The sequence below is a fragment of the Paenibacillus sp. MAH-35 genome (assembly GCF_058135425.1).
Genome location: NZ_JBYUPU010000050.1, coordinates 1 through 47,246, shown reverse-complemented (window position 1 = coordinate 47,246; position 47,246 = coordinate 1). Strand labels below are relative to the sequence as shown.

The 47,246-nt window shown below is 54.8% G+C and carries 46 protein-coding genes and 2 riboswitches; of the genes, 25 read left to right on the top strand and 21 right to left on the bottom strand.

The window, feature by feature from the left end; genetic code table 11:
* Positions 1-170: 170 nt before the first annotated feature.
* Both AC3Y2E_RS30745 and AC3Y2E_RS30740 read right to left on the bottom strand, forming a co-directional pair.
* Positions 171-929 (bottom strand): phosphodiester glycosidase family protein, encoded by a 759-nt coding sequence (locus AC3Y2E_RS30745; protein WP_379217122.1) that lies wholly within the window; start codon positions 927-929, stop codon positions 171-173.
* Between the two features lie 351 nt (positions 930-1,280).
* Entirely contained in the window at positions 1,281-1,709 is a 429-nt protein-coding gene (locus tag AC3Y2E_RS30740) for a DUF2621 domain-containing protein (RefSeq protein WP_332075752.1), read from the bottom strand.
* Between the two features lie 109 nt (positions 1,710-1,818).
* Between AC3Y2E_RS30740 and AC3Y2E_RS30735 the strand changes: the two genes are divergently transcribed.
* From AC3Y2E_RS30735 to ppnP, 9 genes are all read left to right on the top strand, one after another.
* Entirely contained in the window at positions 1,819-2,946 is a 1,128-nt protein-coding gene (locus AC3Y2E_RS30735) for a deoxyribonuclease IV (RefSeq protein ID WP_379217121.1), read from the top strand.
* Between the two features lie 159 nt (positions 2,947-3,105).
* Positions 3,106-4,005: a formyltetrahydrofolate deformylase gene (gene purU, locus AC3Y2E_RS30730; protein ID WP_379217120.1), complete on the top strand. Its 900-nt coding sequence runs from the start codon at positions 3,106-3,108 to the stop codon at positions 4,003-4,005.
* A gap of 818 nt (positions 4,006-4,823) precedes the next feature.
* Positions 4,824-5,663, top strand: coding sequence for a glutamine ABC transporter substrate-binding protein GlnH (gene glnH, locus AC3Y2E_RS30725; RefSeq protein ID WP_379217119.1), 840 nt, complete (start codon positions 4,824-4,826; stop codon positions 5,661-5,663).
* A gap of 75 nt (positions 5,664-5,738) precedes the next feature.
* Complete coding sequence (locus AC3Y2E_RS30720) at positions 5,739-6,458, top strand: amino acid ABC transporter permease (RefSeq protein WP_379217118.1); 720 nt, start codon at positions 5,739-5,741, stop codon at positions 6,456-6,458.
* Complete coding sequence (locus AC3Y2E_RS30715) at positions 6,406-7,131, top strand: amino acid ABC transporter ATP-binding protein (protein ID WP_379217117.1); 726 nt, start codon at positions 6,406-6,408, stop codon at positions 7,129-7,131. Before AC3Y2E_RS30720 ends, AC3Y2E_RS30715 begins: the two co-directional genes overlap by 53 nt.
* 224 nt (positions 7,132-7,355) lie before the next feature.
* Positions 7,356-8,438 (top strand): hypothetical protein, encoded by a 1,083-nt coding sequence (locus tag AC3Y2E_RS30710; RefSeq protein ID WP_379217116.1) that lies wholly within the window; start codon positions 7,356-7,358, stop codon positions 8,436-8,438.
* A gap of 249 nt (positions 8,439-8,687) precedes the next feature.
* Positions 8,688-8,826: riboswitch (cyclic di-AMP (ydaO/yuaA leader) on the top strand.
* Between the two features lie 8 nt (positions 8,827-8,834).
* Complete coding sequence (locus AC3Y2E_RS30705; RefSeq protein ID WP_379217115.1) at positions 8,835-9,515, top strand: CAP domain-containing protein; 681 nt, start codon at positions 8,835-8,837, stop codon at positions 9,513-9,515.
* Positions 9,516-9,891: 376 nt separating this feature from the next.
* Positions 9,892-11,907, top strand: coding sequence for a transketolase (gene tkt, locus AC3Y2E_RS30700; RefSeq protein WP_379217114.1), 2,016 nt, complete (start codon positions 9,892-9,894; stop codon positions 11,905-11,907).
* Positions 11,908-12,256: 349 nt separating this feature from the next.
* A complete protein-coding gene (ppnP, locus tag AC3Y2E_RS30695) occupies positions 12,257-12,577 on the top strand; it encodes a pyrimidine/purine nucleoside phosphorylase (protein ID WP_379217113.1) in 321 nt (106 codons plus the stop codon).
* Here ppnP and AC3Y2E_RS30690 read toward each other — a convergent pair.
* Complete coding sequence (locus AC3Y2E_RS30690; RefSeq protein WP_379217112.1) at positions 12,547-13,848, bottom strand: NAD(P)-binding domain-containing protein; 1,302 nt, start codon at positions 13,846-13,848, stop codon at positions 12,547-12,549. The genes ppnP and AC3Y2E_RS30690 overlap by 31 nt on opposite strands.
* 161 nt (positions 13,849-14,009) lie before the next feature.
* Here AC3Y2E_RS30690 and AC3Y2E_RS30685 point away from each other — a divergent pair, with 161 nt between their 5' ends.
* The 3 genes from AC3Y2E_RS30685 to AC3Y2E_RS30675 all read left to right on the top strand — a co-directional run bounded on the left by AC3Y2E_RS30685 (position 14,010) and on the right by AC3Y2E_RS30675 (position 16,840).
* The gene (locus tag AC3Y2E_RS30685) at positions 14,010-15,371 is read left to right on the top strand and encodes a glucose-6-phosphate isomerase (RefSeq protein WP_379217111.1); all 1,362 of its coding nucleotides are present in this window, start codon (positions 14,010-14,012) and stop codon (positions 15,369-15,371) included.
* 123 nt (positions 15,372-15,494) lie between these two features.
* Positions 15,495-16,148: a YigZ family protein gene (locus AC3Y2E_RS30680; RefSeq protein ID WP_379217110.1), complete on the top strand. Its 654-nt coding sequence runs from the start codon at positions 15,495-15,497 to the stop codon at positions 16,146-16,148.
* Positions 16,149-16,192: 44 nt separating this feature from the next.
* Positions 16,193-16,840 carry a thiamine diphosphokinase gene (locus AC3Y2E_RS30675; RefSeq protein WP_379217109.1) on the top strand — a complete coding sequence of 216 codons (648 nt, stop codon included), beginning with the start codon at positions 16,193-16,195 and terminating at the stop codon, positions 16,838-16,840.
* A gap of 129 nt (positions 16,841-16,969) precedes the next feature.
* Here the strand turns inward: AC3Y2E_RS30675 and AC3Y2E_RS30670 are convergent, their stop codons facing one another.
* From AC3Y2E_RS30670 to AC3Y2E_RS30660, 3 genes are all read right to left on the bottom strand, one after another.
* Complete coding sequence (locus AC3Y2E_RS30670; RefSeq protein ID WP_379217108.1) at positions 16,970-17,239, bottom strand: hypothetical protein; 270 nt, start codon at positions 17,237-17,239, stop codon at positions 16,970-16,972.
* Positions 17,240-17,361: 122 nt separating this feature from the next.
* On the bottom strand, positions 17,362-18,501 hold the full coding sequence (dnaN, locus tag AC3Y2E_RS30665) for a DNA polymerase III subunit beta (protein ID WP_379217107.1): 1,140 nt from the start codon (positions 18,499-18,501) through the stop codon (positions 17,362-17,364).
* On the bottom strand, positions 18,498-18,758 hold the full coding sequence (locus AC3Y2E_RS30660) for a ribbon-helix-helix protein, CopG family (protein WP_379217106.1): 261 nt from the start codon (positions 18,756-18,758) through the stop codon (positions 18,498-18,500). Before AC3Y2E_RS30660 ends, dnaN begins: the two co-directional genes overlap by 4 nt.
* 372 nt (positions 18,759-19,130) lie before the next feature.
* Here AC3Y2E_RS30660 and AC3Y2E_RS30655 point away from each other — a divergent pair, with 372 nt between their 5' ends.
* Positions 19,131-19,610 carry an NUDIX domain-containing protein gene (locus AC3Y2E_RS30655; RefSeq protein WP_379217105.1) on the top strand — a complete coding sequence of 160 codons (480 nt, stop codon included), beginning with the start codon at positions 19,131-19,133 and terminating at the stop codon, positions 19,608-19,610.
* 111 nt (positions 19,611-19,721) lie between these two features.
* Positions 19,722-21,089 (top strand): UDP-N-acetylmuramoyl-tripeptide--D-alanyl-D-alanine ligase, encoded by a 1,368-nt coding sequence (locus tag AC3Y2E_RS30650; protein ID WP_379217104.1) that lies wholly within the window; start codon positions 19,722-19,724, stop codon positions 21,087-21,089.
* A 22-nt stretch (positions 21,090-21,111) separates the two neighbouring features.
* On the opposite strand, the gene AC3Y2E_RS30645 is transcribed toward AC3Y2E_RS30650, so the two are convergent.
* Positions 21,112-21,849: a YwaF family protein gene (locus tag AC3Y2E_RS30645; RefSeq protein WP_379217103.1), complete on the bottom strand. Its 738-nt coding sequence runs from the start codon at positions 21,847-21,849 to the stop codon at positions 21,112-21,114.
* 472 nt (positions 21,850-22,321) lie between these two features.
* Entirely contained in the window at positions 22,322-24,073 is a 1,752-nt protein-coding gene (locus AC3Y2E_RS30640; RefSeq protein WP_379217102.1) for a methyl-accepting chemotaxis protein, read from the bottom strand.
* A 211-nt stretch (positions 24,074-24,284) separates the two neighbouring features.
* A riboswitch (cyclic di-GMP riboswitch) is annotated at positions 24,285-24,370 on the top strand.
* A gap of 63 nt (positions 24,371-24,433) precedes the next feature.
* On the opposite strand from AC3Y2E_RS30640, the gene AC3Y2E_RS30635 reads away from it, so the two are divergent.
* Complete coding sequence (locus tag AC3Y2E_RS30635) at positions 24,434-24,700, top strand: hypothetical protein (RefSeq protein ID WP_332075733.1); 267 nt, start codon at positions 24,434-24,436, stop codon at positions 24,698-24,700.
* A gap of 794 nt (positions 24,701-25,494) precedes the next feature.
* Here the strand turns inward: AC3Y2E_RS30635 and AC3Y2E_RS30630 are convergent.
* From AC3Y2E_RS30630 to AC3Y2E_RS30620, 3 genes are all read right to left on the bottom strand, one after another.
* Positions 25,495-26,178 (bottom strand): MOSC domain-containing protein, encoded by a 684-nt coding sequence (locus AC3Y2E_RS30630; protein WP_379217101.1) that lies wholly within the window; start codon positions 26,176-26,178, stop codon positions 25,495-25,497.
* Positions 26,179-26,258: 80 nt separating this feature from the next.
* Positions 26,259-26,855: a hypothetical protein gene (locus AC3Y2E_RS30625; RefSeq protein ID WP_379217100.1), complete on the bottom strand. Its 597-nt coding sequence runs from the start codon at positions 26,853-26,855 to the stop codon at positions 26,259-26,261.
* Positions 26,845-27,324 (bottom strand): hypothetical protein, encoded by a 480-nt coding sequence (locus AC3Y2E_RS30620; RefSeq protein WP_379217099.1) that lies wholly within the window; start codon positions 27,322-27,324, stop codon positions 26,845-26,847. Before AC3Y2E_RS30620 ends, AC3Y2E_RS30625 begins: the two co-directional genes overlap by 11 nt.
* 216 nt (positions 27,325-27,540) lie before the next feature.
* Here AC3Y2E_RS30620 and AC3Y2E_RS30615 point away from each other — a divergent pair, with 216 nt between their 5' ends.
* Complete coding sequence (locus tag AC3Y2E_RS30615; RefSeq protein ID WP_379217098.1) at positions 27,541-27,909, top strand: LysM peptidoglycan-binding domain-containing protein; 369 nt, start codon at positions 27,541-27,543, stop codon at positions 27,907-27,909.
* Between the two features lie 88 nt (positions 27,910-27,997).
* Here the strand turns inward: AC3Y2E_RS30615 and AC3Y2E_RS30610 are convergent, their stop codons facing one another.
* Positions 27,998-29,059: an acyltransferase gene (locus tag AC3Y2E_RS30610; protein ID WP_379217097.1), complete on the bottom strand. Its 1,062-nt coding sequence runs from the start codon at positions 29,057-29,059 to the stop codon at positions 27,998-28,000.
* A 124-nt stretch (positions 29,060-29,183) separates the two neighbouring features.
* Here AC3Y2E_RS30610 and map point away from each other — a divergent pair, with 124 nt between their 5' ends.
* The gene (gene map / locus AC3Y2E_RS30605) at positions 29,184-29,951 is read left to right on the top strand and encodes a type I methionyl aminopeptidase (protein ID WP_379217096.1); all 768 of its coding nucleotides are present in this window, start codon (positions 29,184-29,186) and stop codon (positions 29,949-29,951) included.
* Between the two features lie 134 nt (positions 29,952-30,085).
* On the opposite strand, the gene AC3Y2E_RS30600 is transcribed toward map, so the two are convergent.
* Positions 30,086-30,784 carry a DNA alkylation repair protein gene (locus AC3Y2E_RS30600; protein WP_379217095.1) on the bottom strand — a complete coding sequence of 233 codons (699 nt, stop codon included), beginning with the start codon at positions 30,782-30,784 and terminating at the stop codon, positions 30,086-30,088.
* Positions 30,785-31,040: 256 nt separating this feature from the next.
* Between AC3Y2E_RS30600 and AC3Y2E_RS30595 the strand changes: the two genes are divergently transcribed.
* Positions 31,041-32,000: a D-2-hydroxyacid dehydrogenase gene (locus AC3Y2E_RS30595; protein WP_190930488.1), complete on the top strand. Its 960-nt coding sequence runs from the start codon at positions 31,041-31,043 to the stop codon at positions 31,998-32,000.
* A gap of 27 nt (positions 32,001-32,027) precedes the next feature.
* On the top strand, positions 32,028-33,236 hold the full coding sequence (locus AC3Y2E_RS30590; protein WP_379217094.1) for a glycerate kinase: 1,209 nt from the start codon (positions 32,028-32,030) through the stop codon (positions 33,234-33,236).
* 925 nt (positions 33,237-34,161) lie between these two features.
* Here AC3Y2E_RS30590 and AC3Y2E_RS30585 read toward each other — a convergent pair.
* Positions 34,162-34,308, bottom strand: coding sequence for a hypothetical protein (locus AC3Y2E_RS30585; protein WP_190930490.1), 147 nt, complete (start codon positions 34,306-34,308; stop codon positions 34,162-34,164).
* A gap of 625 nt (positions 34,309-34,933) precedes the next feature.
* Between AC3Y2E_RS30585 and AC3Y2E_RS30580 the strand changes: the two genes are divergently transcribed.
* Positions 34,934-35,155 (top strand): DUF1128 domain-containing protein, encoded by a 222-nt coding sequence (locus tag AC3Y2E_RS30580; RefSeq protein ID WP_190930492.1) that lies wholly within the window; start codon positions 34,934-34,936, stop codon positions 35,153-35,155.
* Positions 35,156-35,225: 70 nt separating this feature from the next.
* On the opposite strand, the gene AC3Y2E_RS30575 is transcribed toward AC3Y2E_RS30580, so the two are convergent.
* Positions 35,226-36,449 (bottom strand): glycosyltransferase family 2 protein, encoded by a 1,224-nt coding sequence (locus tag AC3Y2E_RS30575; RefSeq protein ID WP_379217093.1) that lies wholly within the window; start codon positions 36,447-36,449, stop codon positions 35,226-35,228.
* Between the two features lie 99 nt (positions 36,450-36,548).
* Between AC3Y2E_RS30575 and yyaC the strand changes: the two genes are divergently transcribed.
* Positions 36,549-37,061, top strand: a complete 513-nt coding sequence (gene yyaC, locus AC3Y2E_RS30570; RefSeq protein WP_379217092.1) for a spore protease YyaC — start codon at positions 36,549-36,551, stop codon at positions 37,059-37,061.
* 74 nt (positions 37,062-37,135) lie between these two features.
* Here yyaC and AC3Y2E_RS30565 read toward each other — a convergent pair whose 3' ends face one another.
* Positions 37,136-37,381: a hypothetical protein gene (locus AC3Y2E_RS30565; RefSeq protein WP_332075720.1), complete on the bottom strand. Its 246-nt coding sequence runs from the start codon at positions 37,379-37,381 to the stop codon at positions 37,136-37,138.
* A gap of 358 nt (positions 37,382-37,739) precedes the next feature.
* Between AC3Y2E_RS30565 and AC3Y2E_RS30560 the strand changes: the two genes are divergently transcribed.
* Positions 37,740-39,509 carry a methyl-accepting chemotaxis protein gene (locus AC3Y2E_RS30560; protein WP_379217091.1) on the top strand — a complete coding sequence of 590 codons (1,770 nt, stop codon included), beginning with the start codon at positions 37,740-37,742 and terminating at the stop codon, positions 39,507-39,509.
* Between the two features lie 162 nt (positions 39,510-39,671).
* Here AC3Y2E_RS30560 and AC3Y2E_RS30555 read toward each other — a convergent pair whose 3' ends face one another.
* Complete coding sequence (locus AC3Y2E_RS30555; RefSeq protein ID WP_190930497.1) at positions 39,672-39,995, bottom strand: winged helix-turn-helix transcriptional regulator; 324 nt, start codon at positions 39,993-39,995, stop codon at positions 39,672-39,674.
* Between the two features lie 130 nt (positions 39,996-40,125).
* On the opposite strand from AC3Y2E_RS30555, the gene AC3Y2E_RS30550 reads away from it, so the two are divergent.
* Both AC3Y2E_RS30550 and AC3Y2E_RS30545 read left to right on the top strand, forming a co-directional pair.
* Positions 40,126-40,527 (top strand): DoxX family protein, encoded by a 402-nt coding sequence (locus tag AC3Y2E_RS30550; protein WP_190930498.1) that lies wholly within the window; start codon positions 40,126-40,128, stop codon positions 40,525-40,527.
* A 103-nt stretch (positions 40,528-40,630) separates the two neighbouring features.
* On the top strand, positions 40,631-41,893 hold the full coding sequence (locus tag AC3Y2E_RS30545) for an MFS transporter (protein WP_379217090.1): 1,263 nt from the start codon (positions 40,631-40,633) through the stop codon (positions 41,891-41,893).
* Positions 41,894-42,069: 176 nt separating this feature from the next.
* On the opposite strand, the gene AC3Y2E_RS30540 is transcribed toward AC3Y2E_RS30545, so the two are convergent.
* From AC3Y2E_RS30540 to AC3Y2E_RS30530, 3 genes are all read right to left on the bottom strand, one after another.
* On the bottom strand, positions 42,070-43,338 hold the full coding sequence (locus AC3Y2E_RS30540) for a DegT/DnrJ/EryC1/StrS family aminotransferase (RefSeq protein WP_379217089.1): 1,269 nt from the start codon (positions 43,336-43,338) through the stop codon (positions 42,070-42,072).
* Positions 43,339-43,649: 311 nt separating this feature from the next.
* Positions 43,650-44,171 carry a signal peptidase I gene (gene lepB / locus AC3Y2E_RS30535; RefSeq protein ID WP_379217088.1) on the bottom strand — a complete coding sequence of 174 codons (522 nt, stop codon included), beginning with the start codon at positions 44,169-44,171 and terminating at the stop codon, positions 43,650-43,652.
* Positions 44,172-44,289: 118 nt separating this feature from the next.
* Positions 44,290-45,492 (bottom strand): family 10 glycosylhydrolase, encoded by a 1,203-nt coding sequence (locus AC3Y2E_RS30530; protein WP_379217087.1) that lies wholly within the window; start codon positions 45,490-45,492, stop codon positions 44,290-44,292.
* Between the two features lie 278 nt (positions 45,493-45,770).
* On the opposite strand from AC3Y2E_RS30530, the gene AC3Y2E_RS30525 reads away from it, so the two are divergent.
* A complete protein-coding gene (locus tag AC3Y2E_RS30525) occupies positions 45,771-46,826 on the top strand; it encodes an ATP-binding protein (protein WP_379217086.1) in 1,056 nt (351 codons plus the stop codon).
* A 129-nt stretch (positions 46,827-46,955) separates the two neighbouring features.
* On the opposite strand, the gene AC3Y2E_RS30520 is transcribed toward AC3Y2E_RS30525, so the two are convergent.
* The gene (locus AC3Y2E_RS30520) at positions 46,956-47,132 is read right to left on the bottom strand and encodes a hypothetical protein (protein WP_379217123.1); all 177 of its coding nucleotides are present in this window, start codon (positions 47,130-47,132) and stop codon (positions 46,956-46,958) included.
* Positions 47,133-47,246 lie beyond the last annotated feature (114 nt).

Sequence of the window (47,246 nt, the reverse complement as noted above, 5' to 3'; positions counted from 1 at the left end):
ATTTCAAATGTATATGTAAAGAAAATAATCGAGTTTAAAATGATGTTAAGTGGAATTTCGTTGGTAGCTCTAGTTATGACCTTTGTTGTAAGTATTATAATATTTCTTTATGTTGTTGTCCCTTTATCCCACATTGATATAGATTAAGGGGAGCTTTCGCTCCCCTCATTTTATTCCCACGAGGCACTATTACTTACTGTTACCATACTTTGAACACTGCGGGCTCCGAAAATTCCATTGCCATGCCACGAGATGACGTTACCATCTGACTTTTTAGCTCGGAAGGAGGAAGAACCCCCACCATCTAGAAGTAGCGAAGCATGACTAACACATCCCAGTCTAGTCATAATTAACCGAGTATACCAAGGAGTACATTGGTCTACAGTAACTAACAACATTTTACCTCCGGTTTTGTACCCGATTGCTGTACGAGGGCGCAAAGCAGGCTCGGTATTATTATCAGGGCCAACCATATCGTTGATTCCTGCAGCTCCCTCGTTGTTACGGATTGCAGCATAATACTCAGATTTGGTTAGTGGCTGGTCGCAATGAAGACTAATACCGCCGATCGCCCACTTGAAATTACTAATTGCTGCTTTATCTGTAGCGTGGGCTACAATTGATTTGTCTAGAATACCATTATTATACATGAATATTGTACCACGATTTCTACTACCTTGTAGTCCATTCGAGCCACCGTAATTCTTTAAAACCAATCCATTTTGTATAGCTACTCCAAGTAAGTCTTTGTTATCAGGGTTAAAGAAAGTTCCATTAACACCGTATTTTCCAGAGTTAGGGACTGTTAAATTACCAATATTTTCCACATTGATATCTGCCAAATCACATTCGATGTAAGCAACCGAAAAAGAATAAGGGGTATCAGGAAAGTTGTGCATTACTTCACTACGATACTTTGCAATTCCCATATTAGTCACTCCGAATTATTTTTTTCCAAGGGGGGCCAGCAACAAAATTTTACCCCTAAAACTCCGTTGCTGCCTTGGTACTTAATAAAAGTGACTTTCTTAAGCTGAAAAACAACCATATATCGAAAAAAATAAATATGTATCGATTTGTTGGATATCTTGGGACTCTGCTCTATTTAGTAGATTCGGATAAGCTAGTTTGTGACCTCAGCCAGACTGATTCTCTACAATAAGTCCTAACTATCTGAAAAAAACAAAAAACCTCCTTAACCAGACACATAGTCGGAAAGGAGGTTTCGTGTTTAATAAGATATTGCCACGAGAAGCGGAGGGCAGGACGATCTGCGCCATCTACTGCAACAGGTGCCGGTACGGCGAATAATCGATGCCGTTTTTCTCCAAAAACGAAATCAAACTCTTATGGTCCCGCTTCGGGGTCGCGAGGATGTAGCCTTCGATGCAGTGCTCTTCCGTTACTTCGCTAGCGCCTTTCTCCAGAGCGACTTGGCCGATGCGGGCTGCGATCGAATGGCGGGCGATGTCGCGGAACGGGCCGGGCACCGGGGAGACCAGCTTTTCCAGGAACGATTTGGAATCGTCCGTCCACAGGTGGCGGGATGATTCGACGTAATGGTTCTGCCAGTCCAGCTTGGACTTGCCGTCGGCTTTGGGCAATACTTTCATAAATTTACGAAACATGAAAAATCCGCCTACCGACATGAAAAGCAGCAGCACAAATCCCCAAAATATGAGAAACAGCATGAAATTATCCGAAGGCATTGTTCATTCTCCTTGAAGAACTGGTGTTATTGGAATTATACCCTATTCGTAGATTTATTTGAAGTTTCTTAGTACAATAGGGAAAGCAAATGCAAAGGAGTCGAAGAAGATGTTGAAAATCGGATCTCATGTTTCTTTTTCCGACAAAGGGCTGTTGAACGCGGCGCAAGAGGCCGAATCTTATGGTTCCAGCACGTTCATGATCTATACCGGGGCTCCGCAAAATACTAGACGCAAACCGATCGAGGAGCAATATATTGAAGAAGGCAAGGCGCTTATGGAGAAAAACGGCATCGGCGAAATTATCGTCCACGCGCCTTATATTATTAATTTGGGTTCTTACAAAGAAGATACGTTTGAGCTCGCGGTCCGCTTCCTGCAGGACGAGATTCGCCGTACCGATTATTTGGGCGTGCGCAATATCGTGCTTCATCCGGGCGCGTATACGGACAAAGATGCGGAGTACGGCATCGCCCGTATCGCCGAAGGCCTGAACGCAGTGCTCAGCGGCACGAAAGACACGAACGTTAACATTGCGCTGGAGACGATGGCGGGCAAAGGCTCGGAGATCGGGCGCTCGTTCGAAGAGCTTGCGCAAATTATGGATAAAGTTGAAGACAACAGCCGACTGACCGTTTGCCTGGACACCTGCCACGTTCATGATGCAGGTTACGACATTGTGGACGATTTTGACGGCGTTTTGAATCATTTCGACAAAACCGTCGGCCTTGACCGTCTGGCCGTCATCCACCTGAACGACAGCAAAAACGTCCGGGGAGCCGGCAAAGACCGCCATGCACCGGTAGGCGCAGGCCTGATCGGCTATAAAGCGATGAATTACATCGTGCACCACGACAGCCTGCAGCATCTGCCGATGATTCTCGAGACGCCGTGGATCGGCAAAGAGGACAAAACCGTCCGTCCGATGTACGAAGCGGAAATCGCGCTGCTTCGCGGCGATTTGAACGGGCGTTTCGGAGCCGAGTTCCTCGATCATCTCGAGCGTTTGCACCATTATTTCGGCAAGCAGGAAGTCAACCACCGCGACTTTGTCGTGTCGACCTGGGATGTGCTCAAAAACGACGCGAAAGCGAAAAAAGCCGACCCGCGCGAGCCGATGGAACGTCTGTACGATATGGTGCTTGAGAGCAAGCTGTTCCCGGATTTGAGCGAGGAGCAGATCAATCACCGCATTACTGTCTGGCTGGCCGGCAAGGAAATACTGGCAGCCGTCTAAGAGAGGTCCGCTTGCGGCAAATGCGACGGACGACGGACGGAAGCGGCGGACAAGCGGCAGGATCGAATGTCCGTCTACCACTACTACCTACGGGTCTGACCGACCGGCGAAAATGCGTCGGACAGGCTCCTATGTTACGAGAGGAACGAGAGAAGGCAGATGAGTCCCTTAGTTACACCACCGAACCGGCAGCGTTCCGACCGCCATCAAGACCGGGCGCGGATGCTCATATCTTGTCCCGACCGCCCGGGTATTGTGGCGGCGGTATCGCAGTTTTTGGCCAAACACGGCGCGAACATCGTCCAGTCGGACCAATATACGATGGACCCGGAAGGCGGCATGTTTTTCATCCGGATCGAGTTTGACCTCCCGCAGCTTGAAGTGAATCTGGAGAAGCTTAAACAGGATTTCGCGGGGACGACGGCAGCCGAATTCTCGATGAAGTGGCGAGTTACGCAAGCCGGCCGCAAGCAAAGCATCGCCGTGTTCGTATCGAAGGAGGACCATTGCCTGCTCGAGCTGTTATGGCAATGGAAATCCGGGGACCTGTATGCGGATATTGCGATGGTCGTCAGCAATCACCCGGATATGCGCGACACGGTCGAATCGTTCGGCATTCCGTACCACCATATCCCGGTTACGGCCGATACGAAAAAGGAAGCGGAAGCGAAGCAGTTGGAAGTGACGCAGGGCGTCGATGCGATCGTGCTGGCACGATATATGCAGATCATCTCGCCTTCGTTTATCGAGCATTACCCGAACCGGATCATCAACATCCACCATTCGTTTCTGCCGGCGTTCGTCGGCGGCAAGCCTTATGCCCAAGCGTATGAGCGCGGTGTGAAAATTATCGGCGCGACTGCGCATTACGTGACTGAAGAGCTGGACGGAGGCCCGATTATCGAGCAGGACGTGCAGCGGGTCAGCCATCGAGACAATGTGGAGGCGCTCAAGCGGATCGGCCGGCATATCGAGCGGATCGTGCTGGCGCGGGCGGTGTCGTGGCATGTGGAAGACCGTATTTTGACTCACCAGAACAAAACCGTCGTCTTTAATTGACGACGAATATAGACAACCCGCCTGATGCCGGTTATGGCAGCAAGCGGGTTGTTTTTTATGAGCAAAGTTCCAAGGAAGCTGAATCCTTACTGCTGGTCTTCTGGCAAGAAAAGCTACCTTTTACGCTTAATGGACATGAATGCAGCTTAGAACGGCAAAACGGGACGCGGAGGCAGCTAACGGACATAATGAACGCTTACAACTGCATAATTAGCGAAATCGTGGAAAAATCGCACGATAGGTGTACGGATGACCGTTACAGCGAAAAAAGGCTGAAATGGGGCGGATAAGAGGCTCTGATGTCCATTACAGAAATTGGACTGTTTCGTCTCTGTGACATCCTGTGCGGCAACTCTCTCCCTCAATAACAGAAGCTTCAAGCAGCGAATCAATGCAGCCGCTGCTCTTGAAACGTCCACTCCACTGCGACGCAAATTTTTTTTATACTTTCCAAGTAAACGTGCAAATTCCGCTGAGGGGACCTAAGCGGGCATATAGACGGCTCAGCAAGGATGAACACTAATTACCCTGCCGATGCTGGAAAACGCTTCCGTATCCTCTAGTATCCTATAAGAGTTGCTTATAAAATTGGCCGATTTTAGCCGTGAAAATGAGCTGAGACCCGGTCCGCTGAACGATTGGCGAGGAATGTTCTGTTTGAAAACCGATATAGATGGTTAAAGAGTTAAGTGCCTATTGGAAGAGAAACACGGTAATCCGGACTGTATGATAACCGTCTCTTCAAGGCTGTCTCTTATTTATAAATAAAATTTATAATTAGGAGCGGTAACACATTCATTTTCAAAGGGAGGATGCAGATGAAAGCGATCAGAACGAACGGGAGATGGAGTCTGGCGGTAGTCCTTGTACTGCTCACGATCATGTTGGCCGCGTGCGGGGGGACGGGCGGGACTACACCCGCAGGAGGAGACCCGGATCAACCCGGCGCTGCCGCACCGGAAGGCAAGAAGCTGGTCGTCGGGACCGATACGAGTTTTGTGCCGTTTGAATTCCGCAATGAGCAGACGGGGAAATACGAAGGATTCGATATTGATTTATGGGCGGCCATCGCCAAGGAACTGAAACTGGAGTACGAGCTGAAGCCGATGGATTTCAACGGGCTGATTCCGGCGTTGCAGTCGGGAAGCATCGATGCCGCTCTGGCCGGCATGACGATTAAGGAGGAGCGGAAGCAGCAGGTCGATTTCGCTTTGCCGTACTACGATGCGGGGCTGCTCGTACTTGTCCGATCGGATGAAACCGAGATTAAGGGTGTCGGCGACTTGAAAGGGAAGGTGGTCGCGAGCAAATCCGGTACAACCAGCTACGACTACGCGAAGGCCATTGAAGGAGTGAAGGAGGTCAAGCCTTTCCCGAATATAGATGGCGCTTACATGGAATTGATCAATAAGGGTGTTGATGCCGTTGTGTTTGATTCCCCGAACATTTTGTATTTTGCAAAGGTGAAGGGGGCAGGCAAAGTAAAGCCGGTGGGCGAGCTGCTTGAGGGGCAGCAATACGGGATCGCTTTCCCGAAAGGAAGCGCTCTCGTAAAACGGGTTGATGAGGCGCTGCAAACGTTGTTTAAAAATGGTACCTACGAGACGCTTTACGAAAAGTGGTTCGGTCAGAAACCTGCCAAAATGCCGGGCTCGTAAATAGATGCGAAGTGCGGAACCAGCGCTTAAGATTGTCAGCCTTCGCATCACGGTCGGAGGAAAGGGGGAAAAGACTTGCAGTTCAACTGGAGCGGTGCGGCCCAATCGTTGCCGTTTTTGCTGGAAGGGTTAAAAATTACGCTGCTCATTGCCGTGTTTGGCCTTATCTTCGGGTTTATGGTCGGATTGATTGCCGGACTGGGGAGAACGTCCCGTAATAAAGCGATATACGGTCTTGCTACGGTTTATGTGGAGATGATCCGGGGCACGCCGATTCTCGTTCAGGCGTTATGGCTGTACTTCGGACTTAATCAGGTGCTTGTACAAACGGTAGGATGGCGGATCCCCGGTGATATTGCCGGCATTATCGTAATCGCCATTAATGCGGGGGCTTACATAGCGGAAATTGTAAGAGGCTCCATTCAATCGGTCGAGAAGGGACAAGAAGAGGCGGGACGGTCGCTTGGTTTAACCCGCTTTCAGACGTTCGTTCATATCATCTACCCCCAAGCGTTTAAACGAATGATCCCGCCGCTCGGCAATCAGTTTATTATCAGCCTGAAGGATACGTCCCTGCTGTCCGTTATTTCGGTCGGGGAGCTGATGCGCAACGGTCAGGAGGTCGTGGCCAGCAGCTTTAACGCGCTGGAGATTTATACGATGGTGGCCGCGATGTATTTGCTGCTGACCTTGACGCTGTCCTTTCTGCTGAAGCGGATCGAAAGGAGGCTCGACGTCCATCATGATAGAAGTCCAAAATCTGCACAAGTCGTTCGGCCAGCTCGAGGTGCTTAAAGGAATCGATTGCCGGATCGAGGAGCGGGAAGTAGTGTGCATCATCGGGCCGTCAGGATCGGGGAAAAGTACGTTTCTCCGATGTCTGAACTTGCTGGAGAGCGTAACGAGCGGCCAGGTGATTGTAGACGGCCACGATCTGACCGATCCGGGCACGGATATCAATCAGGTGCGGGAAGAAGTCGGCATGGTTTTTCAACGGTTTAATCTGTTTCCTCATTTAACGGTAATGGATAACATAACGCTGGCCCCGAGGAAGGTGAGGAAGAAGTCCAAGGAGGAGGCCCGCCAATCGGCGCTGGTCTTGCTCGATAAAGTCGGGCTTCGCGAGAAAGCGGATGTGTATCCCGGCAAGCTGTCAGGCGGGCAAATGCAGCGTGTGGCGATCGCCCGTGCGCTTGCGATGAACCCAAAGGTGATGCTGTTCGACGAGCCGACCTCAGCGCTCGATCCCGAGCTCGTAGGCGAGGTGCTGGCCGTCATGAAGGATTTGGCCGCGGAAGGCATGACGATGGCAGTCGTCACCCACGAGATGGGTTTTGCCAAAGAAGCCGGCGATCGTGTCTTGTTTATGGATCAGGGGATTATTATGGAGGAAGGCGAGCCAAGCCGCTTGTTCGAGGACCCGCAAAACGAGCGGACCCGCGAATTTCTTAGCAAGGTGATTTCGTAGTTTAATTAGCAAAAACGGATGACCCCGGATCTTTGTTGAACGGGGTTATTCGTGTTGTTAATGGTTAAAGGACTTAATATGTAACCAAAGGGATCTCTGGATAGGTGGTGAGATAAGAGAAAGAGGATTTGTTCTTTTCCATTTAGAAGGAAATGAAAGGAAAATGTGGAATATAATTTGGATAAAGGAGTGTAGATTATTTGCTTTGGAGGGAAAACGATAAGATGAAACGTATAGTTACTGCCATCGTTCTGTTATTCCAGCTTATTTGGCTGTCGGCTGTAGGGGCAGAACCGTCTATCATTCGCAATTCCGATTCTGATAATTGGGATAAACCTGCTGCCGTTTCGTTTGAGGCGTTCAAAACCAGTACGGATGTGTTCGCCGCAGCCGCCCGATTCGAGTGGACGGACCGGCAGCTCTCTTCTATTAAGCATGAGCATTATATCCGTTTTCCTGCATTTGAGTTTCGATCGGATCGGCCCGACGAGTTGGAGCCTCAAGCGATTTTCACGAACGTTCCGGCAGCAAAATTCGAGAGGGTTCCGGAGAATAGTTCGGAAGGTTATCGGATCAAAGCGACGATTTGGGATCCGGAGCAGCTTCGTGCGGACACACCTTATTTTGTCCGAACATTTTGGAAACGATCGGGGAACGATGAGACGCACCAGGTGACGATAGAATCGCTGCAAAGATTCGCCCAGCCGAATGGCTCTGTAAATGATTTGCCAGACACTAGCGATAAAATATCGAGCGTATCCTGGAACAATTCGCAGGAGGTACAGTGGCCCACTGAACGGTACACATCAGAAGATCCGGTCATTCGGTACTATGGACCGCAGAAGAAACCGACAGCAGCCAAAATCAAGAGCGATGCCGCTTATATAAACTCCAAAGAAGCGCTCAAACAATACAGAAACAACGCGAACTCAAAATCGGATACTATACCGGAACAGTATGCCCAGTTTGCAATTACATTTGACCGTAAAGATGTAAGTAATATGATTGAACGTTTAATTACAGATTATGGAATAGAAATCACCCAAATATACGCAACAGCGGTTGGGTATGATGATAAGCTATATACAATAAGTTGGTTTGGTTCCGACTATAAAAATCCGCCTGAGTTCGGATCTGAGGTGCGCTTTAAATCATTCTATATCACCGAGCTGGAAGGTTATGCTCACGGAAGCGACCTATTAGAGATACAAGATTTTTTAGACAACGGCATCATCGAATGGACGGATAAGCGGGGTTATAATCCAACCGGAATCAAAACCTGGCTCGAACGCTTTGGGAGAAATTAGTAATTAAACCTTCATTTTGTAACGAAACACAACCTTCGATCTTCGCTAACAATGCGGATATAGGAGGTTGTGATTTTTTTGCCTAGCATTTTAGAATGAAGTGCAGGGTCCCCAAAAAAGTACCTATCAATTAACGGTGCAGACCGCTTGGAAAACATTATGCAATGAACACATGTATATCCCGTGTTAAGATGAGAAAACCGCATGGAGGACGGCTGGTCGGCAAGACGGTCGGAGCTTTTCATGAGGAATACGGACAGGCCGAAGCTTCATTGTGAAGCGCGGGGGAACCCAGATCCACCGGGGTGAAGCCAACGTTTGTTGGCCGGGTGATTGCTCTTTGACCCGAATCCGTCAGCTAACCTCGCAGGCCGCAAAAAGGAGAGGATGGTTTACATGCGTTTCAAAAAGACAGTAATGGCCGGGGTACTTGCACTCAGCGTAGTTGCCGGAACAAGTTCCGCTTTCGCCGCAACTTCGTACACGGTGAATCATAGCGACACGATGTGGAAAATATCGCAGCGTTACGGGGTCAGCCTGCAGTCGCTCATCCAGGCGAACCCGCACGTGGCGAATCCGAATATAGTATGGCCGGGGATGAAGCTCGTTATCCCGGGGACAGGTTCGTGGTACGGAGGCGGGAATGGCAGCGGGGACGGAAACGGCGGCGGAACAGGACAAGGCACCGGTTCCGGAGCGGATACTTCGACTCCGTATGCCGACCAAGTAGTGACCCTGGTCAACCAGGAACGCGCCAAAGCGGGATTGAAGCCGCTCGCGAACGATCCGGCACTGACGGCGATGGCGATGGACAAAGCGAAAGATATGTACAACAACAACTATTTTGATCACAACTCGCCGACTTACGGTTCGCCGTTCGATATGATGCGTTCTTACGGAATCCGTTACACATATGCCGGCGAAAATATCGCCAAAGGCCAGCGCAATCCGCAGGAAGTGATGAACGCCTGGATGAACAGCCCGGGTCACCGTCAAAATATTATGAGCCCGAACTTCACGAAGATCGGCGTCGCGTATTATAACGGCGAATGGGTGCAGGAGTTTATTGCGAACTAATACAAGGTCATTTTCTATTGGGAATGTACAATGTTTTGGCAGTATGCCCTCACAGACAGCGCATGAACCAGTCATCGTTTTGTTACAATAAGAAACAGCCGGCGTTCCTTTGAAGGACGGAAGAAGCGTCGTGTTTACAAAATTAAAAAAACGTCAATTCCCCCGGAAGTTACGGACATGCCTGCAGGAGCTGTCCTTTCATCCGGGGGAGTTTTGTAAATCGACACCGCATTTTGCCTTGGTTCTGTGGCAAACAAGCAAATCAAGTGGTACAATAATGCAAGCGACTGAAAGTGTCCGCTGGACGAAGAAGGGGGTTCGCGCAGGGTAGACACCCGGCACGCGGCGAATACCGATTTTTGGGAGGAATGGAACGATGACGTCTCAAACGAAATCGATTGATCAATTGGCGATCGATACGATCCGCACGCTGTCTATTGATGCGGTGCAAAAAGCGAATTCGGGGCACCCCGGCATGCCGATGGGAGCAGCTCCGATGGGATACGCGCTCTACGCTAACCTGATGAAACATAATCCGGCCAATCCGGAATGGATCGACCGCGACCGTTTTGTTCTGTCGGCAGGGCACGGCTCGATGCTGCTTTACAGCCTGCTTCATCTAAGCGGCTACGATTTGTCTATGGAAGATTTGCAAAATTTCCGTCAATGGGGCAGCAAGACGCCGGGTCATCCGGAGTACGGCCACACGGCGGGCGTAGACGCAACGACCGGTCCGCTCGGACAAGGGTTTGCAAGCGCCGTCGGTATGGCGATGGCTGAAGCTCATATGGCGGCTACTTATAACCGTGACGATATGAACATTATCGATCACTATACATATGTTATTTGCGGCGACGGAGACCTGATGGAGGGGATCTCCAGCGAAGCGGCTTCGCTTGCCGGCCATCTGCAGCTCGGCAAAATGATCGTCCTGTACGATTCGAACGATATATCGCTGGACGGCGAGCTGAACTTGTCGTTCTCCGAAAATGCAAAAGCCCGCTTCGAAGGCTACAACTGGCACTATGTCCGCGTCGAGGACGGCAACGATCTGGCCGCGATCAATGCGGCTGTAAGGGAAGCGCAGCAGGACCCGCGTCCTTCGCTGATTGAAGTGAAAACTGTAATCGGCTACGGAAGCCCGAACAAAGCCGGTAAAGGCGGTCATGTGGGACCTCACGGATCACCGCTCGGCGTAGACGAGGTCGCGCTCACCAAGAAAGCTTACGAGTGGCCGGAAGATCAACATTTCCACGTCCCTTCGGAAGTTGCTGCGCATTTTGCCCGTCTGAAATCGCAAGGCGAGCAGGCAGAGCTGGCTTGGAACGAGCTATTCGCCAAATACGAGAAGGCGTATCCGGAACTGGCCAAGCAATTTAAGGCAGCCGTAGCCGGCGAGCTTCCGGAAGGCTGGGATGCCGATCTTCCGACCTACAGCCCGGCGGATAAAGGGATCGGTACTCGTAACGCTTCCGGTAACGCAATCAACGCGTTCGCGTCCAAAATTCCGTCGTTCATCGGCGGCTCGGCCGACCTGGAATCTTCGACAATGACGCATATGAAAGGCCTCGGCCAGATGACCCGCAACGATTACAGCGGCCGCAACGTTTACTTCGGCGTACGCGAGTTCGCCATGGGGGCGGCGATGAACGGGATGGCGCTGCACAAAGGCGTTAAGCCTTACGGCGGCACGTTCTTCGTATTCTCCGACTATCTGCGTCCTGCCGTACGTTTAGCGGCGATCATGGATTTGCCGGTTACGTACGTCCTGACGCATGACAGCATCGGTGTCGGCGAAGACGGTCCGACTCACGAGCCGATCGAGCAATTGGCGGCGCTGCGCATCATTCCTAATGTCACGGTCATCCGTCCGGCCGATGCCAACGAGACGACGCAAGCATGGCGGTATGCGCTGGAAAATAAAAACGGACCGGTCGCGCTCGTACTGACCCGTCAAGCGGTACCGAATCTCGAGTCGACGTCCGAGAAGGCCCGCGAAGGCGTAGCCCGCGGAGCTTATGTCGTGTCCGAAGCGGAAGGCGGCTCGGCGCAGGCGATTATTCTGGCGACCGGCTCCGAAGTATCGCTTGCTGTCGAAGCTCAGAAGAAGCTGGCCGAAGACGGCGTGCGCGTACGCGTCGTCAGCATGCCGAGCTGGGAACTGTTCGAGAAGCAATCGAAAGAATACAAAGAATCGGTACTTCCGTCCGGCATAAAAGCCCGTCTTGCTGTTGAGATGGCGTACCCGCTCGGATGGGAGCGTTACGTCGGCGACGGCGGAGCGATTCTCGGCATCAGCACGTTCGGAGCTTCCGCGCCTGCGGCTAAAATTATCGCCGAGTACGGCTTTACGGTCGACAACGTGGCAGCCAAAGTTAAGGCGCTGCTGTAAGGAGAGCCGATGGTACGGACCTGTTGTCTTGCGTTTGTTATTCAGGTCTGCAATCTGAGATAAAGAAGGTGGATAAGAGCTCTCCGGAGCTCTTATTCTGAATTTATCGATGGGCACCTAGAACCAAGAAAAGCTGCCGGTTGCCCGGGTCATACGACATGGGAAGGGCCAGTCCGCTTTGGCAGGCAGTGGCATAGCGGGCCTGCCAACTCTCGTTTTCAATAAAATGGGTAATTCGACAAAAAAAGAGTCCCTGAGGGACCCTTATCTTGATCTTTTGTTGATTTTGTTGATCTTGCGTTCGTTTAAACTTGCAGCACACCATCCAACCAGGGAGAGTGAAACCAAGGTGTCTCAATTCGATCATGTCACAGTACTGAAAAAAGCTAACGTATACTTCGACGGCGGCGTTACGAGCCGTACGGTCGTATTTGCCGATGGTTCCAAAAAAACGTTAGGCGTCATGCTGCCGGGCCAATTTCAATTCACGACCGATGTCGTCGAGATTATGGAAATAACGGCCGGCGATCTTCTCGTCCTGCTGCCCGGAGAGACCGAATGGAAGCCTTTCACGGGCGGCATGCAGTTCGAGGTGCCGGCGGGCGCTACGTTTAAGGTGGACGTGAAAACGATCACCGATTACGTCTGCTCGTTCATCTCCGTCTCCTGAAGCTTGAGCTGAATATATTCCTCCAGCTTGATCCGGGTATGCGGAGGAAGTCCGGACAGCATACAGCCGTAACGGAATTCGGTGCCGTCCGAGATGACCCGGATAATCCGCGCCGTAATCGGCGGCAAGGCCGCATCCTGCGGAAAATGGATCACGACGAACATATCTTGCGCAAGCGGAAATGTGCTGGTCAATTGGAGGCCGCTGTCGGACAAGTCGTACAGCGTGCCTTCGATATTTTGACCGGAAAACGCCCCTTCGTGCTCCCATTGGTAGACGGACAGCAGAAGCCGGATGTTCATAGGGACCCGGACGCTGCGGCGACGCTCGATATTTAATTGCAGCTTCGGCAGCAGCTCCTCGGATGGAACTTCTTCCCGCTTACATACTTCGATCTTCTTGTCCATCCATTCTTCATAACACATCACGACAGCGCTTAGATCCTGATCGCCGAGCCCTTTGCTGAGGCCCATCTCGAAGACGCTTTTGGCCAGACCAAGGAGCGGAGCGGTCAATTGAAGCTGATCGGTGAGCTGCGAAGCGAGCCGCAAATCTTTATGCATCAGCTGCATCGAAAATTGGGTGGCGAAATCGCGATTCAACATTTTTGGGCCTTTTAGCTCAGCTTGCTTGCTGCCTGCACCGCCGGCCAGGACGATCTCGTAAAATTTTTCCAGGTCGATATTCGCCTTGGCGGCAAGCGCCATTCCTTCCACGAAGCCGATGGCGTTAATGCCGACCATCGTATTGTGGGCAAGCTTGGCATAGGAGCCCGATCCGGAAGGACCCATATAAACGATCCGGTTGCCCATCGCTTCGAATACGTCGCGGTGCTCATGAAGCGCTTCTTCCCGTCCGCCGACCATGAACAGAAGCGTGCCGCTCTCCGCTGCCGGCTTGCTGCCGGTTACCGGCGCATCCAGGAAGTCGACGGCCAGATCGGCCAGTTCGGCATACAGAGTCTTGCTCATATGCGGGGAAATGGTGCTGCAGTCGATCACCGTCATGCCGTGACGGATGCCTTCTATTATTCCATTCGGATCGTAGAACGTTTGCCGGAGTGCTATATCGTTGCTAAGCATCGTTATCAAGACGTCTGCGTCCCGCACCGCTTCGGCCGGAGTGGCGGCGTAATGGGCGCCTTGACGAACCAGCTCCGCCGTTTTTTCGGATGTACGGTTGTATACAGTCAATGAAAAGCCTTTGCGCAGCAGGTTGGCTGCCATGGGCAGTCCCATCGTTCCCAGGCCGATAAAGCCGATTTTTTTCATTATTTTCACCTCGAATGTTTGCAGAAGATGGTGCCTGGAGTGCTGCTGGACCTAGAACCATTGTAGCACTATCCGAAAGCTCTGTGAATGACCCACTACTTGCTTTTGCGCGGACAATTCAAGTATTCTATTGCTAATGAAAACCGAGGAGGGGTAAGGAAATGACTCAGAAACCAAAGCTTCAATTTGACTATAGCCGCGCTGCCGCATTCGTGCAGCAGCACGAAATCGAATATTTTCGCGAACCGGTACGTTTAGCCCATGAGCAGCTGCATAAGGGAACCGGAGCAGGATCGGACTACTTGGGATGGATCGATCTGCCTACGCAATACGATAAAGAGGAGTTTGCCCGCATCCAGGAAGCCGCCAAGCGGATTCAAGGGGATTCCGACGCGCTTGTCGTCATCGGGATCGGCGGGTCTTATCTGGGCGCGCGCGCAGCGATCGAGATGTTGTCGCATTCTTTTTATAACGTGCTTCCAAAAGAGAAACGCCATACGCCGGAAATCTATTTTGTCGGCAACAATATCAGCTCGACCTATGTCACCCATCTGATTCAACTGTTGGAAGGCAAAGACTTCTCGGTTAATGTTATCTCCAAATCCGGGACGACGACGGAGCCGGCTATCGCCTTCCGCATTTTCCGGGAGCTGCTGGAGCGCAAATACGGCAAGGAAGGCGCACGCAAACGGATCTACGCCACGACGGACCGCGAGAAGGGCGCCCTGAAGAAGCTGTCCGACGCGGAAGGCTACGAATCGTTCGTTATTCCGGACGACGTAGGCGGACGTTACTCCGTGCTGACGGCGGTAGGACTGCTGCCGATCGCAACGGCGGGAATCGACATCGGTTCGATGATGGAAGGCGCGGCCGACGCTTCCCGGGAGTTTGCCAACCCGGATCTGGACAGCAACGCCAGCTACCAGTATGCGGCCGTACGCAACGCCTTGTACCGCAAAGGCAAAGCGATCGAGATTCTCGTGAACTACGAGCCGTCGCTCCATTACGTTTCCGAGTGGTGGAAGCAGTTATACGGAGAAAGCGAAGGGAAAGACCAGAAGGGTATCTACCCGGCTTCTGTCGACTTCTCCGCCGATCTTCACTCGATGGGGCAGTTTATCCAGGAAGGCGCGCGCAACTTGTTCGAGACGGTTATCCAAGTAGCGGACGTACCGGAACAAATCGAAATCGGCACCGATCCGGAAAACCTCGACGGCTTGAACTTCCTGGCCGGTCAGACGATGGATTTCGTCAACAAAAAAGCGTTCCAGGGAACGATGCTGGCGCATACGGACGGCGGCGTGCCGAACCTGATCGTGACGATTCCGGATATTTCGGCGTACTCGTTCGGTTATATGGTTTATTTCTTCGAAAAAGCGTGCGGTATCAGCGGTTACTTGCTCGGCGTCAATCCGTTCGACCAGCCGGGCGTGGAAGCGTACAAGAAAAATATGTTCGCGCTGCTGGGCAAGCCCGGATATGAGAAGGAAAAGGCGGAGCTGGAAGCGCGCCTCGGCGAATAAGAGGGACAGGCGGCAGGCTGATGCTGCTGCTAGCGAAAGCATGAAGTGTGTGGGAGCGGGATTGTGCGGGTGTTGCCGCCGCCCGCTCTTTTGGCGCACATAACGGACGAGAGGAGGATTCGGATGAAGCTGGAACAATACCGGACCGTGCGGCGGCAAACGTCTGCCGAGATCGTCATCAAGAAGTCGCGGTTTATCGGTCATGTGAAGCCGGTCGAGAGCGAAGAGGAAGCGGTCGCGTTTATCGAGGAGATCAAGAAAGAGCATTGGTCGGCCACGCACAATTGTTCGGCTTATGTCGTAGGGGAACGGGATGAATTCCAGAAGCAATCCGACGACGGGGAGCCGAGCGGAACGGCAGGCAAGCCGATTCTTGAAGTGATCAAGCAGCAAGGGCTCAAAAACACGGTCGTCGTCGTGACCCGTTACTTCGGCGGCATTATGCTCGGAGCGGGCGGATTGATTCGCGCCTATACGGATGCCACTGTCGAAGGTTTGGCTGCGGCAGAGCCGCTTACGCTGGCGCTTCATCAGGAAGTGCGGGTCGAGATCGATTACACGTGGCACGGGAAAGTCGAGAACGGCCTTCGGGGCCGGGGCACGATGCTCGGAGAAACGTTTTTTACCGACAAGGTGACGATTGCGTGTTGGCCCCGCGCGAAAGAAGCGGAGGCATTTCTCGCCTGGATGACCGATCTGACGCAAGGTCAAGCCCGGCTTACGACCGGTACGGTAGAGTACCGGGAAGTTCAGGAGCAGGGAAGCGGAAGCGGTTGAGTTGGAGAAAAGCAAGTTATCTAAACGACGGGGAGGCAGGACGGATGTCATCCCGAATAGTCATCGTCTCAGGCGGTACGCTTGGAGACTGGGTGAGCGGGTATATTCAATCCGGCGACTTGCTCGTAGGAGCGGACCGGGGCGCGTTGTTTCTCGTGAGGAACGGCTACCGGCCGGCGCTAGCGCTAGGTGATTTCGACTCGGTGACGGCCGAGGAGCTGGACGAGATCCGGCAAGCAAGCGACGCCTTGATCGACTGCGATCCGGTGATGAAAGATTGGACCGATACTGAGATGGCGTTTAACTGGGCGCTGGATCGCCGGCCGGCTGGGATCGTACTGCTGGGGGCGCTTGGCAGCCGGTTCGATCATTCGCTCGCCAACGTCCATTTGCTGCGCAAAGGGCTGCAGCACGGAATTCCTTCCCTCATCGCGGATCGCCACAATGAACTGAGGCTGCTCGGACCCGGTCAGGCGACGGCGTTGCACAAAGGCCAGTTCGCCAACGTCTCCTTGCTTCCGCTCAGTGCGGAAGTAACCGGAATTACGCTGCAAGGTTTTCTGTATCCACTGACGGAAGCGACGTTATCGATCGGACAATCGCTGGGCATCAGCAACGTCATCGTTGAAGAGAGCGGGCATGTCTCGATCCGCGACGGCATGCTGCTGGTCATTCAGAGTAAAGACGAATAGCAGGCGACGGCTTGGACCGTAACCTGCTGTTTTTTACTTGATATAGAGAGTTCGGAGCTTGTTTTCCCATTGGGTCCAAGCTTCGGGAGCCCGGCCCCGTCTTCCGGGGTATCGGATACAGGCTGACTTTCAACCGTCTGCCTCGTGGTCCGGATCGCAGGATGGCTGTGTCCGCGACATATACTTGTCATACCTGTTGTCCACTTCTTTCGCCATCCGCCTGAAGAGCAACGTCTCTTCGACGATCGGGTCGCGCTCCATCTGCACGCGCACTTCGTACCGGGGGCTCAGCCGCCGAACCGCCGCTTCGTCAGGAGTCGTTTCCTCCATCTCCCCTTCGGTCAGGGCGTCCGCCAAGTTTTGCTCCAGTTGTTCGCTGTTCTTACCGCGCTGCTCCATAGTGATTCACCTCCGGATAAAAGATATCTGGAATGGTCCGCTTTACTTTTCCCGGTCCGTCAGGAAAGAATACATTCGTGTCATACCCGCCTGAATACGTCTGTGCTGTAAACGGTGTGCGATCATCGCGATGTACGGATAGGCGTAAGCAGATACAAAGAGGAGGAACCGGCCGCGGGCTCCGGTTCGGCGGCGATCGGGCCGAGCTTGTCGTAAAAGCGCAGCATCAGCGGACCGCCGGCGATTGCCCGCAAAATATCCGTCATATATTTGCCGTTAAACGAGACCCCCATTGTTTCTCCCGCTAAGGTCTCGATCGGCACCTCTTCCCTGACGTCGCCCACTTCGGCCGCTTGGCCGACTAACGCTGCGGATTGGGCAGAGACTGTATGCAAGAAAACGACACACCCTTCGCCGGACAGTAAAGTCACCCGCTCGATCGCCTGCAGCAGCTTCTCCGTATCGACCTTTAATTCGCAGCTGGGCCTTGCCGGCACCAGCTTGTCGATGGGAGGGTAAGAGCCGTGCAGAAGGGAGCAGCTTAGCGTCATATCCGCCGTGCGGAAGCGGATCAGCGATTCATCGGCATCGATCCGGCTCTCCCCGTGATCGTCTTGCAGCATTTTGGCCAGCTCGGCCATGCATCGTCCCGGGACGATCGCTTCGAACGGGGGAGTGTCGCTTGGTTGCTCGATCCGTGAGGCGGTGGAGGCGAAACGCACGCTGTCGGTGGCGACGAGCTTCAACTGCTCGCCGTCGGATCTGCACAATACTCCGGTGAGAATCGGCCGCGTCTCGGAGGCCGAGACGGCAAAAACGACTTGCCGGATCATCGACTTCAATACCGCATTTGGCAGCCGGAGCTGCAGCGTCGGCCGTCCGATTTCAGGCGCAGCCGGGTATTCCTCGCCATCTGTACCGCACAGGCGAAACAGCCCGCTGCCCGCGCGGATGCACAGCATGGACCGGTCGGTTCGTTCCAGCTCCACCGGTCCGGGAGGCAGCTTGCGCACGATGTCCGCGAACGTCCGGGCGGGTACGACGAGGCCGTTGTCTTCGGTTTCCCGCGGCAGACCGGGCATCGGAATGCGGATGTCGGTGCGGATGACCATCGGCGAGCTTCCTGCAAGCAGCGTGATGCCTTCCCGATGAATACGCAGCACCATACCGGCCAGGATGGGAAGCGGGCTGCTGGGCGGAACCGCCCGCGCCGTCTGCTGCAACGCATGAAGCAGCTCCGCTTGCGAGACTTCAATTTTCATAAATCCTCCTGCCGGTCCGTCTTCGCTGCGAAATGATTCGTAATCAGCTCCCGGATCCATTCCGACTTCGTCTGATTGCTTTCCCGGCACCGGTTCTCCAGCTCGGCCCATGCCGGTTCGGACAGTGTAAGCGACAGCTTGCGCGTCTGGCCGATCGCTTTGCGTCCGGCGCCTTCCCGGGGACCGCCGCGCGAGAACATGGCGCTGATCTGGCCTTCCTGTCGGGGGACGATTAATTTGATCTCTTCCTCGTTCAAATGCGGCTCACCGTTTTCTTTTTATTAGAATAAAGTAACTTCAATCATAATATTCGCTGATCTAAGCGTATCACAGTCTCGTGAAGCGGACAACTGTGTTCTTTTTAGCGGATTGGAGACTCTTATATTGTAAACGAGTCTGTGCTACGCATGATGTATTCAGCGTATCGGAACATGCCAGCCAACATCATTCCCTCCCACGCACCAACGTATGGGGTTGCACGTCAAAGGACCGTGTGAGCAACTTTACCGGACGGTTTTTCATAATAAACCGCTCCGCTTTCATCAGGAAACAATCATGATGATATCAGCCCCAGGAATAGGATGGATAAGGTATATTGGGATGTATCTAAAACGAGGTGGTGATGCGCGTTGGAATATGTACCTCCGAAGCATGTTGTAGCTGTTGGCGCGTTGGTCCAAAACGAAAGCGGGGAGGTGCTCCTGGTCCGGACACATTGGCGCTCCGATACGTGGGAGATGCCGGGAGGCTGCGTCGAGGCAGGGGAGCCGTTGGATGAAGCGGTAAAGCGGGAAGTGCGGGAGGAGACGGGAATCGTCATCCGTCCGCTCGGAGTAACAGGCGTTTATTACAATGCGACCAAGCAGGTGCTGGTTGTCGTCTTTCAAGCGGAATACGTCAGCGGCGACATCCGGATTCAGCCGGAGGAAATCGCGGAAGCGAGATATATCGGGTTGAACGAATCCAACATCGGCGATTACATCACACGTCCGCAGCAGCGATCCCGCACCCTCGACGCCATGAAAGCGAAAGCTTGGGTCCCTTACGAAACCTGGGAAGTAAACCCGGCCTACAACTTGTTATCCAGATTGCAGCACGGCGGCGGCTGAAGGCGAATTTCCCTCATACCAACAGGCCGTTATGACGGGAGCGCAGCGGCATCGAACAACCGGTTCAACTGTACGCTCCACCCGTAATTCAAACGCAAAGGGGGACGAACTGTGATTCGAAGGAAATTGTCGCAGATCGCGTCAATGGCCGGAAGCCGCGGCGGAGTGCCGCCATCTTTCGGAGAAGTGAATGTCCGGGGCGTGTCTATCGATTCGAGGACGATTCGTCCGGGCAATCTGTATGTCCCGATCGTCCGGATCAAGAACGGCCACGATTTTGTGGAAGAAGCGTTTGCCAAAGGAGCAGCCGCGTCGCTCTGGCAGCACGACCACCCGAATCCCCCGCCCGGCGTACCGCTTCTATTCGTCGACGATTGCACGGAGGCGCTGCAGCGTCTGGCCGCCGGCTACCGCAGCGAACTGCCGGCGAAGGTGATCGGCGTTACCGGAAGCAATGGCAAAACGACAACGAAAGATATGATCGAATCGATTCTCGGTACGATGTACAAGGTGCACAAAACAAAAGGTAATCTGAACAGCCAGATCGGCGTTCCGCTGACAATCTTGGAGATGGAGCCGGATACCGATGTCGCCGTCATTGAGATGGGAATGAGCGAACGCGGCCAGATCGGGCGGTTATCCCGGCTCGCCCAGCCGGATATTGCCGTCATTACGATGATTGGCGTATCGCACCTGTCTACCTTGGGCAGCCGGGAAGCGATAGCCGAAGCGAAGCTGGAGATTGCCGCCGGTCTTAGGGAAGGCGGGGTGCTTGTTTATAACGGGGACGAACGTTTGTTAGTTGAAGGCGCAAGCAGTCGGTTGCCACTCCCCCGCACCGTTCGTTTCGGAACGGACGCTTCCCACGATCTCGTGCCGGGTGAGGTTGGCGACGATCCCGGGGGAACCTGGTTCAAGCTCGACGACGCCTCGTATCGCATCCCGCTGCTCGGCCGGCATAACGTGAACAACGCCTTGGCGGCAATCGCTGCAGCGAGGCTGCTCGGCATTCCCAGGGAGCTTATAGCGGCAGGTTTGCAGGTTGCAAAAGTTACCGGGATGAGGATGGAAGTGCTGCATTCGTCTCTAGGCTATACGATCATTAACGATGCCTGGAACGCTAGTCCGGTTTCGATGAAGGCCGCGATCGAGACGTTCGAGCAGCTCGGCGGCGGCGGGAATAAAATTATGGCAGCCGGAGATATGCTTGAGCTCGGCGACCGGGCGGCGGAAGTTCATCGGGAAATCGGGCGGATGTTGAATCCCGAACGTATCCAATATGTCGTTACGATCGGAGAGCTTGGCGAAGAGATCGCCAAGGAAGCAGCGAAGGTGTATCCCCCGGGGCATGTGGCGGCGTTCAGAAGCAGGGAGGAGGCGGTCGGATGGATTCGGGAGATCGTGAAGCCGTCCGATGCCGTCCTCCTGAAAGCGTCTAGAGGAATGGGGCTGGAGAAAGCGGCGGATGCGCTGATGTAAAGGCCGCCTGGCCGGACGCTTGTTACCCAGGCTTGTTCTGTTGTTCGGCCGGGGAAGCGGGAGTCAGGGCAAACGGAACATACAGCAGCAGGAACAGGAAGAAGGCGGCCGCCTCGAGCGACAGCAAATACCACGGATACGGACCTAACCAATCGAGCAGGGAAGGCGTTTCCGGCTTGCCGGAAAGAAACATGTAGTTGCCGCCGGTGACCACATTGACGAACAGGATGACGGGGAGCAGCACGTTCAGAAATCCCATGGCAAGCAGCACCGAGCGGAAGGTCGGCCGGAAACGCTCGACCCAAACCATATAAAAAACGGCCAATAGAATCGCGATATGGGCGGCGAAAAATTCGAGAAACCGGAAATGAGGATAATCGTAATATAGCACCGGCGTCAACATCGCCTGCATCGCCCCTCCGATTCCTGTGAAGTAAGCGATTCCAAATAAAAACCGGCTTTTGAAAAGAAGCATGAATACGCATAAGTACAAGGTGATGCTGCAGAGCTCCAGCGGAAGCGTATCCTTGACGCTGTACACGTCCTCGGTCACATACCATACGTTTAGCGATAATTCCGACAAAGCGAGCACGCCGGCGAGAGCGTACCGGCCGTAACGGCTTCTGTTTCCGTACCGGAACCAGCGGCGCAATCCGTACAGCATCAAGAGCAGGACGACCAGAACGGCCAGCGCTCCCAGATGGGAAGCGGAATAAGCGGCAAATCCGGCCGGATCATTCGCATCCAGAAAACGGTTCATTAGCACCCCCCCTTGCTTCTTTCTAGCGGTTGTTGCTTTATTATAACCATGAAATCTCCGAATTTTCCAGATAAATCCCTTTGAAGGTCGCGATCTTGGCTGCGATGAAGCGCAAAAAAAGCGACCCGCAAGCAACGGGCCGCGGGTCGTAACATTTATATATGAAAAAAGGGGGTCGAGAATTAGTATAGCGCGTAAACATTAGAGAGAGATGAAAAACAGATTTCAGTTTGATTACAAATAAGGCGAGCCTTACTGGACGGGGCGATTATGCTCCTGAACGTCCGGAAATCTTTGTATCCCGGCGGCTGCGATGAAGCGCAAAAAAAGCGACCCGCAAGCAACGGGCCGCGGGTCGTAAACATTATATATGAAAAAAGGGGGTCGAGAATTAGTATAACGCCCGAACATTAGAGTTCCATGAAAATAACATTTCAATTTGATTACAAAATAAGAAGGGAGCCCGTACGTTTTACGTTTTGAATTTGTCGATTACGCTTCGCAGCTGCTGCGCCGTATCGTGCAAAGCGGTGGACGAGCGGACGATTTCTTCCATGGATGCGAGCTGCTCTTCCGAGCTGGCCGCGACTTGATGCGTGTACTCGGTCGCCTGCTTCGAGATGTGCGCCAGTTCGGCGATCGAGGCGCTTACCTCCTGCGAGCTCGCGGACATCTGCTCGGACGAGGCGGATACCTCCATAATCTGACGGGTTACCTCTTCGATCGAACCGACGATGCTCGTAAATAAACGGTCGACCGATTCGACGGTTTCGGACATGCCCTCCACTTCGCTGGCTCCCGTCTGCATCGTCTGGATCGCTTCGCGGGTCCCCGCCTGGATCGAATCGACGAGATCGTGGATCTGGACCGCAGCTTGTCGGGACTGCTCGGCGAGCTTGCGGATTTCACCGGATACGACGGCGAAGCCGCGGCCGTGTTCCCCGGCCCGGGCCGCTTCGATCGCCGCATTCAGAGCGAGCAGGTTCGTCTGTCCGGCGATGGTCGAGATGAGCGATGTAATCGATCCGATCTCGTCGGATAACCGGCCCAACCGTTCCATGGAGCCGGACGCGCTGTTGACGGCACCCTGAATGGCCGTCATCTGTCGTCTGTTGCCGCGCACCTGCTCGCTTCCCTGTTCGGCGAGCAAGTACGCCTGATTGGACGAATCGGCTGCGGTTACCGCCGACTCCGCGATCCGCTGGACACCCTGCGCCATCTCCTCCATCGCTTTGGCGCTTTCCTCCGAGCTCGTCAACTGCCGCTCGGTACCGGCCGCTACCTGCTCGATCGACATGGCGACGTGGCGGGCAGCTTCCGATGTCTGCTCCGATCCTCCGTGCAGCGTCTCGGCGTTCTCGGCGACGACGTCCGACGTCTCGCGGATGCGCCCGATCATCTCGCGGATATTGCCGATCATGACGCCGAAGTAGGCGGACAGCTCGCCGATCTCGTCCTTGCGCCGGATCGAGACCGATTCGGTCAGATCCCCGCCGGCCACTTTCTGAGTAATCCGGGTCAGTTCGCGAACCGGCCTGATGATCCATACGATGACGGCGATCATCATTGCCACGGCGATCGTCCCGGTGAGGAGGCCGACCAGCAAGCTGGTTCTCAGCTTGGCGTCCAGCTGATGCTGTACGTTCGCATAATCGAAATCAATACCCAAAATGGCCGTAACGCCGCCATTCTCATCGCGTATCGCACTCAAAATACTGACCCATGTCCCATAATCGTCGGAAAATACGTCGGATACCCCGATCTCGCCGCTCTCCGCCGCCCGGATCGCTTTCGTAAATGCCGGAGGCAGCTCGTACGGAGTGGAAGGCTGGAAGCCGGAATCGGCAAGCGATTTGTTCGCGAGCATGATCGTCATCGCGGTTTTGCCCCCGGATTCGATCGTTCCGGGATAGAGCAGATACGTATTGGCCACGCCGCCCGATCCGGTGTACAGGTCCATATAAGGTTGAATAAGGGCAATGCCCGGCTGTGCCAGATCGGCTTTTTTGTTGGTCTTGATAAAGTCTTTGAGCGAAGCGAACTTTCCGGCATGCTGCTCGACAGACTTGTGCACCATCTGCTGGTACTGTTTGAGCTCGTTATAATACTGATCCTTTTGCTGCAAATAAGAAATTGCGGCTTGTCCGGCCGTCATCAGCAGTGCGCACAGCGCGGCGAAAAAGCTCAGCTTGGCAATGATGCTCCGGCTCCAATGAGTAGACATGCTCGTTCCCCCTATATATGGATTTCCCTTCCGCCATCTCGGCATCCGGGTATACTTTTTATTCGACAAGAACCAACACAAAGTGAATAGTGCTAAAGCAGCAAAACGAGTGCTCGAATTTCATCTTGACTTGGAAGATTTCGTCTAGAAAAATGTCCCGTAATATTGTATAGTAGAAGGTAATACGGGTATGAAAGCGCGTTTCTGAGCAGGACGATAAAGGCAAACCGGACGAAAGTCCGGGACGCAAAGCCGACGGGCCTAAGGAGGATTCTCTAAGGCGGCCGGGTTGCCGAAAATGGTTGGAGGCGAAGCTGCTCCATCAACATTCGGTAGACTACACTTCTTAGGAGGAACTGTATGTTGAAGGAAAGATATTACTCGACGGTGGAGTATTTTGACAAATTTGGCAAAGTGAGCAAGCAGATCGACATCTATTGCGAGCTCGGCAAAAAACCGACTGTCGGCGATTTCGTCGAAGCGTTCAAAAATTCCGGTCATGAAGTGGAGCTTACCGATTTCTTGAATCTCACCTTCAAGCCAAGACAGCCGCTGGCTACTTCCGTTACGTCGATTAAAGTAGTCCGGACGATCAAAGATCATACGTTCAAGCCTTGTGCTTGCTAATAGAGGAAATATGGAAAGACCGGCAAAGTCCAGCCTTCGGATGAAGGTTGAGCCTTGCCGGTCTTTTTTGGGTAGATCAAAGTTTCCACCGTACTAAAACGGGGATGGGGCCATCTGCTTGTCGAGTCAGCAAGTGCCGCAAGTGCCGCAAGTGCCACAAGTGCTCCAAGTGCGGCAGTACTGCAAAGTCGCCTATCGTGGGCGGCCGTTTAGCTTTAGCCTGTTGTCCAGCTCCAAGCGGGGACAGAACCGAATAAGAGCGGTTTGTGAGGCTGTCGATTCATTGTGGACAACCAAGTGGAAAGGGAAAAGATTACCTTCTGGCGAGTTTTGTCTGGAATCCCCTACCTTACAATCCTTATTCAATCAAGGGATTCCGGACAACCTGTTTGAGCAGAAGAAGGTAACTTTTCACTTGGAACGGTCTTGCTAACACTTCTACACAATGAATCGACAGTCTCGTTTGTATGCTTTATTTTGTCCGAAAACTGGCCTGGACACGGAATAAGAGCGATTAGGAGCTGTTAAAATCGGCGAAAAGGGTGCAGACGCGACCAGTTGGTTGAAATAAGGGGTGCAGACCGCCTCTATTCGTGTTAGTTATTTGAAAAGGCCGAAAATAGGGTACTAAAGGCTCCTATTTGGTTGGTTAGAGTTGGTTAGTTAGCTCATTAGTTAATTAGTTAATTAGTTAACTAGTTAGCCAGTTTGCCATTTAACTAACCCGCACATATGTCGTTTCAGCGAAGACAAAACGCGGTCTGCTCGCAAGAACGAGGATGCAGAGCCGAGGGTTACGGCTTCCCGTTTAACCGCTCGCCCTCGGACGGTTCGGTTCCTGCGATTCGTTTCTCGAAGGAGGCCCGCCAGTTGCCCGACAGCTCCTCTACTGCCAGCAGGGCGGCAATGCCGTCCAGGTTGATCTTGTCGTGATGTTTGATCGTGTTGGCGTATTGAACGGTTATGCCGAGCGGGTGCCGGCGCTCCAAGGTCAGAGGGGCGTTCCGGTCGAACAGTCCCGGCGTCAGCACGCGGCAATAAAAGCCGGTGTAGCCCGTATGCTGCACCCGCAGCGCGAGGTCCGGGATATCGTATTTTTTGGCCAGCTTGTGACACGGCTGCCTCGGCTGCGTCACTTGAAGCCGTACCTCTCCCGAGGCGTAAATATCGCCGATGCACACCCGGTCCTCTGTCATGCCGAGCACCGTCAAATTTTCCCCGAACGCCCCGTAATGCATAGTCCGGTTCAACTCGCGCTCCCAGTAAGCATAATGCTCGAACGGATAGACGCATACGGCTTTGTCCGGCCCCCCGTGGTGGACGAGATCGGCCTGGCCGTCGCCTGCAAAATTGGTTGCGGTCAGCAGGACCGGACCTTGCTCCGCCGGCTGCTTGAAGATCCCCGTTTCTACTGCGGCGCCTTTGTAGATGAACGACTGCGGTTTTCCGACATTAAGCGATACGATGCGAATATCCATAACTCCGATCTCCTTTATACGATCCTCTCTGTACAGCATACACGCTGAGAGGATGGCCATCAACTCAAGCCGGCGGGAGATCAGCGTATTTCGTTGCGTTCCGGACTAAGCTCGTATAGGGTCCGGTCTTGACTGTCGTATGCGATCAGTTTGTCTTGGGGATTCCATGTCGATGAACGTGCCGGCAGCGCCCGGATCACTTGATAAAGGCCATTTTGCACCGTGACGTCCTGGGATACGCCGTCCTGCCAGACGACCTGCAGTCTGGCGATCGCAGGATCATTTATTTGGCCGGAGTAGTAAAAAAACCTGTAGTCCTCTATTGTGGTCATCCCTCCGCGGAAATCTACTTTAATTCCGGGATCTAGAGGCATCCGGAAGCTGCCTCCGCCTGGGTTGCTCCATAGCATTCCGAACTTGCGCGCGACAAAGATCCGGTGGTACAGGCCGTTCTCCCGGTCTGCGAGCAACACGGAACGCACGCCGCGTTCGCCCGGGTCTACCGATACGATAGCTGCGTCGGGCAGCTCCATTCCGCTTAACGCCTGACGGGTCACGCTTGTAAGTTTCCACGGTTCGGGTCCGTAGGAAGCTCTGGCGATAAACGTCAAAGCGGCCGTTATGAGGAGCCAGCGGATCAGGTGCCCGATCCAAAGTCTCGGCTTTTTACTCGCCATGGCGACCGCTCCCTTCCAGCGGGATATGAAACGCGAACGATTGTCCGTAGGCCGGTTCCCGATTGCGGATCGTTACTGACCGGATCTGATCGGGGACATTTTTATATACATAGTACCCTTCGGTCCGCAACACATTATGGCTGCTTCCTCCCCCTGAATATTGCAATGGCGCCCCGGAGTCGGTCTCGATTTGAAGGTTGGACGGCAGTTTGCTGTATGGACCGAGTCCGGTTCCCGTCATATAGACGCTCAGCTGGCCTTCGCGATAAATGACGCCGTCTACGCGAAGCTTGCTGTCATAATACGTTTGGCGATCCGGACTTCCGGGGTAAAAGCTCCCTTCCTTTTTGGCCTGGTTGATGTCGCGGCTGAAATGATGCATGTCGGAAAAGGGGATGACCATGGGGGCAAGGTACAGGACGAGGAGAATCAGCAGCATCCATTCCACAGCAGCCGTCATTTTTCTCATCGTTCGGTTCACCGCCTTCATTTGCTCTTTTATAATAGGACCCGCGAAAAATAGTGAGGTTGCGGGCTGAAACGGATTTGTGCGAAAAGTCCGGCATACCGGTGCAGGCGATTATGCAGGGGAGCCGGGCGGATGCCCCGGGCCAAACACCCAACGAGCGCATACACTGGTAAGGGGATACGATCCGACCGATCAAGGTGACTGGAGGAATTATAGATGAATTACGTCGTACAGCCCGGTGATACGCTGTATTCGATTGCGAATCGTCATGGCGTATCGGTGCAGGCGATTATTCAGGCCAACGGCCTTGCCGCGCCGGGAAATATTTATGCCGGGCAAAGGTTGTTTATTCCGCTGCCGGTGCAGCCGGGCTTTCCGTTTCCGCCCGGGCCGTTCCCGCCGGGACCTTTTCCTCCGGGGCCTGGACCCGGACCGGGGCGCCCGCTCGAGCAAAGGGTTTCCCGTCTGGAAGCGGAAACCGATCAACTGCAGCGGCAGCTCCGCCGCACGGACAACGAAGTCGAACGCCTCGGCCAGCGCGTCAACCGTTTGGAGGAGCGAGTCCGGAGGCTCGAAGGGCGTTAAGCCGACCAGGCCAAAAAGAAGGGCGCTCCCCTGGGGAAGCGCCTTTTTGCATGGTGTCGGGATGTTCTGTTCACATCCGGTCCGCTGCTTATTTGCCGAATAACAGCCAGGAGCCTTTCACCTTCTTCAGCAGATGGACGACGGCCCAAGGAACGGTGAAGATCAGCACAATATTGCCCCATACGGCGATATGGTAACCCGCCTGTCCGACAGGCACGCTCACTAGCGTCCCGTAATAGGACATAAGCGCCACGTGTGTAAAATAGATGCCGAACGAGGCTGCGCCAAATGAGGATAATACGGCGGTGAGGCGCGGAGCGTTCTCGACGCAATGGCGGCCGATCCAGATCAAAGCCATCGCCACCAGGGTCGGGTACAGATTGAACATCAGCTCGTACTCCCACGCCTCGACCCGCATGCCGCGAAACGCCTGCAAGGTGATCAGCAAATAAATCAGGCCCACCGAGGCGGCCGCGGCGGTCATCCACCAGATGTTTCGGTTCAGCCAGCCGACGAACCGTTCATAATGCATGCCGATCGATCCGCCGATACAGAACACGGCGAAATACGTAATGAACAGCCGGTCGCCGTACTGCAGAGGCGTATCCTCGAATTGCCGGTACACGAAATAACCGGCTTGGACGAGTATGCCGAACAGCCATAAGTACCGGCCAAGCGGACGCCACAGTTTAACGAGGGAGATCAGCAGCGGGAAAAGGGCGTACATCTGCATGATGATGACCATAAAATACAAATGGTAGGCGGCCAGCCCCCAGGGAAGCAAATCGGCGAATTGGCCTAGAGAGAATTGGATTTTGACCGTAGGGTCGAGCCACTGGTTGTACATGTAATAAAAAACGGACCAGATCAGGTAAGGGATCAAAATAAACTGCAGCCGTTTCCGGTAGAAGCCGGGCGTACGCCGGACGGTCCATGTGTCGGAGTAACTGTAGAACAAGACGAGTCCGCTTAAGAAAATGAACACCGGCACCGCAAAAATGCTCAAATTGTTGATGGCGAAATAAAACGTGCTGGACCGGGAGCCGAGCGGCAGATCCATTCTGGAGGAAGATGTCCCGTGAATGAGAAGTACGGCCGCGATCGCCACCGCTCTCACGATGTCCAGCTCCCATAGTTTTGGTTTGCTCAAAAGAACCGCTACCTTTCGTAGTGAATCAGCGATTGCCGCCAAATCCTAAGTATACTTGAAACCGGCCGGGATTCCCATAGAAATCGTGGCGGATTCCGGGAGATTCCGGGAGGGAGAGAGCCGTATGACCGAGTGGAAAACCAAGGAGCAGATCGCCCGGATGGCGAAGGCAGGGGCGGTGCTCGCTTCATGCCGGCGGGCGCTGAAGCGCTACATCCGGCCGGGAATATCGACGCTGGATATCGACCGCTTCGTCGAACGGTTTATGGCCGATCATCGGGTTACGCCCGAGCAGAAAGGATATAACGGCTATCCGCATGCGACGTGCTCCTCGGTTAATGAGGTCGCCTGCCATGGTATGCCGGACGACAAACCACTGAAGAGCGGCGATATCGTCACCGTTGATATGGTCGTCAACCGGTCCGGCTGGCTGGCCGACTCCGCCTGGACGTATGCGGTCGGTGACGTGCCGGCGTCTTCGCTCCGGCTGATGAAAACCGCCAAAAGATGTCTGTACGCCGGTATTTCCCAAGCCTGGCCGGGCAAAAGGGTCGGCGATATCGCTGACGCGATACATCGGGTTGCGAGCGCCGGCAGTTACTCGGTTTTTGCCGATTTTACCGGCCATGGCATCGGGCAGTCGATTCACGAGTGGCCCCCGGTCCCCCACAGCGGCAAGCAGGGCCGCCGGGTTCGCCTGGAGAAAGGGATGGTCATAACGATCGAACCGATCCTGACAGCGGGTACACCCGAAGTGACGATCGATCCGGACGGCTGGACCGCGAGGTCGGTGGACGGCAGACGATCCGCCCAATACGAGCATACCGTCGCGATTACCCGCTCCGGTCCGCTGATCCTGACGCTCCCTAAGCCGAGACTGTATGTCCGGTAGGCTGCAGCCCGGCCTGCCAACTGATGGTACGGGAGCCGTTCCCCGTCTAATCGTTTCGCCCGCCTTTCACATCCGATTCTCGCCTCTATCGCCTTGTGGGATCATGCCCTTAGCTTATCCGGCCCTTCTGGGCGTTATGCCGGATCGGAGTCTCCCGTCTGGCGGCGTTCCAGCCATTTGAGTGCCTCGCGCTCGCTCAGCGGCGAAAGCGCATGGTTTGCGACAAACCGTTGTACGGCGTCCGCATCCGTTTTCGAATATTCGCGAAGCGCCCAGCCGATCGCTTTACGGATAAAAAACTCCGGGCTGTTCTTCGTAAGGCCGATGTAGCGGAACAATCGGTCGGTGTCGGTGTTTTTCTTGTACTTCAGCTGATACAGCAGGGCTGTCCGCTGCAGCCACATATGATCGCACTCGATCCAGCGTTCCGTAAGAGGACCGGTCAGATGGGCATGCCGTAGCAGCAGCGGGCCGATCAGATTGGAGGCCAGGGCATCGACCGTATCCCACCACGATTTGTGCACGACCAGCGACTCGAGCAGGTCCAGATGACGTTCCTCCAGCCGTTTGACGTGCTTGGCAAGCAGGTCCAGAGCGGCATACTGATACTCCCGCTGGGGCAGCTCCCATAACGCCCGTGCCGTTTGTTCGAGCTGATCCGCGCTTGGTGATTGGATCCGGGACAACCACTCTTTGACGATCGCGCTTCGTACGGGCGACTTAATTCCCCAGAAATCGAACTGTCCGCGCATATAGGCGGTCATCGCCGCCGCCTCGCCGGGGTTTGAGGCCGCCTCGAAGCTCCTCTGCAAGTCGCAGGTCCATTCCTTCATCGTGTTGTTCCCTCCATAGGCAAGAATAAGAGCTGGCAGCCGAGACCTGTCGTTTGTGAATACGATGCCAAGCTAGATTTCGAAAAAAATGGCGAATCGTGGCGTTACCATAGTTCCTTTGGTCTAAAATCGGATGTGAATCAGTTCGACGAAGCTCCGCGCATGTCCTGCCCGGGGAACGGAAATGTTGGCGTCCGGGACGACCTTGCGATACAATGCAGCTATACAGCCGCTTAACAGACAGGAGGAACGAAACATGAATATCATAGTATTGGACGGGTATACGCTGAATCCCGGCGATTTGAGCTGGGAAGGGCTCGAAGCGCTCGGAACGGTGACGGTCTATGACCGGACGCCTGCTGAATCGATCGTCGAGAGAGCGAAGGGAGCCCGTGTCATTCTGACGAACAAAACGCCGCTTCGCGCCGAGGTGCTGAAGCAGCTTCCGGAGCTGCAATATATCGGCGTTCTGGCAACCGGCTACGACGTGGTCGATACGGCCGAAGCGGCGAAGCTGGGAATCACGGTAACGAATGTGCCGGCGTACAGCACAGCTTCGGTTGCCCAATTAGTGTTTGCCTTGCTGCTCGAGTTATGCCAGCAGGCCGGCTTGCACAACGAAGCGGTCCGGAAAGGCGAATGGGCGGGTTGTCCGGATTTCAGCTTTTGGAAAACGCCGCTCGTCGAGCTGGCCGGCAAAACGCTCGGGGTTGTAGGGATCGGCGGCATCGGCGAGAAAGTAGCCGAGATCGGACAAGCCTTCGGCATGAACGTGATCGCTACGAACCGCAGCGGCAAACGCCCGGCGCTCGAAGGAGTGCGGCTAGTTTCGATCGGGGAGCTGTTCCAGGAAGCGGACGTCGTTACGCTTCATTGTCCGCTGACTCCGGAGACGGAGGGGCTGATTCAAAAAGCGACGCTTTTGCAGATGAAAAAGACTGCGTTTCTGATCAACACCGGGCGCGGTAAGCTGATCCGGGAAAGCGATCTGGCCGATGCGCTAAATGAGGGCGTGATTGCGGGAGCCGGACTGGACGTGTTGTCTTCGGAACCGCCTGCGGCGAATAATCCGCTTCTGTCCGCCCGCAATTGCATCATCACCCCGCATGTAGGGTGGGCTTCGTTTGAAGCGAGAGGACGATTGATGGATGTGGCGGTAAGCAATGTGGCCGCTTTTGCCGCCGGTTCGCCGGTTCATGTTGTAAACCGTCTGTAATCGCACGGATAGAATGGGGGAAGCGGGATGGAGAGGTACGAGGCCGGCAACGGGACGAGCGGACGAGGGACTAATTTCCGCGTGGTGGTGGCGCCGGATTCATTCAAAGGCAGTTTGTCGTCGGTAGATGCAGCGGAGGCGATCCGCTCCGGTATTCGGAGAGCGGTTCCGGATGCGGAGGTCGTCATCGTGCCGATGGCAGATGGAGGAGAAGGCACGGTGGACGCGGTACTGGCGGCGGCCGGGGGCAAGCGGATCGAGGCGGAAGTGACGGGCCCGCTCGGCGAGCCGGTAAGAGCGGCGTACGGACTTCTTCCGGACGGGCGTACCGCAGTTATCGAGATGGCGGCGGCTTCCGGGCTGCCGCTTGTAGGGACGAACGAGCGCGATCCGCTCAGAGCGACGACCTACGGCACGGGACAGCTGATTCGCGATGCGCTGAATCGCGGCGTACAGCGGATTCTGATCGGTCTGGGCGGAAGCGCTACGAATGACGGCGGCATGGGCATGGCGCAGGCGCTGGGCGTCCGGTTTGCGGATGCGGAAGGCCGGGAGCTTGCAGCCGGCCGGGGTTGCGGGGGCGAACTGGAGCGCATCGCCTCGATCGATGCGAGCGGTCTCGATCCCCGGTTCGCGGCAGCGGAAGTGACGGTGCTGAGCGACGTCACCAATCCGCTGTGCGGCCCGGACGGGGCTTCGCCCGTATACGGCCCGCAAAAGGGCGCGACGCCTGAGATGGTCGAGCAGCTCGACCGCGGCCTCGCCCATTATGCGGAGCGGATTGCGGCATTGAATGGCAGGCAGGTCGCGGAAGTACCCGGCGCCGGAGCGGCGGGTGGCCTAGGGGCCGGGCTGCTCGCCTTCGGCCGCACCGAGATGCAGCCGGGCATCCGCGTCGTGATGGAGCTCGCCGGTTTCGGGCGGGCGGCCGAAGGTGCCGCGCTTGTCATTACCGGCGAAGGCCGGACCGACGGGCAGACGGCGTTCGGCAAAGTGCCGGCCGGCATCGCGGAAGCGGCGGGCGTGCACGGCGTGCCGGTTGTCTGCCTGTCCGGCGGCTTGGGCGACGGCGCGGAAGCGCTGTATGACCGCGGCATCGCCGCGCTGTTCAGTATCGCGAACCGTCCGATGACGCTGGACGAGGCGATGGGCGATGCCGCCGTGCTGCTTGCGGAAGCGGCGGAGAACATCGTCAGACTGTACCGCGCTGGTCTGGGAGCGAGAGCGGGGGACTAAAGCGGTAGTGTGCCGGCTGGCGGGATGCGGAAGTGAAGGTAGAAGACTGGACGGCAAGCTAAATGCTAAACGCTGAACGCGAGAATGCGTCAATGCGTGAATGCTGAAAGATGTATGCTGACGCTGAATACGTGACGTTGAATGCTGCACGTTGAACGCTGGATGCTGAGTGCTGAATGCTAACGCTGAATACGTGAGTGCTGCACGCTACACGCTGAATGCTGACCGATGACGGCGAAATAAGAGCTACTTACCGCTCTTAATTTGAACCAAAGAGTAACATTCTGCTAATTAAGAGCGGTTAGAGAGGCTGTCGATTCATTGTGGACAACCAAGTGGAAAGGGAAAAGATGACCTTCTGGCGAGTTTTGTCTGGAATCCCCTACCTTACAATCCTTATTCAATCAAGGGATTCCGGACAACCTGTTTGAGCAGAAGAAGGTAACTTTTCACTCGGAACGGCCTGCTAACACTTCTACACAATGAATCGACAGTCTCGTTAGAGACTCTTATTCCCCTCAGAAACGCCGAATTTAGCTGGAACGCCAAAAATAAGAGCTGCGAACCACCCTTATTGCGGGCCGAACTGCAATTTTCGGCTGAATAAGGGTGGTAAACCGCTCTTATTTTAATGGACAACCATGGGAGCCGCCGGTTTAAAGGGAACGGCGGAAAACCGTGGCTTCATTTTCCCAATCGTTACGACGGGAGATCTGGTTTGATGCCGTGATGATCGTATCGTCCGGCGGGTCTTGTTGTTCAGCGTGCATCCGCTCAAAGCTGCCGCCCGAGATCACCTGAGATCACTGAGATCACCAAGATCACCAAGATCACCCGAGTCACTGAGATCCCCCGAGATCACCGGAATCACTGAGCTCACCTGAGATCCCCCGAATTCCCCCGAACTATCCCGGTTCACCCGAACTTACTCCGACTTCCCCGACTTTTCGCCACGCACGGTTTGTTCCGAGGCTTCTTTCTCGACGACGTCGTTGACGAAGGCCATGTCCTGGTTTTCCGCCTTCATGTGGGCCGTTCCTTTGTAGTTGCCTTTGTGGGTTTTGTTTTCCATCGGATTCTGCTCCTTTTTCCGGTATAGATTGCCGAATCGGCGCGTACACGTAATACTGTGTGCATCCGGGAACAGGATTATGCGGGAGAGCTGCACAGGAGGGGGAACGAATGTTCTTGCCGCTAGATGAAAGAGAAGTGAAGGACGGACGGGGAGGGAGGAGGGAAGAACGCGGGGGCATCGTTCCAACTGTGGAGGGTGCAAGCCCGAGATTGGGCAGCCGACGGCGATCGGTCACCACACGCCGGGAGTCGCGCGGGGGGGCGGTCCGGCGGGACACTGCCTGCGCCTTTATACGATACGAAGGATGGACAACGGCGTGTAGACCGCAAGCTAAGCGACCGCTCGCAGAGGTTCACTGCCCGTTATAACGAATAAGCGTTTTTTCTTTTTTGCACTTATTTTCCTTTTCCCTTTCCTTTCCATTTGCGTTTCCGGTTTATCGGTCAACTCCAAGAGCCACGCCGCGGTGCGATTAGCTCCAGTCCCCCCAAATAAGCGGTAATGCAAGAAAAGGCATCCTTCTAATACTCCGGCAGGAACAATCGAGCGATCTTCTATGGGCTTTCCCGGACCGGCATGATACAATAGCAACAGTCTACCGAAGAAGAAAGGGTGAAAATCGATGGATCTAACGATCAAATCCGAGGCGAATGTGGCATTCATGATTGAGCAGATCAAGGAAAGGCTGAACGTTGTCGCAGCCCAGTCGATCAAGCCGGACCATTTCGACATCAATAAGTATGAGGACCTGGTGGATATGTACGATGTCGTCATCAACAAACGGCATTTCAGCATCCGCGAGATCGAAGCCCTTTGCGATGAATTGAGGCAGCTCAAAAAGTAGCGCTATTCTTCGGGCTATTGAAAATCGGCCGATTACGCAAAAAATAAGAGTCCGTTCACGAGACGGACTCTTATTTGCCTAGCTGCGGACCGCTGCCGCCGCCCTGACTGTCGCTGTCCCGCATGCTCCGCAGCCGGTCCAGTGGGTAGAACGTGCCCCGCCAATAGATGCCGCCGCGGCGAAGCGTCAAGTAAACCGAACGGGCCAGGACGACGATCAGCATCCAGACGGCTGCAGGGAGCGCCCATGCTTCCTTCCCGGAGTCTTTCGACAGCCGCCTCGTGCTGGCGACATATAAACCGACCAGGATCGCCGCGCTTGCCGCATAAGCGAAACCGCCCCAGGTCGGAAGCAGCAGCAAGCCGGCGAACGGGCCGAAGAAGGCGAGCAGCTGGCCGAGCATCCCGAAGACGGCCATCGGCAGCCGGTAACCGAAGCCGGAGAACAAGTTTTTCTCCAGCCCTTTGACAGCTTCTTGCAGCGTCGGGTACCATTCGACCTCCAAATGGTTTTTGCCGATCAACAGCCGCTGCTTGAACCCCGCCCGCTTGACCAGCACGCCCAGCCGAAGATCGTCGTCGGGACGCATCGCCAGCGCCCGGTGGGTGCCGATAGCTTCATAAGCTTTGCGGGTAATCAGATTAAAGGCGCCGATTCCCGTTCCGAACTTGATCTGGCGGTCATCGTTGGCGCGCCACAGACGAAGGAACAGATTCAGCGAGAACATAAAATACTGCACGAAAGCGCGTAGCCAAAAGCTGCGTGCGATCATAAGCGGCGTCAACGTCAGATGATCGGCTCCGCTCGATTCGGCGTAGGAGAGAGCGTCCCGTATGGCCGTAGAGCGGAAGCGGACGTCGGCGTCGGTGAATAAGAGATAAGAGCCTTTGGCCTGCAGATAGCCTTGGTACAGGGCGTGGTTTTTGCCGAGCCACCCTTCCGGAAGCGCCGTGATATGGACAACCTTAAGCGGGATTGCGGTGGACGGTCGTTTCTCGGACCAGCGCTTCAGCTCGTCCAGCCGTCTTCCCGTACCGTCCTGGGAACGATCGTTAATGGCAATAATTTCGAGCCTGGGGTAGTCCTGCTCCAGCAAGTAACGTACCGTATCCGCGATCGATGCTTCTTCTTCCTTGGCGGCGACGATGACTGATACGAGCGGTGTTTCCCCTTTCCGTTTCGCTGCCGGGGCAAAAGGAAGCGGCCGGAGCAGCTTGAGCCCGGCCGAGGCCGACAGCAGCATGACCAGCCAATACAATAGCGTAACAGAGCTCAGAAGATCAAAAAATCGCATGGTCGTACTCCTTCGGATGTAGGTACGGTATCGTTTATTCATTGTAACACACCGGTCGGGAAAGCCAAGCGGAAGGAGATAACGAAAGGGGAAGCGAACGTGAACGGGGATACGATCCGGCATAAAGTCAAAGGAGAAGAGCTGACGGATTTTTTCAAGTACATTCGGGAGCAGGGGGCGGTCACGGACGACCTCGTATTCGTCTGTATCGGCACGGACCGGTCGACTGGGGATGCGCTGGGACCGCTAGTGGGTACGATGCTCTCCGAGATGGGGTACCGGCATGTGATTGGTACGCTCGAGTCGCCTTGCGATGCCAGCAATTTACTAAGAAGGCTGGGCGAGATTCCGCCGGGCAAAGTGACAATCGCTATTGATGCGTGTCTCGGGCTGCCTGCGTCCATCGGATATTTTCAGGTGGCCAATCAGCCGATTCATCCGGGGAAGTCGGTCGGCAAGACGCTCCCTCCGGTCGGTTCCTATTCGATTGCGGCGATCGTGAATACGGCCGGCCCGAAACAATACTGGAAGCTGCAGAGCACCTCCTTGTACCGGGTCATCAGCATGGCCAAAGAAATCGCCGCAGCCGTCCGCTGCGAATTCCCGGTATGATCCCGATACCGGCTGAATCCGAACAGGCATAAAGCCAGAAGAGCCCCTCCGGCGGAAACGGCTTTGTTTCCGAATCAGGAGCGGGCTCTTCGTCTTAACCGGTAATAATCGCCGATGCGGCCGAACAAGGCGTACGAAGCGATTGTCAGCAAATAAACGGCGAACACATTAAAATAGTGGATATCGCTGACAACTTCGATCAGCCATACGGGAACGCTCAGCATGAACAGGAAGATGTTGTCCGGATCGAGCCCGGAATAGTTGAACAAACAGAGGGCACAGCCGATTAGCGTCATGACCAGGGTTGCTTTATATTTCATTGTCTCTAGACCTCCTGAGCGAGCGGGAGAGATGGGCTGAAGCGGTGCTTGACGCTTTTAGTATTCGGTTTTGGCGGCGTTTTATTCGCGGGGGGCAGAAACCCGGAAGCAAGCGGCTGATAAGGCGCCGGCGTACGCTATTGATTCCCCGCCTTCCTGCCAATCGGGGATTTGGAACAGGAAGATGTTTACAACAATTCCTTTCTAAAATTTTGACATTTTCATTACAAATCGCCCAAAAAACGCGCGCCCCAATTGAGGGTAAGCGCTTATTGTAAATGTAAGGAATCTGGTATACGATTGTCGAAAGACAGGAAGTATCATACAAAAGACACAGATATTTCGGGAGGGGACCGTAATGCAAGCAAAAGGCAGGCAAGTACGATGGAGGATTCGACAAAAAATGATTGCCATCTCGCTATTGCTGCTGGCCGTACCTACGCTGGTAGTAGGACTTGTCAGCTATAGCGTAGCCAAGGCGGAGACGGACAAGCTGATTGAAAGCAAGCTGCAGACGAACGTCAGGATGGCGATCGAGATGATCACCCTGATGGACAAGTCCGTCCAAAACGGGACGATGCCGCTTGCCACCGCTCAGGAGACGGTCAAAACCTTGCTTCTTGGAGAGAAAAAAGCCGACAATACGCGCCCGATCAATAAAAATATCGATATCGGCGTAAACGGCTATTTCTTCGTTCTGGACGACAAAGGCATGCTGCTGGCGCACCCGATGGTCGAAGGGGAGAACATCTGGGACAAAAAAACGAGCGATGGCTATTATTACATACAGGATATGGTGAAAAAGGCGCAAGAGGGCGGAGGCAATACGTACTACAATTGGCCGCTTCCCGTCACCGACAAGGACGCCGCCCCGAAGGAAGCGACGAAAATCTCCTATGCCGAGCTCGATCCGACGTGGAACTGGATCGTCTCCGCCGGCTCGTACCTGCAAGATTACAACGCCGGTCAGAAGCGCATCTTGTCGGTCATGGTGATCACGCTTGCCGCGTGTCTCGCAGCCGGCGCCGTTATCATCTGGCTGTTCGCGCAGCATATATCGCGCCCGATCGCGCAAGTAGCGCAGCGGACGAAAAAAATCGCCGAGGGCGATCTGACCGCCGGCGAACTGGTCATCCGCAACAGGGACGAGATCGGTCAGCTCGCGTCGGATTTTAATGTGATGAACGATCATCTGAGAACACTGGTGATGCAAGTGCAAGGAGGGGCCGAGCATGTGCTGTCCTCGTCGGAGGAGCTGTCCTCTTCGATCGAGGAGACGACGAAAGCGTCCAAAGACATCGCCGAGTCGGTTCATCAGATAGCAGCGGGTATGGAGACGCACTCCCAATCGACGAACGAAAGCTCAAGGGCGATGGAGGAGATGGCCGTCGGAATCGGCCGGATCGCCGAAACCTCCTCGCAAGCGTTCGACGCTTCGCTGAATACGTCCAAGGCTGCGGAGGAAGGAGACGTATCGATCCGGAAGGCGGTCGATCAGATGAACCGGGTCAGTATGACGGTCGGGGAGCTGTCCGATATCGTCCGCAAGCTCGACGAACGGTCCAAAGAAGTCGGGGATATCGTGCAGGTTATTACGAATATAGCGGCCCAGACGAACCTGCTTGCCTTGAACGCCTCCATCGAAGCGGCAAGAGCCGGCGAGCAAGGGCGGGGCTTCGCCGTAGTGGCCGGGGAAGTGAAGAAGCTGGCCCTGCAATCCGAGCAGTCGGCTCAGGAAGTGATCGTCCGGATCGAAGCGATCCAAAAAGATATCGGCTACGCCGTCGAGACGATGCGAAAAGGCGAAGAGGAAGTGCGAGAAGGAGCCGACCAGACCCGGGAGACGGGCGAATCGTTCAAGCGTATTCTGGATGCGACGCGCAGCGTTGTCGAGCAGGTGCAGGATGCGTCTTCCGCCGCGGAGCAGATGTCCGCAGGCTCCCAGGAAATATCCGCCTCGCTTCAGGAGATGGCCCGGATCACGGCCAGCGGAGCGACCGGTACCCAGACGATCTCGGCGTCGACCGAAGAGCAGCTGGCTACGATGGAACAGCTGGCGCTCCAGTCGGAGCAGCTTAGCCGTCTGGCCGAGCAGCTTCAGGAATCGGTCGCCAAATTCAAAGTGTAGAGGAACCGTAAAAAGACATCTTTCCAGCTTCCGATGTGTCGGAAGCCGGAAGATGTCTTTTTTTGGTCCGGGCCGCAAGACCCGGGTGCCTAGTGCTTAGTACGAAGAAACTGACCGCGACATCATGTGCCTGGTTGGTGGCGGCGATAACTTGCCGGGCAGTTAATAAATCCAGCGGTCTCCCCATTCCTGTACCGCGTTCATGACGGGACGAAGCGCCGTACCTTTCTCCGTCAGCTCGTATTCGATCCGGATGGGCATCTCGGGGTACACGTGCCGCACAACGATCCCCGCCTGCTCCAATTCCTTAAACCGCTCTGTCAGCATCCGGTCGCTCATATCCGGAATCATGGACGATATATCCTTGAATCGCATCGGACCGTTCATCAGCACCTGGATGATCAGGCCGGTCCAACGTTTGCCGAGAAGCTCGAAAGCCGTTTCGAATTTGGGACACAGGTGGGATTTGTGATCCGCATTACTCATATCGAATCATCTCCTAAACCAGTTCGTAAAAATATTTTAACATAGATACTTGACAAAAGTAAGCCTTACCTTGTATTCTTAACTAACTAAAAGTAAGTAACAATAATAAAGTAATAAAGGAGAGAGCGTAATGTTGGATGAAGCATTGTTGTTGATTCGTTTGGTGACCGGCCTTTTGTTCGCGGGACATGGGGCCCAGAAGCTGTTCGGCTGGTTTGGAGGCCACGGGCTGAAAGGGACGGGAGGATTTATGGAATCCCTTGGGATGCGTCCCGGCCTACAGATGGCTTTCATGGCCGGATTGCTGGAGCTTGCGGGCGGGCTCCTGTTCGCACTCGGATTGTTTACGCCGGTCGCGGCCGCTTGTATCGTGATTACGATGCTGGTCGCGATTGTCAAAGTACACGGACGCAACGGGCTGTGGGTAACCTCTGGCGGGATCGAGTACAATCTGGTGCTGATCGCCGTCGCCCTGACCGTCGCCATGTCGGGGGCGGGAGCTTATTCGCTCGATGTCCGGCTGTTCTCCTGACCTTGGCCATTATAGTCGAGAAAAAGACGGCTGATTCCAAGGGCGATGCTGCAAATTGTAGCTCCGGCTTCCGCGGTTTGTGGTATGATGATGAAGGTTTGGAATGACCGGAAACGGAGCGGAAGAGGGACGGAAGCAAGTGGGACTGACAGGCGAGATGCGCAAATTGCTTATGATGAATGGAATCGGTCAAATTATTTTTAGCTATATCGGCATTTTTATTAACTTGTACATCTGGGAAGAGTCCAAAAGCTTATTCGACGTTTCCTTGTATAATTTCTTCACCTATCTGGTCTGGGGGGCCGGGTTTACCCTTGGCGCCCATCTGCTGACCCGCCGTTCGATGCGAATCGTTTATACCTTGTCGGCCTTGTCGGGACTGACCGTATTTTTGCTGCTGTCCTTCCTGCACTTGGAACAGCGTCTTGTCTGGATCGCCTTGATCGGATCGGTGGTCGGGCTGACGTTCGGACTGTTCTACGCCGGACAAAATCTGGGCATCTCCTTATCGGGGAAAGCCAAGGAATTCAGCAGGTACTTCTCGGTCGTCGTCGTGATGCAGCAGGTCGTTTCGGTATCGGTGCCGATCTTGTCCGCGCTTGTCATTATGGAGTTCGGCTATTCGGGCTCGTTCCTGCTGATGCTGGCGATCGTAGGCTGCATGCTGGGCGCCGCCCTGCTCGTGCCGAACTTGTCGCTGGCTGAGGTGAGAGAACGGGAGGGGGACTGGTTTCGGGGGATCGGTTATTTCCGCGTCTTTCATACCGCGTCCTCCAAATGGCTGCAGGCTGCCTTTATCGCCGCAGGGCTGTTTTTCCAGTTTCAAAACTTGTTTATTCTGATTTTCACCTTCAGCATTTCCCAGGACAAGCTGATCATCGCCTTGCTGAATGCCGCTTATACATGCGCCGCATTTGCCGCGCTTTATGTGCACCGGAGAGTCCGGCTCGGCGAGGACGCCTGGATGTTTATCGGCTGCAGCGTAGTCGCACTCGGGTTTTTGGCCGCACTTGTGCCGTACTCGCCGATGCTGGTGCTGTCCAACGTATTGTCCGTGCTGGGGATGTATTATTTCGGTGTCAACTGGCAGACGAAAGTATACCGGTCGATGAACGCTTTGCCGCCGATGCAGAAGCTGAGGGTACTCGTATGGCGGGAAAATACGCTGTGCGCCGCCCGCTGCGTGATGCTGCTGCTGCTGTTCGCCCTGCCGGATATCCGGGGAGGCTGGTTTGCCGTCATAGTTGTCCTGACGATCGGGTTTATGTTCGCTGTTCCCCTCTGCCTGAGACGGAGCGAAGCTTTGGCCGCCAAACAACAAACCCATGCCGCCGCCGTTACCGAAGGAATGTCTTCGAGCGTGTAACATGTTGAAGAAGCCGTAAAAAGAGACGCCCCCGGCCGCTCGCGAAGCGGTAAGGAAGCGTCTCTTTATTGATTTATCGGAAAGTATATCGTGGGAGTGGCTCTACATCTCGGTGAACGCCAGCTTCAAAAGACGCCGGTATGCGTTTATCCTTGAGATCGACGGTACCGTAAACTCTAGACGACGACATGCAGCGCCTTGTGCACCTTCACGACCGCTTCGATAATATCGGCTCCGTCCTGATCCGACAAGATCGGCGAGATCGGGAGATATGTCGTGCGCGGGATCAGATCGACGGCCCTCGGGCACATGTTCTCCGTCACGACGACCGGTTTCTTGAACGGGTAGTTGTACGGGAAATTGTCCTTCTCCGCCGACCTTTGATGGAACAGAGCAGGGTTCATATAGACCGGCTTGCCGCCGTATAAGGCGTGGGCCTGCACGTTCTCCGCGTTAATCGCCTGGTTGAATGCAGCGGCTGCACCTGCCGTCGGGAAAATGATGCCCAGATTCGAGCCGATCGTTCCGTCCGGATCGGGACAAGCGCGGAACTTGATTCCCGGAATCTCGGAGGCGAGCGCAGCGGCGATCCGGTCATGCTGCTTGCGCATATTGCCGATAATTGCCGGAAGCTTTTTCCACTGCTCGACCATGACTGCTCCGGACAGCTCGTTCATCCGGAAGTTTTGGCCGGAGAAGGCGAACTGTTCGTCCGGGGAATCGATGCCGTACCGTGCGCGGTGGCGCACAATGCCCTGGTCGTGGTAACGGATCGCCCGCTCCATCAAGGTGAGGTCGTGAGTAACGACAGCGCCGCCTTCGCCGGACGTAATAATTTTGTTCATCTGAAAGCTGAACGTACCGATGTCGCCGATCGTACCGGCATAACGTCCCTTATACCGGACGCCGCACGACTGTGCCATATCTTCGATAACGGCGATATTGTTCTTCTTGGCAAAGGCGACGATCGGGTCCATATCGACCGGGTTGCCGAGAATCGGCACGACGATAACCGCTTTGACTTCTTCGTCGTACACCCGCTCCAGATCGTGCGGGTCGAGGTTCAAGCTGTCGTCGACGTCGCAATATACGGGAACCGCATTGCAGCACACGACCGCACCGGCCGTCGCCAGAAACGTATTGGCGGGGACGATGACCTTATCCCCGTAGCCGATCCCGAGCGCCTTCATCGCTACGACGAGCGCGGCGGTGCCGGAGGTTACGGCTAGCGCGTAAGGAACGTTCAGGTCGCGCGTCATCGCATTTTCGAGCGATTCGACCGCGCCTTTCATATCCGCCCCGTAATAACGGAACGGCGACTGGGCATAGATCACCTCCGACGTAAAGTCGGCCTCTTCCTTCCCGTATACGACCGCTCCTGGATAGTTCGGCGGCAATGCCTTGCTGCGTACGGGAGTTCCCCCGTCTTTCGCCAACTTGCTCATGGGCTCACCTTCGCTTCCTCGATGATAGATGATGGCGCTCCGGAATCTGCCGGGTTAGCGCTTGCGGATAAGTTGTATTTAACTTGTAAATATATTGTATCCGATTCTGCCGAAGGTTTCATATCTTTTATTTGTCGTTAATTCGAAAAGGGTGGCGGGAGGATCGATCCGCCTGCAAGGATAAACGCCTACCCGCGTCTTTGACGCTGGCGTTCACCAGGATTTAGAGCATCTTCCACGATATACTTTCATGATAAATTAAAAAAACAGGCCCTCGTCAGGCCTGTTCTCTAAGCGTATCGCTGCTAATCTTACATCACGCCGATGCGGGTGAAAGGGTAAAAGCGGAAGATCACTTCGCCGACCAGCTTGCTTTTGTCGACATACGTCTCGGGCCACAGATGGGCGTCGTAACTTTCGTTCCGGTTGTCGCCGAGGAAGAAATATTTGTTCTCGGGTACGGTGACCGGTCCGAATTTGTAAGCCATCGCCGTGTTCAAGTAAGGTTCGTCCGTCTTTTCCCCGTTCCGGTACAACACGCCGTCCTTCACTTCGATCGTATCGCCGGGCAGGCCGATCAGCCGCTTTACGTAGCGGATCTCCTCTTTCCCGTCGGCCGCGTGGTTGAACACTACGATGTCGCCGTGCTCGAAGGCGGTAAAAGCTTTCAGCTTCTGCACGATCAGCCGGTCGTTGATTTTAATGTTCGGCACCATGGAGGCGGAAGGCACCCTCACGGCTTGGGCGATAAACGTCTGGATCAGGATGCTAAGGACAATGGCGATTGCGAGCGGTGCGCCCCATTCTTTCAGTACAGTTTTCAACTGCTTCATAATCTGTAAGACTCCTTCCGTTTCTTCCGGAAATTCCTGGCCCGTAATCCGGTCTGTCTAAATGGACGGTCCGGCCGACAGTCCGCGGTTATCCCGGACTCGTCGATCCGATCCCTGCTCAACCAAGCATTGCTTTCCAGGACCCGTAATGGAAGAAACAAATCCCCGACGCTCCGCCTTCCTCCGCCCTCCGGACGTATTCGGCATAACTCTCCTTGGTAATCTCGTATTCCGGCGTCTTCAGCACGCCCGCATATACGGGGATACGCCCGTCCGCCTTGCGGACCTGCTCCTCTACGACCCCGGCGAAGCTGCCCGGTTCCATCCAATAATCCATCGGGCATACGAAATCGACATAACCCTTCTCCGCCCATGCCGACCATTTCTGGCCGAAGCATTCGTATTCGCTGCCCGGCGTGAGCGCTTCCCCGCGAAGCTCATTGCCGTACGGAGCGTTGTACCATACGGCGGCAGAGAGCTGGGCATCGGCGCGATAGCTGCGGATCGCCTCGCGGATCGTGCCTACAAGATCGGTGATAATCTGCGCCCGGTATTCCGCCCATTCGGCGGAACGCTCCGTAAGCAGCCACTTGGCTTTGCCGGCCGTATCCGGAAGCTCTGCCGGGATGCGGATGCCGCTATAGCTCTCGAAGCCGGCCAAGCAATTGTCGCAGAAGCAAAAACGGTGCAACCGGGACAAAACCAGCTTGTCGCCGATAGGAGGATCGTTATAGGTTTGGCGCGCTTCCTCGACGAAATAGGTGGTCGTGACACCTCCCGTCTCCAGCCGGATCGGCTGCCCGACCTTGGGTTGTCCGATCCAGTGGCCGGCGCTTTTCGTATCGATGACCAGCTTGCTGTCATAATGGTAGTATCGGATGAAATCGAGATGAATTCCGTTTAATCCGGGAAACTGCCGGAGCAGGTCCACGCACGTATCGGCCACGGTCCGGATGACGGCCGGATGCCTCGGGTCGTACATGTACCCGGTGCCGTTAATCGGCTCCTCGTAGTTGGAGATTCCGTGAGCGTCCACACAGTAGCATTCCTTATCCTGGAAGGGCAGTTCATCCTGTCCGGCCGCCCGCTGCTGGAGGGTGGAGATCATGCCGTGCAGCTCGATTCCGCGCTCTGCGCACGCCTCGGCGAGCAGGGCGATCCGCTCCTTGATCGATTCGGAGAAGCGGTCGGCGGCTTTTACATATACGATCACTTTTCCAACCCGGTTGCGCTCGCACCAGTCGGATAAGCTTGCGATTTCTTCGGCGTCTCTCGCTTCGGAGCCGAGATACAGCCATACGGCATTATGTTGCGGGTTCAAAATAGGGCTTTCTCCTCTCGTCAATCGTTCCTTTCCGGTTCCCAACCATTATACCGAACGAATCGCGCGAACGGAAATCCCTTTTTCTTTGGTGTCCAGCATGGTACACTCGAATTCGAAGGGTATGATACCACTTCACCCGCGGATACGACGCCTCTGTTACAACTGCAGTCGGGGACAGGACGGAAAGCTCATTTTTTTTGCGGCGGCTTGTCGCGTTACCGCGATTTGCGCTCACGCAAAACCGAGCCAGTAAGAGGTAAAAGGACGTTGAAGGAATGAACGAATTCGATTTCGTGATGGAATCTACGGATATCGATCTCTTTATTGCGTCAATTGACGAACGGATGGAGCTCGTATCCGCGAATGCTAAATTCAGAACCACTTATCAGATCAATCCCGGAGAAGCTCTGCCGGAACAGTCCCAACTGCGTAAGGTAGTTGCTCATGCAATTAAGCAAAAGCAAAATATAGCCGGCGTCGTCATCGAGGAATCGGCAGGGGAACATACGATGCAGTTGATTTTGTATTGCTACAGGCGGGAGACGGACCTGGGAGACCGCTATCATGCCGCGATGTTCGACATCTCTGGTTTTTTTCATTTCTACGAAATGAAGCTAACTAATGAAAGGCGCAAGCTGATCGGAGATATGGCGGCGGGCACGGCGAACAGCATCTTGAATCCGCTCGCGGTCGTCAGGGGCAGCCTGCAGCTGATCGAGACGACGCTGAAGACGAATCTGGCCTCCGGCCACTGGTCCGATCATTTTGCTTCGCGCAGTGTGGAGCACTACATTACGCTGGCCAACGATCAGGTGAAGGAGATCGGCAACTATGTGAAACGCTGGCTGCATCTGGGCAAGCCGTTCCATCTCGATCTGCGCCCGGTGCTCGTATCCTCCTTTCTGGAAGAGTATGTCCCCTCTGTGCAAAAAGAAGCGCTGCGGCGCGGTATCCCTTTCGTATGCGAATTCCCTTCCGTGGACGGGGAACTGCTCATCGACCCTCATTATTTGCAGGAAGTGCTGAACGAGTTTATGAAAAATTCGTTCGACGCCTCGAAGGCGACGGAAGAAGGCGGAGGCGTTCGGCTGTCGATTCACTTCTCCGACAAGACGCTTGTGTTTGCGATCCGCGATTCCGGACCGGGCATTGCCGATGATCTGCTCAAGCTGGTGAAGGTCCCGTTCTTCACGACGAAGGAGGATTCGATCGGTCTGGGCTTGAACTTCTGCGAGGTTGTGCTGCAGAAGATGGGGGGGCATTACGAGCTGTCCGGCGGCGAATTGGGGACGGAAGTGCGCATCGTGCTTCCGAAGATGCCGGCTGTCTGAACGGTGCGGGCAAATGCGGATGCCTTTGCGGCACAATCAGGAAACGTGCGCTGGCGACCGCCGGCCGCCTGGTTGACCGGCTTCCGGGCTTCTGGTGATTCGCTCCTGTCCCGTTCGATGAACGGCGTGTTATGTCAGCATGTCCCACAACTGCTTGCCGATCAGCAGCGCCGTGATGACGATGAACAGCGGCTTCACGTAAGCGGCGCCTTTGCGGATGGCGACACGGGAGCCGATCAGTGCGCCTGCGATCATGGCCAGTGCCATCGGCACGCCATAGTAGAAATTGATATATAGTTTTCGCAAACTCATGACTTCAGTCATGAGTTAGAAAACATCGGATAGGGCGTGGCTTATGCCACGTTAACTATCCGATACATGTTTAGGTGACTATTACAACAATCCCTTTAATGTCAAGGT

Bases quoted from the DNA above. Each gene is read 5' to 3' on its own strand.
- AC3Y2E_RS30745 (WP_379217122.1), bottom strand. From the start codon at position 929: ATGGGAATTGCAAAGTATCGTAGTGAAGTAATGCACAACTTTCCTGAT.
- AC3Y2E_RS30740 (WP_332075752.1), bottom strand. From the start codon at position 1,709: ATGCCTTCGGATAATTTCATGCTGTTTCTCATATTTTGGGGATTTGTG.
- AC3Y2E_RS30735 (WP_379217121.1), top strand. From the start codon at position 1,819: ATGTTGAAAATCGGATCTCATGTTTCTTTTTCCGACAAAGGGCTGTTG.
- purU (WP_379217120.1), top strand. From the start codon at position 3,106: ATGAGTCCCTTAGTTACACCACCGAACCGGCAGCGTTCCGACCGCCAT.
- glnH (WP_379217119.1), top strand. From the start codon at position 4,824: ATGAAAGCGATCAGAACGAACGGGAGATGGAGTCTGGCGGTAGTCCTT.
- AC3Y2E_RS30715 (WP_379217117.1), top strand. From the start codon at position 6,406: ATGATAGAAGTCCAAAATCTGCACAAGTCGTTCGGCCAGCTCGAGGTG.
- AC3Y2E_RS30710 (WP_379217116.1), top strand. From the start codon at position 7,356: ATGAAACGTATAGTTACTGCCATCGTTCTGTTATTCCAGCTTATTTGG.
- AC3Y2E_RS30705 (WP_379217115.1), top strand. From the start codon at position 8,835: ATGCGTTTCAAAAAGACAGTAATGGCCGGGGTACTTGCACTCAGCGTA.
- tkt (WP_379217114.1), top strand. From the start codon at position 9,892: ATGACGTCTCAAACGAAATCGATTGATCAATTGGCGATCGATACGATC.
- AC3Y2E_RS30690 (WP_379217112.1), bottom strand. From the start codon at position 13,848: ATGAAAAAAATCGGCTTTATCGGCCTGGGAACGATGGGACTGCCCATG.
- AC3Y2E_RS30685 (WP_379217111.1), top strand. From the start codon at position 14,010: ATGACTCAGAAACCAAAGCTTCAATTTGACTATAGCCGCGCTGCCGCA.
- AC3Y2E_RS30680 (WP_379217110.1), top strand. From the start codon at position 15,495: ATGAAGCTGGAACAATACCGGACCGTGCGGCGGCAAACGTCTGCCGAG.
- AC3Y2E_RS30675 (WP_379217109.1), top strand. From the start codon at position 16,193: ATGTCATCCCGAATAGTCATCGTCTCAGGCGGTACGCTTGGAGACTGG.
- AC3Y2E_RS30670 (WP_379217108.1), bottom strand. From the start codon at position 17,239: ATGGAGCAGCGCGGTAAGAACAGCGAACAACTGGAGCAAAACTTGGCG.
- dnaN (WP_379217107.1), bottom strand. From the start codon at position 18,501: ATGAAAATTGAAGTCTCGCAAGCGGAGCTGCTTCATGCGTTGCAGCAG.
- AC3Y2E_RS30645 (WP_379217103.1), bottom strand. From the start codon at position 21,849: ATGAACCGTTTTCTGGATGCGAATGATCCGGCCGGATTTGCCGCTTAT.
- AC3Y2E_RS30640 (WP_379217102.1), bottom strand. From the start codon at position 24,073: ATGTCTACTCATTGGAGCCGGAGCATCATTGCCAAGCTGAGCTTTTTC.
- AC3Y2E_RS30635 (WP_332075733.1), top strand. From the start codon at position 24,434: ATGTTGAAGGAAAGATATTACTCGACGGTGGAGTATTTTGACAAATTT.
- AC3Y2E_RS30630 (WP_379217101.1), bottom strand. From the start codon at position 26,178: ATGGATATTCGCATCGTATCGCTTAATGTCGGAAAACCGCAGTCGTTC.
- AC3Y2E_RS30625 (WP_379217100.1), bottom strand. From the start codon at position 26,855: ATGGCGAGTAAAAAGCCGAGACTTTGGATCGGGCACCTGATCCGCTGG.
- AC3Y2E_RS30620 (WP_379217099.1), bottom strand. From the start codon at position 27,324: ATGAGAAAAATGACGGCTGCTGTGGAATGGATGCTGCTGATTCTCCTC.
- AC3Y2E_RS30615 (WP_379217098.1), top strand. From the start codon at position 27,541: ATGAATTACGTCGTACAGCCCGGTGATACGCTGTATTCGATTGCGAAT.
- map (WP_379217096.1), top strand. From the start codon at position 29,184: ATGACCGAGTGGAAAACCAAGGAGCAGATCGCCCGGATGGCGAAGGCA.
- AC3Y2E_RS30600 (WP_379217095.1), bottom strand. From the start codon at position 30,784: ATGAAGGAATGGACCTGCGACTTGCAGAGGAGCTTCGAGGCGGCCTCA.
- AC3Y2E_RS30595 (WP_190930488.1), top strand. From the start codon at position 31,041: ATGAATATCATAGTATTGGACGGGTATACGCTGAATCCCGGCGATTTG.
- AC3Y2E_RS30590 (WP_379217094.1), top strand. From the start codon at position 32,028: ATGGAGAGGTACGAGGCCGGCAACGGGACGAGCGGACGAGGGACTAAT.
- AC3Y2E_RS30585 (WP_190930490.1), bottom strand. From the start codon at position 34,308: ATGGAAAACAAAACCCACAAAGGCAACTACAAAGGAACGGCCCACATG.
- AC3Y2E_RS30580 (WP_190930492.1), top strand. From the start codon at position 34,934: ATGGATCTAACGATCAAATCCGAGGCGAATGTGGCATTCATGATTGAG.
- AC3Y2E_RS30575 (WP_379217093.1), bottom strand. From the start codon at position 36,449: ATGCGATTTTTTGATCTTCTGAGCTCTGTTACGCTATTGTATTGGCTG.
- AC3Y2E_RS30565 (WP_332075720.1), bottom strand. From the start codon at position 37,381: ATGAAATATAAAGCAACCCTGGTCATGACGCTAATCGGCTGTGCCCTC.
- AC3Y2E_RS30560 (WP_379217091.1), top strand. From the start codon at position 37,740: ATGCAAGCAAAAGGCAGGCAAGTACGATGGAGGATTCGACAAAAAATG.
- AC3Y2E_RS30555 (WP_190930497.1), bottom strand. From the start codon at position 39,995: ATGAGTAATGCGGATCACAAATCCCACCTGTGTCCCAAATTCGAAACG.
- AC3Y2E_RS30550 (WP_190930498.1), top strand. From the start codon at position 40,126: ATGTTGGATGAAGCATTGTTGTTGATTCGTTTGGTGACCGGCCTTTTG.
- AC3Y2E_RS30545 (WP_379217090.1), top strand. From the start codon at position 40,631: ATGACCGGAAACGGAGCGGAAGAGGGACGGAAGCAAGTGGGACTGACA.
- AC3Y2E_RS30540 (WP_379217089.1), bottom strand. From the start codon at position 43,338: ATGAGCAAGTTGGCGAAAGACGGGGGAACTCCCGTACGCAGCAAGGCA.
- lepB (WP_379217088.1), bottom strand. From the start codon at position 44,171: ATGAAGCAGTTGAAAACTGTACTGAAAGAATGGGGCGCACCGCTCGCA.
- AC3Y2E_RS30525 (WP_379217086.1), top strand. From the start codon at position 45,771: ATGAACGAATTCGATTTCGTGATGGAATCTACGGATATCGATCTCTTT.